The sequence below is a fragment of the Streptomyces sp. NPDC001020 genome, assembly GCF_053599115.1.
Window position 1 is genome coordinate 57,018 of record NZ_JBSFLQ010000017.1, and the last position, 56,925, is coordinate 113,942.

At 69.6% G+C, this 56,925-nt stretch carries 53 protein-coding genes and 2 pseudogenes (2 of these 55 running past the window's edge); 14 read left to right on the forward strand and 41 right to left on the reverse strand.

Annotated features, from left to right (window positions below):
• On the reverse strand, window positions 1-1,084 hold the start of the coding sequence (locus ACWDEX_RS18010; RefSeq protein ID WP_450464492.1) for an ATP/GTP-binding protein. It extends 1,340 nt beyond the left edge of the window; the window shows 1,084 of its 2,424 coding nt (coding positions 1-1,084); it begins with the start codon at window positions 1,082-1,084; the stop codon falls past the left edge of the window.
• 306 nt (window positions 1,085-1,390) lie between these two features.
• Here ACWDEX_RS18010 and gabT point away from each other — a divergent pair, with 306 nt between their 5' ends.
• Both gabT and ACWDEX_RS18020 read left to right on the forward strand, forming a co-directional pair.
• Complete coding sequence (gene gabT / locus ACWDEX_RS18015; RefSeq protein ID WP_450464493.1) at window positions 1,391-2,725, forward strand: 4-aminobutyrate--2-oxoglutarate transaminase; 1,335 nt, start codon at window positions 1,391-1,393, stop codon at window positions 2,723-2,725.
• 488 nt (window positions 2,726-3,213) lie between these two features.
• Entirely contained in the window at window positions 3,214-3,930 is a 717-nt protein-coding gene (locus tag ACWDEX_RS18020; protein ID WP_450464494.1) for a phosphatase PAP2 family protein, read from the forward strand.
• Between the two features lie 64 nt (window positions 3,931-3,994).
• Here ACWDEX_RS18020 and ACWDEX_RS18025 read toward each other — a convergent pair whose 3' ends face one another.
• From ACWDEX_RS18025 to ACWDEX_RS18050, 6 genes are read right to left on the reverse strand one after another with little or no spacing between them, the layout of a single operon-like run.
• A complete protein-coding gene (locus tag ACWDEX_RS18025; RefSeq protein ID WP_450464495.1) occupies window positions 3,995-5,413 on the reverse strand; it encodes an NAD(P)/FAD-dependent oxidoreductase in 1,419 nt (472 codons plus the stop codon).
• Between the two features lie 38 nt (window positions 5,414-5,451).
• Window positions 5,452-6,252, reverse strand: a complete 801-nt coding sequence (locus ACWDEX_RS18030) for an ABC transporter permease (protein ID WP_450464496.1) — start codon at window positions 6,250-6,252, stop codon at window positions 5,452-5,454.
• Window positions 6,253-7,179 carry an ABC transporter permease gene (locus ACWDEX_RS18035; RefSeq protein WP_450464497.1) on the reverse strand — a complete coding sequence of 309 codons (927 nt, stop codon included), beginning with the start codon at window positions 7,177-7,179 and terminating at the stop codon, window positions 6,253-6,255. It lies immediately after the preceding gene.
• A complete protein-coding gene (locus ACWDEX_RS18040) occupies window positions 7,179-8,330 on the reverse strand; it encodes an ABC transporter ATP-binding protein (RefSeq protein ID WP_450464498.1) in 1,152 nt (383 codons plus the stop codon). Before ACWDEX_RS18040 ends, ACWDEX_RS18035 begins: the two co-directional genes overlap by 1 nt.
• Before the next feature lie 5 nt (window positions 8,331-8,335).
• Window positions 8,336-9,583, reverse strand: a complete 1,248-nt coding sequence (locus ACWDEX_RS18045) for a polyamine ABC transporter substrate-binding protein (RefSeq protein WP_450464499.1) — start codon at window positions 9,581-9,583, stop codon at window positions 8,336-8,338.
• 49 nt (window positions 9,584-9,632) lie between these two features.
• A complete protein-coding gene (locus ACWDEX_RS18050; protein WP_450464500.1) occupies window positions 9,633-11,186 on the reverse strand; it encodes a gamma-aminobutyraldehyde dehydrogenase in 1,554 nt (517 codons plus the stop codon).
• 212 nt (window positions 11,187-11,398) lie between these two features.
• Here ACWDEX_RS18050 and ACWDEX_RS18055 point away from each other — a divergent pair, with 212 nt between their 5' ends.
• The gene (locus ACWDEX_RS18055) at window positions 11,399-11,962 is read left to right on the forward strand and encodes an NADAR family protein (RefSeq protein ID WP_450464501.1); all 564 of its coding nucleotides are present in this window, start codon (window positions 11,399-11,401) and stop codon (window positions 11,960-11,962) included.
• Window positions 11,963-12,010: 48 nt separating this feature from the next.
• Here the strand turns inward: ACWDEX_RS18055 and ACWDEX_RS18060 are convergent, their stop codons facing one another.
• Window positions 12,011-12,460, reverse strand: a complete 450-nt coding sequence (locus ACWDEX_RS18060; RefSeq protein WP_450464502.1) for a DUF4190 domain-containing protein — start codon at window positions 12,458-12,460, stop codon at window positions 12,011-12,013.
• Between the two features lie 140 nt (window positions 12,461-12,600).
• Entirely contained in the window at window positions 12,601-13,368 is a 768-nt protein-coding gene (locus ACWDEX_RS18065) for a DUF4190 domain-containing protein (protein ID WP_450464503.1), read from the reverse strand.
• Window positions 13,369-13,691: 323 nt separating this feature from the next.
• Here ACWDEX_RS18065 and ACWDEX_RS18070 point away from each other — a divergent pair.
• The 3 genes and pseudogenes from ACWDEX_RS18070 to ACWDEX_RS18080 all read left to right on the forward strand — a co-directional run bounded on the left by ACWDEX_RS18070 (window position 13,692) and on the right by ACWDEX_RS18080 (window position 16,855).
• A pseudogene (locus tag ACWDEX_RS18070) lies at window positions 13,692-14,805 on the forward strand (adenosine deaminase).
• 33 nt (window positions 14,806-14,838) lie between these two features.
• Entirely contained in the window at window positions 14,839-15,522 is a 684-nt protein-coding gene (locus ACWDEX_RS18075; protein WP_450464505.1) for a glycerophosphodiester phosphodiesterase, read from the forward strand.
• Between the two features lie 175 nt (window positions 15,523-15,697).
• Window positions 15,698-16,855, forward strand: coding sequence for a serine hydrolase domain-containing protein (locus ACWDEX_RS18080; protein ID WP_450464611.1), 1,158 nt, complete (start codon window positions 15,698-15,700; stop codon window positions 16,853-16,855).
• Window positions 16,856-16,986: 131 nt separating this feature from the next.
• Here the strand turns inward: ACWDEX_RS18080 and ACWDEX_RS18085 are convergent, their stop codons facing one another.
• A complete protein-coding gene (locus ACWDEX_RS18085; RefSeq protein WP_450464506.1) occupies window positions 16,987-18,177 on the reverse strand; it encodes an ABC transporter substrate-binding protein in 1,191 nt (396 codons plus the stop codon).
• Window positions 18,178-18,406: 229 nt separating this feature from the next.
• Complete coding sequence (locus ACWDEX_RS18090; protein WP_450464507.1) at window positions 18,407-19,846, reverse strand: gamma-aminobutyraldehyde dehydrogenase; 1,440 nt, start codon at window positions 19,844-19,846, stop codon at window positions 18,407-18,409.
• A 165-nt stretch (window positions 19,847-20,011) separates the two neighbouring features.
• Here ACWDEX_RS18090 and ACWDEX_RS18095 point away from each other — a divergent pair, with 165 nt between their 5' ends.
• The 6 genes from ACWDEX_RS18095 to ACWDEX_RS18120 all read left to right on the forward strand — a co-directional run bounded on the left by ACWDEX_RS18095 (window position 20,012) and on the right by ACWDEX_RS18120 (window position 25,526).
• Window positions 20,012-20,527 (forward strand): Lrp/AsnC family transcriptional regulator, encoded by a 516-nt coding sequence (locus ACWDEX_RS18095; protein WP_450464509.1) that lies wholly within the window; start codon window positions 20,012-20,014, stop codon window positions 20,525-20,527.
• Window positions 20,512-21,894 (forward strand): aspartate aminotransferase family protein, encoded by a 1,383-nt coding sequence (locus ACWDEX_RS18100; protein WP_450464510.1) that lies wholly within the window; start codon window positions 20,512-20,514, stop codon window positions 21,892-21,894. Before ACWDEX_RS18095 ends, ACWDEX_RS18100 begins: the two co-directional genes overlap by 16 nt.
• 224 nt (window positions 21,895-22,118) lie before the next feature.
• A complete protein-coding gene (locus ACWDEX_RS18105; RefSeq protein WP_450464511.1) occupies window positions 22,119-22,856 on the forward strand; it encodes an ABC transporter ATP-binding protein in 738 nt (245 codons plus the stop codon).
• Entirely contained in the window at window positions 22,838-24,085 is a 1,248-nt protein-coding gene (locus ACWDEX_RS18110) for a hypothetical protein (RefSeq protein ID WP_450464512.1), read from the forward strand. The genes ACWDEX_RS18105 and ACWDEX_RS18110 overlap by 19 nt, the downstream gene beginning before the upstream one ends.
• Before the next feature lie 112 nt (window positions 24,086-24,197).
• A complete protein-coding gene (locus ACWDEX_RS18115; protein ID WP_450464513.1) occupies window positions 24,198-24,611 on the forward strand; it encodes a VOC family protein in 414 nt (137 codons plus the stop codon).
• Between the two features lie 195 nt (window positions 24,612-24,806).
• Window positions 24,807-25,526, forward strand: coding sequence for an LAETG motif-containing sortase-dependent surface protein (locus ACWDEX_RS18120; protein WP_450464515.1), 720 nt, complete (start codon window positions 24,807-24,809; stop codon window positions 25,524-25,526).
• A 76-nt stretch (window positions 25,527-25,602) separates the two neighbouring features.
• Here ACWDEX_RS18120 and ACWDEX_RS18125 read toward each other — a convergent pair whose 3' ends face one another.
• The 9 genes from ACWDEX_RS18125 to rpsB form a co-directional block, all read right to left on the reverse strand.
• Window positions 25,603-26,634: an ABC transporter ATP-binding protein gene (locus ACWDEX_RS18125; RefSeq protein WP_450464516.1), complete on the reverse strand. Its 1,032-nt coding sequence runs from the start codon at window positions 26,632-26,634 to the stop codon at window positions 25,603-25,605.
• Window positions 26,635-26,636: 2 nt separating this feature from the next.
• A complete protein-coding gene (locus ACWDEX_RS18130) occupies window positions 26,637-28,238 on the reverse strand; it encodes an ABC transporter permease (RefSeq protein WP_450464518.1) in 1,602 nt (533 codons plus the stop codon).
• A 44-nt stretch (window positions 28,239-28,282) separates the two neighbouring features.
• The gene (locus ACWDEX_RS18135) at window positions 28,283-29,320 is read right to left on the reverse strand and encodes a thiamine ABC transporter substrate-binding protein (RefSeq protein WP_450464613.1); all 1,038 of its coding nucleotides are present in this window, start codon (window positions 29,318-29,320) and stop codon (window positions 28,283-28,285) included.
• 264 nt (window positions 29,321-29,584) lie between these two features.
• The gene (rlmN, locus tag ACWDEX_RS18140; protein ID WP_450464519.1) at window positions 29,585-30,691 is read right to left on the reverse strand and encodes a 23S rRNA (adenine(2503)-C(2))-methyltransferase RlmN; all 1,107 of its coding nucleotides are present in this window, start codon (window positions 30,689-30,691) and stop codon (window positions 29,585-29,587) included.
• 174 nt (window positions 30,692-30,865) lie between these two features.
• Window positions 30,866-31,996 (reverse strand): phosphatidate cytidylyltransferase, encoded by a 1,131-nt coding sequence (locus ACWDEX_RS18145; RefSeq protein ID WP_450464521.1) that lies wholly within the window; start codon window positions 31,994-31,996, stop codon window positions 30,866-30,868.
• Window positions 31,996-32,553 (reverse strand): ribosome recycling factor, encoded by a 558-nt coding sequence (frr, locus tag ACWDEX_RS18150; RefSeq protein WP_145867003.1) that lies wholly within the window; start codon window positions 32,551-32,553, stop codon window positions 31,996-31,998. The genes ACWDEX_RS18145 and frr overlap by 1 nt, the downstream gene beginning before the upstream one ends.
• A gap of 169 nt (window positions 32,554-32,722) precedes the next feature.
• Window positions 32,723-33,481, reverse strand: a complete 759-nt coding sequence (gene pyrH / locus ACWDEX_RS18155; RefSeq protein WP_450464523.1) for a UMP kinase — start codon at window positions 33,479-33,481, stop codon at window positions 32,723-32,725.
• Window positions 33,482-33,661: 180 nt separating this feature from the next.
• Entirely contained in the window at window positions 33,662-34,498 is an 837-nt protein-coding gene (gene tsf / locus ACWDEX_RS18160; RefSeq protein ID WP_450464525.1) for a translation elongation factor Ts, read from the reverse strand.
• A 169-nt stretch (window positions 34,499-34,667) separates the two neighbouring features.
• The gene (gene rpsB / locus ACWDEX_RS18165) at window positions 34,668-35,543 is read right to left on the reverse strand and encodes a 30S ribosomal protein S2 (protein WP_450464527.1); all 876 of its coding nucleotides are present in this window, start codon (window positions 35,541-35,543) and stop codon (window positions 34,668-34,670) included.
• 272 nt (window positions 35,544-35,815) lie between these two features.
• Here rpsB and ACWDEX_RS18170 point away from each other — a divergent pair, with 272 nt between their 5' ends.
• The gene (locus ACWDEX_RS18170; RefSeq protein ID WP_450464529.1) at window positions 35,816-36,421 is read left to right on the forward strand and encodes a M23 family metallopeptidase; all 606 of its coding nucleotides are present in this window, start codon (window positions 35,816-35,818) and stop codon (window positions 36,419-36,421) included.
• 34 nt (window positions 36,422-36,455) lie between these two features.
• On the opposite strand, the gene ACWDEX_RS18175 is transcribed toward ACWDEX_RS18170, so the two are convergent.
• The 18 genes and pseudogenes from ACWDEX_RS18175 to proS form a co-directional block, all read right to left on the reverse strand.
• The gene (locus tag ACWDEX_RS18175; RefSeq protein ID WP_450464614.1) at window positions 36,456-37,013 is read right to left on the reverse strand and encodes a TetR/AcrR family transcriptional regulator; all 558 of its coding nucleotides are present in this window, start codon (window positions 37,011-37,013) and stop codon (window positions 36,456-36,458) included.
• A 114-nt stretch (window positions 37,014-37,127) separates the two neighbouring features.
• Window positions 37,128-37,970 (reverse strand): RNA polymerase sigma factor WhiG, encoded by an 843-nt coding sequence (gene whiG, locus ACWDEX_RS18180; RefSeq protein ID WP_450464530.1) that lies wholly within the window; start codon window positions 37,968-37,970, stop codon window positions 37,128-37,130.
• A 270-nt stretch (window positions 37,971-38,240) separates the two neighbouring features.
• Window positions 38,241-39,401, reverse strand: coding sequence for a DNA-processing protein DprA (dprA, locus tag ACWDEX_RS18185; RefSeq protein ID WP_450464531.1), 1,161 nt, complete (start codon window positions 39,399-39,401; stop codon window positions 38,241-38,243).
• Window positions 39,398-41,011 carry a YifB family Mg chelatase-like AAA ATPase gene (locus ACWDEX_RS18190; RefSeq protein ID WP_450464533.1) on the reverse strand — a complete coding sequence of 538 codons (1,614 nt, stop codon included), beginning with the start codon at window positions 41,009-41,011 and terminating at the stop codon, window positions 39,398-39,400. Before ACWDEX_RS18190 ends, dprA begins: the two co-directional genes overlap by 4 nt.
• Complete coding sequence (locus ACWDEX_RS18195; RefSeq protein WP_450464535.1) at window positions 41,011-41,412, reverse strand: YraN family protein; 402 nt, start codon at window positions 41,410-41,412, stop codon at window positions 41,011-41,013. Before ACWDEX_RS18195 ends, ACWDEX_RS18190 begins: the two co-directional genes overlap by 1 nt.
• A 135-nt stretch (window positions 41,413-41,547) precedes the next feature.
• On the reverse strand, window positions 41,548-41,856 hold the full coding sequence (locus ACWDEX_RS18200) for a DUF2469 domain-containing protein (protein ID WP_003965949.1): 309 nt from the start codon (window positions 41,854-41,856) through the stop codon (window positions 41,548-41,550).
• 56 nt (window positions 41,857-41,912) lie between these two features.
• Window positions 41,913-42,389, reverse strand: a complete 477-nt coding sequence (locus ACWDEX_RS18205; protein WP_450464615.1) for an NUDIX hydrolase — start codon at window positions 42,387-42,389, stop codon at window positions 41,913-41,915.
• Window positions 42,390-42,468: 79 nt separating this feature from the next.
• Window positions 42,469-43,212: a signal peptidase I gene (gene lepB / locus ACWDEX_RS18210; RefSeq protein ID WP_450464537.1), complete on the reverse strand. Its 744-nt coding sequence runs from the start codon at window positions 43,210-43,212 to the stop codon at window positions 42,469-42,471.
• An 80-nt stretch (window positions 43,213-43,292) separates the two neighbouring features.
• A complete protein-coding gene (lepB, locus tag ACWDEX_RS18215; RefSeq protein ID WP_450464539.1) occupies window positions 43,293-44,243 on the reverse strand; it encodes a signal peptidase I in 951 nt (316 codons plus the stop codon).
• A pseudogene (gene lepB / locus ACWDEX_RS18220) lies at window positions 44,140-45,174 on the reverse strand (signal peptidase I); the annotation flags it as partial. The pseudogene lepB (ACWDEX_RS18220) and the gene lepB (ACWDEX_RS18215), both read right to left, overlap by 104 nt.
• Window positions 45,167-45,883, reverse strand: coding sequence for a signal peptidase I (gene lepB, locus ACWDEX_RS18225; protein ID WP_450464541.1), 717 nt, complete (start codon window positions 45,881-45,883; stop codon window positions 45,167-45,169). The pseudogene lepB (ACWDEX_RS18220) and the gene lepB (ACWDEX_RS18225), both read right to left, overlap by 8 nt.
• A gap of 66 nt (window positions 45,884-45,949) precedes the next feature.
• Complete coding sequence (rplS, locus tag ACWDEX_RS18230; protein ID WP_450464543.1) at window positions 45,950-46,300, reverse strand: 50S ribosomal protein L19; 351 nt, start codon at window positions 46,298-46,300, stop codon at window positions 45,950-45,952.
• A gap of 135 nt (window positions 46,301-46,435) precedes the next feature.
• Complete coding sequence (trmD, locus tag ACWDEX_RS18235) at window positions 46,436-47,269, reverse strand: tRNA (guanosine(37)-N1)-methyltransferase TrmD (protein WP_450464544.1); 834 nt, start codon at window positions 47,267-47,269, stop codon at window positions 46,436-46,438.
• Complete coding sequence (gene rimM, locus ACWDEX_RS18240) at window positions 47,269-47,811, reverse strand: ribosome maturation factor RimM (protein WP_450464545.1); 543 nt, start codon at window positions 47,809-47,811, stop codon at window positions 47,269-47,271. Before rimM ends, trmD begins: the two co-directional genes overlap by 1 nt.
• Window positions 47,812-47,893: 82 nt before the next feature.
• Complete coding sequence (locus ACWDEX_RS18245; protein ID WP_252426112.1) at window positions 47,894-48,133, reverse strand: RNA-binding protein; 240 nt, start codon at window positions 48,131-48,133, stop codon at window positions 47,894-47,896.
• 2 nt (window positions 48,134-48,135) lie between these two features.
• Entirely contained in the window at window positions 48,136-48,558 is a 423-nt protein-coding gene (gene rpsP / locus ACWDEX_RS18250; RefSeq protein WP_450464546.1) for a 30S ribosomal protein S16, read from the reverse strand.
• A 299-nt stretch (window positions 48,559-48,857) separates the two neighbouring features.
• A complete protein-coding gene (locus ACWDEX_RS18255; protein WP_450464547.1) occupies window positions 48,858-49,454 on the reverse strand; it encodes a hypothetical protein in 597 nt (198 codons plus the stop codon).
• Window positions 49,455-49,789: 335 nt separating this feature from the next.
• Window positions 49,790-51,205 carry a proline--tRNA ligase gene (proS, locus tag ACWDEX_RS18260; RefSeq protein ID WP_450464549.1) on the reverse strand — a complete coding sequence of 472 codons (1,416 nt, stop codon included), beginning with the start codon at window positions 51,203-51,205 and terminating at the stop codon, window positions 49,790-49,792.
• A gap of 231 nt (window positions 51,206-51,436) precedes the next feature.
• Between proS and ACWDEX_RS18265 the strand changes: the two genes are divergently transcribed.
• On the forward strand, window positions 51,437-52,336 hold the full coding sequence (locus tag ACWDEX_RS18265) for an SAM-dependent methyltransferase (protein WP_450464550.1): 900 nt from the start codon (window positions 51,437-51,439) through the stop codon (window positions 52,334-52,336).
• Between the two features lie 22 nt (window positions 52,337-52,358).
• Here ACWDEX_RS18265 and ftsH read toward each other — a convergent pair whose 3' ends face one another.
• From ftsH to ACWDEX_RS18280, 3 genes are all read right to left on the reverse strand, one after another.
• Complete coding sequence (ftsH, locus tag ACWDEX_RS18270; protein WP_450464552.1) at window positions 52,359-54,284, reverse strand: ATP-dependent zinc metalloprotease FtsH; 1,926 nt, start codon at window positions 54,282-54,284, stop codon at window positions 52,359-52,361.
• Window positions 54,285-54,380: 96 nt separating this feature from the next.
• Window positions 54,381-55,931, reverse strand: a complete 1,551-nt coding sequence (gene ffh, locus ACWDEX_RS18275; RefSeq protein ID WP_450464553.1) for a signal recognition particle protein — start codon at window positions 55,929-55,931, stop codon at window positions 54,381-54,383.
• Between the two features lie 215 nt (window positions 55,932-56,146).
• Window positions 56,147-56,925, reverse strand: the final stretch of a protein-coding gene (locus tag ACWDEX_RS18280; RefSeq protein WP_450464554.1) for a [protein-PII] uridylyltransferase. The gene runs 1,657 nt beyond the window's last position; the window shows 779 of its 2,436 coding nt (coding positions 1,658-2,436); the start codon falls outside the window, past its right edge — the gene reads right to left on this strand; the stop codon is at window positions 56,147-56,149.

The window sequence follows — 56,925 nt, forward strand, 5'->3', positions numbered from 1 at the left end:
GGTCGTGCCGTGCTGCGCGGCCGGGCAGGTCCCGGGCTCCGGACGGGTGGGCCCAGGCGGCGCCGCCCTGGCGCAGCACCGTCTCGGTGAAGGCGGCGAGGCGTCCTTCGTTCCTGGCCGCGGTCCACGCGTACCCGACCCGGACGCAGTCCACGTCGTTCATCCGGCCGGCGAGGACTTCGGCGGTGAGTACGTCCGCCGCCTCGTGCGCTCCGGCTTCGCGGAGTTCGGGCCACTGCGCGCGGGGCAGGTCCGGGTCGGGCGGCGCGGTGCGGCTCTGCCCCGTACGGTCGCGCGCGGCGAGCCACTGCCGGGCCAGCGCCCACCAGCCGCCGATCCGCACGAACGGCCACAGGACCAGTGCCGTGATGAGCGCGTAGAGCCCGTCGGTGAGCATCTGCGACTGGAACAGGTCGTAGCCGCCGGAGACCAGCGCGACGAGGGAGAACACGGGGGCGGCGACCGGCAGGGCGTTCCAGCCGACGCCGGGGAAGGCGGTCGGGAACACGAAGCTCAGCGTGAGGAGGGCGCCCAGGGCGGCGAGGAGGGCACGCGCGGGCTGCTCACGGCGGCCGATGACGTGTCGGAGGACGTCGGGCCAGCTTCCGAGCCGGCCCATGACGTAGACGAGGAGACCGAAGAAGACGCCGTCGTAGATCACGAGGGCCTCTTGACCCTGCCATCCCTTGGGGGCCGTCGTACCGGCCCACCACCAGTCGCCCGGGGTGAACAGTCTGAGGACCGCCGACTTGTACGGGACGGCGCCATGGCGCCACATGGACCAGACGACCAGCGCCACCACCAGGGGGACCGCGAGACCGACCACGGTGACCGGGGCCAGCCGACCAGATCCCTGCGCGGCCTTCGGCCGGCGGAAGCCGAAGCGCCAGATTCCGGGGTCGGCGGCCGGGCGGGGCTCGTTGAGCCAGTCGGCGACGGCCGGCCGGTGGGGCGGGGGCTGTGCGGGCACGGGGGGAGCCTCGGGTGCCCGCGCGGGCCGCGGCGGCACCCGTGGCGGCGTGGCCGGACGCGGCACGGACTCCGCCCATGTGCCCCGCGCGTCCTGCGTCCCGTCGCTGTCCATCGCCCTTGCCCCCTGACCAGCCGCTCCGTGCACCATCAGCGAGCCAATCTAACGCCCCTGCAAAGGGAGTTCACCGCTTACGCGCGCCGCGGCCGCGCCGACGTCGTCCGCCACGCTATGTCCACCGCGGACAAGCCGACACGCCCAAGGTGCCCACATGGAGCATGCCCACTACCCCTTACCGGCTCTAGCCTGCGAGAAAAGAAGGTAAGCGTCCGAAACGCACCCCCGCCCGGAGCCGGGCGCATCGGAACACCGGTACGCCACACCCTTCGGTTCGGTTCGCACGATCATCAGGGAGCCCCCATGACCGCACTTCCGCAGGAGCGCCGCGTCGTCACCGCCATCCCCGGCCCGAAGTCGCAGGAGCTGCAGGCCCGCCGTACCGCTGTGGTCGCGCAGGGCGTGGGCTCCACGCTGCCGGTCTTCACCCAGCGCGCGGGAGGCGGGATCATCGAGGACGTCGACGGCAACCGTCTGATCGACTTCGGCTCGGGCATCGCGGTGACGTCCGTGGGTGCCTCCGCCGAGGCGGTCGTGCGCCGTGCGTCGGCGCAGCTGCAGGACTTCACGCACACCTGCTTCATGGTCACGCCGTACGAGAGCTACGTGGCCGTCGCCGAGGCGCTGGCCGAGCTCACGCCGGGTGACCACGCCAAGAAGTCCGCGCTGTTCAACTCGGGCGCCGAGGCCGTCGAGAACGCCGTCAAGATCGCCCGCGCTTACACCAAGCGCCAGGCGGTCATCGTCTTCGACCACGGCTACCACGGCCGGACGAACCTCACCATGGCCCTGACGGCCAAGAACATGCCGTACAAGGACGGCTTCGGCCCGTTCGCGCCCGAGGTCTACCGGGTGCCGGTGGCGTACGGCTACCGCTGGCCGACCGGCGCGGAGAACTGTGGCCCCGAGGCCGCCGCGCAGGCCATCGAGCAGATCAGCAAGCAGGTCGGCGCGCACAACGTGGCCGCGATCATCATCGAGCCGGTGCTCGGCGAGGGCGGCTTCATCGAGCCCGCGAAGGGCTTCCTGCCCGCGATTCGCCAGTTCGCCACGGACAACGGCATCGTCTTCGTCGCCGACGAGATCCAGTCCGGCTTCTGCCGCACCGGCCAGTGGTTCGCCTGTGAGGACGAGGGCATCGTCCCGGACCTGATCACCACCGCCAAGGGCATCGCGGGCGGTCTGCCGCTGTCCGCCGTCACCGGCCGCGCCGAGATCATGGACGCCGCGAAGGCGGGCGGTCTGGGCGGCACCTACGGCGGCAACCCTGTCGCCTGCGCGGGTGCGCTCGGCGCGATCGAGACGATGAAGGACCTCGACCTCAACGCCCGTGCGAAGGAGATCGAGGCGACCATGAAGGCCCGCCTGACGGCGATGGCCGAGAAGTTCGACATCATCGGCGACATCCGCGGCCGTGGCGCCATGATCGCGATCGAGCTGGTCAAGGACCGCGCCACCAAGGAGCCGAACTCCGAGGCGGCCGCCGCGCTCGCCAAGGCCTGCCACCAGGAGGGCCTGCTGGTCCTGACCTGCGGCACCTACGGCAATGTGCTGCGCTTCCTGCCCCCGCTGGTCATCGGCCAGGACCTGCTGAACGAGGGCCTCGACATCATCGAGCAGGGTCTCGCGCGCGTCTGAGCCACCCCGCCCTCCCCCGTCCACGGGACAGCAACAGCTGGACGGGGGAGTAAGCGCCTCCTCCGCCCCGGCCCCTGAGTCCGCCGTGACTCCGGGGCCGGGGCGACGGCGGTCAGAGGCTGTGAAGAAGGTGTGCGGGGTGGATGGCGGGTGGCGGTTCCGGCTGTCAGAGCCGTTTTCCCTGCCGTAGGTTCTAACCAGATGAGAGATACCCCCGTCCGCAGGGGACTGTGGGCGGTATCGGGCCGGGGCCTCCCCAGCTTCGACCCGGTCGTGCCTCGCGCACACAACCGGAGCTTCCAGCTTCGGATCTCCTCACCGGTCGGACGGCCGCACGCCCCAAACCCCCCGGGGCGGGCGGCACACCGATCCGGACACGGCCGCCGAAAGCGGTTCGCCGAAGGGCCAGCGCACTCCCCCCCTTGCGCTGGCCCTTCGGCAGTGCCCCGCAGGCGCCCAGCCCGGCCACACCTGCCAAGCTGTTCGCCGTGTCAACACCCCAAGATCCGGATCCCGAGCCCGCGGCCGCCTCGCGCGCCGGCGAGCCCACGGCCTCCGGGCGGTCGGCCTGGCTCCTCGTGCCGCAGGCCCTCCTCTTTCTTCTGATCACCTGGCAGGTCGCCGTCCACGGTCCGCTCGCACGGGCGGACGAGCGGCTGGACCGGGCCCTGGTTCACCCGGACCGGGTCTCCGAGGTCCTTGCCGACCTCGGGAACATCTCGGTCGCCGTGCCGGTCCTCGCCGCCCTCCTGGTCTTCGTCTCCTGGCGTGATCGGCGCGACGGAACGGACCGGTGGTGGCTGCGCCCCCTCGCCGCGGCAGCCCTCATGGCGGCCGTTCCGGCGCTGGTCGTCCCGCTCAAGGAACTGATCGCCCGGCCGGGCCCGCCGGCCATGGGCCCGAGCACGGGCTTCTACCCCTCGGGGCACACGGCCACCGCGGCGGTCGCCTACGGCGCGGCGGCCCTGGTCCTGTGGCCCCGGCTGCGCACGCCGCACGGCCGCCGCGCAGTCCTCGTCGTCTGTCTCCTGCTGAATCTCGCGGTCGCCTACGGGCTGGTGCGGCACGGCTACCACTGGCCCCTGGACGTACTGGCCAGTTGGTGCCTGTGCGCCGTGGCGCTCTCCTCGCTGTGGTTCCTCTTCAGCGGAAGCAGCGGTGGAGCGTCTTCCGCGACGCCCGGCTCCCGAACCGGTCCCGGTTGACCGGCCAGTCCCTGTGCCGGGACCTGCCCGGTAGTGCTTGGTCAGGGCAAGTCCCGGCCCGGCGTCAGCTGTCGAAGCCAAGCCCCAGCTTGTCCATGGTCTTCAGCCAGAGGTTGCGCCGCCCGCCCTGCGCGTCGGCCCGCGCCAGCGACCACTTGGTGAGGGCGATGCCCGTCCAGGCGAAGGGCTCCGGCGGGAACGGCACCGGCTTCCTGCGGACCATCTCCAGTTCGGTGCGCTCGGTCCGCTCCCCCGCGAGCAGGTCGAGCATCACGTCCGCGCCGAAGCGGGTGGCGCCGACACCGAGGCCGGTGTAGCCCGCCGCGTACGCCACCTTCCCCTGGTGGGCGGTGCCGAAGAACGCCGAGAAGCGTGAGCAGGTGTCGATCGCGCCGCCCCACGCGTGCGTGAAGCGGACTCCCTCCAGCTGCGGGAAGCAGGTGAAGAAGTGCCCGGCGAGCTTGGCGTAGGTCTCCGGGCGATCGTCGTACTCGGAGCGCACCCGGCCGCCGTACGGGTAGATCGCGTCGTAGCCGCCCCACAGGATGCGGTTGTCGGCCGAGAGCCGGAAGTAGTGGAACTGGTTGGCCGAGTCACCGAGTCCCTGGCGGTTCTTCCAGCCGATCGAGGACATCTGGTCGTTGGTCAGCGGCTCGGTCATCAGCGCGTAGTCGTAGACCGGGACGGTGTAGGAGCGGACGCGCTTGACCAGGTTCGGGAAGACGTTCGTGCCGAGCGCCACCTGGCGGGCACGGATCCGGCCGTACGGGGTGCGGACGGCCATGCCGCCCCCCAGCGGCTGCAGGCTGAGCGCGGGCGTGCGCTCGTAGATCCGGACGCCGAGTTGGAGGCAGGCCCGCTTGAGGCCCCACACGAGCTTGGCCGGGTGGAGCATGGCCACGCCCCGGCGGTCGTACAGGCCGGCGCGGAAGGTCGGGGAGTCGACCTGTTCCCGCAGCGCCTCGGCGTCGAGGAAGTCGGTGCCCTCGGCGAGGCCTTGGTCCTTCATCTCCGTGTACCAGTCGCGCAGTTCCCGGGCCTGGTACGCCTCGGTCGCGACGTCGATCTCGCCGGTGCGCTCGAACTCGCAGTCCATGGAGTAGCGGTGGACCGCCTTCTCGATCTCGTCGAGGTTGCGGGCGCCCAGCTCCTCCAGCTTGTGGATATCGTCCGGCCAGCGGGCGAGGCCGTTGGCCAGGCCGTGGGTGAGGGAGGCGGCGCAGAAGCCGCCGTTGCGGCCCGAGGCGGCCCAGCCCGCCTCGCGGCCCTCCACCAGCACCACATCCCGCCCCGGGTCGCGCTCCTTGGCGATGAGCGCGGTCCACAGTCCGCTGTAGCCGCCGCCGACGACCAGCAGGTCGCAGGTCTCGGCGCCGGTGAGAGCGGGCTCGGGGTGGGGCTTGCCGGGGTCGTCCAGCCAGTACGCGACCGGCTGGGCTTCGGAAAGAGACTTGTTCCAACGGGTCATGGCGCTTGGGGCCATGATTTCAACTCCCTACGGGTGCGTTTCGCCGGGTGGCTTTATGCCTTCTGGCGATTTCGGCGATTGCCGATGGCCATGGAGACCAGGACGAACAGTACGGCGAGGGTGAACATGGCCGTACCGATGACATTGATCTGAACGGGGGTTCCACGTTGCGCCGAGCCCCAGACGAACATGGGGAAGGTGACGGTCGAACCCGCGTTGAAATTGGTGATGATGAAATCGTCGAAGGAGAGCGCGAAGGCGAGCAGCGCGCCCGCCGCGATTCCGGGTGCCGCGATGGGCAGGGTGACGCGCAGGAACGTCTGCACCGGACCGGCGTACAGGTCCTGGGCCGCCTGCTCCAGGCGCGGGTCCATCGACATCACGCGCGCCTTGACCGCGGTGACGACGAAGCTGAGGCAGAACATGATGTGCGCGATCAGGATCGTCCAGAATCCGAGCGGCGCACCCATGTTGAGGAAGAGGGTGAGCAGCGAGGCCGCCATGACGACCTCGGGCATCGCCATCGGCAGGAAGATGAGCGAACTGACGGCCCCCCGCGCGCGGAAGCGGTAACGGACCAGCGCGAAAGCGATCATCGTGCCGAGGAGCGTGGCCCCGATCGTCGCCCACACCGCGATCTGGAGGCTGATCGACAGCGAGCCGCACATGTCGGCGACACCGCACGGGTCCTTCCAGGCGTCCGTGGAGAACTGCTGCCATTGGTAGTTGAAGCGCCCCTTCGGCTTGTTGAAGGAGAACACCGTGACGATGACGTTGGGCAGCAGCAGATAACCGAGCGTCAACAGTCCGGCTATGACGACGAGATGGCGCCGGAACCAGTGTACGAAGGCCATTTAGACCAGATCCTCCGTCCCGGACCTGCGGATGTAGAACGTGACCATGATGAGGATCGCGGCCATGAGAATGAAGGAGAGGGCCGCGGCCGTGGGGTAGTCGAGCACCCGCAGGAACTGTGTCTGGATGACGTTGCCGACCATGCGGGTGTCCGTGGAGCCGAGCAGGTCGGCGTTGACGTAGTCGCCCGCCGCCGGGATGAAGGTCAGCAGCGTGCCGGAGACCACGCCCGGCGTCGACAGCGGGAAGGTGACCTTCCGGAAGGTGGTGAAGGGCTTGGCGTAGAGGTCGCCCGCCGCCTCGTGGAGGCGGCCGTCGATACGCTCCAGGGAGGTGTACAGCGGAAGGATCATGAACGGCAGGAAGTTGTACGTCAGTCCGCACACCACCGCGAGCGGGGTGGCCAGCACACGGTCGCCGGAGGTCCAGCCGAGCCAGTTGGTGACGTCCAGGATGTGCAGCGCGTTCAGGGTGCCGACGACCGGGCCGCCGTCCGCGAGGATCGTCTTCCAGGCGAGCGTGCGGATCAGGAAGCTGGTGAAGAACGGCGCGATCACCAAGATCATGATCAGGTTGCGCCAGCGGCCCGCGCGGAAGGCGATGAGATACGCGAGCGGGTAGCCGAGCAGCAGGCACAGAACGGTCGCGGATGCCGCGTAGAGCACCGAGCGGACGAACTGCGGCCAGTACTCGGACAGCGCGTCCCAGTAGGTCGCGAAGTGCCAGGTGACCTTGTAGCCGTCCTCCAGGGAACCCGTCTGCACGGAGGTGGAGGCCTGGTAGATCATCGGCAGCGCGAAGAAGACGACCAGCCACAGGATGCCGGGCAGCAACAGCCAGTACGGCGTCCAGCGGCCCCGCTTGCGCGGGGGCTTCGCGGGGGTGGTGGGCGCGAGGGGCGGGGGCGCCTCGGTGACAACGGCCATCAGGCGGCCTCCTCCTCAACCGTCTCGATGCCCGCGTCGATGTCCTGCGCCGCGTCCAGGCCGAAGGTGTGCGCCGGGCTCCAGTGCAGCACCACGTCAGCGCCGGGCACCAGCCGGGAGTCGTGGTCGACGTTCTGGACGTAGACGGCGAACTCGGGGCAGACGGCGCTGTCGATGACGTACTGAGTGGAGACACCGATGAAGCTGGCGTTGACGATCTTGCCGGTGATGCGGTTGCGGCCCTCGGGGATCTCACCCGCGTCGTCGGCGTGGGTGAGGGACACCTTCTCCGGGCGGACACCGACCAGCATCTTGCCGCTGGCCGTCGTCGGCGCGGAACATCGCGCCCTCGGTAGCGAGAGCTTGCCGCCGCCGGCCTTCAGGATGATCTCCTCGCCGCTCCTGGAGTCGACCTCCGCCTCGATGAAGTTGGAGCTGCCGAGGAAGTTGGCGACGAACGTGGTCCGCGGGTTCTCGTAGAGGTCGGCGGGCGAGCCGAGCTGTTCGACACGGCCCCCGTTCATCACGGCGACCGTGTCGGCCATGGTCATGGCCTCCTCCTGGTCGTGCGTGACGTGGACGAAGGTGATGCCGACCTCGGTCTGGATGCGCTTGAGCTCCAGCTGCATCTGGCGGCGCAGCTTCAGGTCGAGGGCGCCGAGCGGCTCGTCGAGCAGAAGCACCTTGGGGTGGTTGATCAGCGCGCGGGCCACCGCCACACGCTGCTGCTGGCCGCCGGAGAGCTGGTGCGGCTTCTTCCGCGCCTGCTCGCCGAGCTGCACCAGGTCCAGCATCTCCTCGACCTGCTTCTTCACCGACTTGATGCCACGCCGGCGCAGGCCGAAGGCGACGTTCTCGAAGATGTCGAGGTGCGGGAAGAGGGCGTAGGACTGGAAGACGGTGTTCACCGGCCGCTTGTAGGGCGGCAGGTGCGTCACGTCCTGGTCGCCGAGGTGGACGGTGCCCGTCGTGGGCTCCTCCAGACCCGCGATCATGCGCAGGGTGGTGGTCTTGCCGCAGCCCGAGGCGCCGAGCAGGGCGAAGAAGGAGCCCTGCGGCACGGTCAGGTCGAGCGGGTGTACGGCAGTGAAGGAGCCGTAGGTCCTGCTGATTCCGGAGAGGCGGACGTCGCCGCTGTTGTCTGTCGTCATCTTCGTCACGCCCCTGTGAGCTTTGCGAACTTGTCTTCGTAGGCCGCCTCTTCCTTGTCGCTCAGCGCACGGAAGGAGTGGGACTTGGCGGCAACGGCCTTGGTGGGAACGATCAACGGGTTGTCCGCCGCCGCCTTGTCGATCTTTGCCAGCTCTTCGCGCCCGCCGTCGACGGGACAGACGAAGTTGATGTAGGCGGAGAGTTGGGCCGCCGGCTTCGGCTCGAAGTAGAAGTCGATGAGCCGCTCGGCGTTGGTCTTGTGGCGCGCTTTGTTGGGGATCAGCAGGTTGTCGGTGCTCGTGATGAGTCCGGCTTCCGGGATGATGTAGTCCACGTCCGGGTTGTCGGCCTTGAGCTGGACGACGTCACCTCCCCAGGCGACGCAGGCGGCCAGGTCGCCCTTGGTGAGGTCGGACGTGTAGTCGTTGCCGGTGAAGCGGCGGATCTGGCCCTTGTCCCTGGCCCGCTGGATGCGGGCGAGCGCCGCGTCGTAGTCGTCGTCGGTGAACTTGGCGGGGTCCTTGCCCATGTCGAGCAGCATCATGCCGATGCTGTCGCGCATCTCCGACAGGAAGCCGACGCGTCCCTTGAGCCTGGGGTTGTCGAGCAGGTCGGAGACCGACTTCACCTCTATGCCGTCGAGCGCCTTTTTGTTGAAGGCGATGACGGTCGAAATGCCCTGCCAGGGGTAGGAGTAGGCGCGCCCGGGGTCCCAGTCCGGGTCGCGGAACTGGGCGGACAGATGGGCGTAGGCGTGCGGGAGGTTGGCCGGATCCAGCTTCTGGACCCATCCGAAGCGGATCATCCGGGCTGCCAGCCAGTCGGTGACGTTGATGAGGTCCCGACCGGTGTCCTGACCCGCGGCGAGCTGCGGTTTGACCTTGCCGAAGAACTCGTTGTTGTCGTTGACGTCCTCGGTGTACTTGACCTCGATGCCGGTCCGAGCGGTGAACTCGTCGAGTGTGGGGTGCTTCTTGCCGCTCTTGTCGACGTCGATGTACTCCGGCCAGTTGGAGAAGTTGACGACCCTCTCCTTGGCCGATCGGTCCGAGGCGGAGACGCCGCCCTGCGTCATGCCCGCAGCGGGGATCCCGCAGGCGCTCAGCGCCCCGAGTCCGCCCGCCACGAGCGCGCCGCCCGCGGAGGCACGCAGCAGCGAACGACGGCTGAGGGAGGCCCTGCCGCTGCGGAAACTGCGCCTCATGGCGGCCAGTTGGGCCGGGAACAGGCGGTCGGCCTCGTACTGCTCCATGCGCGTGGTGCCCTTTCGGGAGGTCGGCCGCGCTCAGCGGCCGACGTGGCTATCGGTCCCCGAAGATCGTGCGGTGCCAGTCCTTCCGGGCCACCGCCGTGTTGTCGAACATTACGTGCTTGATCTGCGTGTACTCCTCGAACGAATACGTGGACATGTCCTTGCCGAAGCCGGACGCCTTGTATCCGCCGTGGGGCATCTCGCTGATGATCGGGATGTGGTCGTTGACCCACACACAGCCCGCCTGGATCTCACGGGTGGCGCGGTTCGCCCGGTACACGTCCCGGCTCCAGGCGGATGCGGCCAGGCCGTACGGGGTGTCGTTGGCGAGCCGGATTCCGTCGTCGTCGGAGTCGAAGGGCAGCACGACCAGAACCGGGCCGAAGATCTCGGACTGGACGATCTCGCTGTCCTGGGCGGCGTCGGCGACCAGGGTGGGCCGGTAGTAGGCGCCCTTGGCGAGGTCGTCCTGCGGCGCCTCGCCGCCGGTGACCACGCGCGCGTAGCCGCGCGCCCGGTCGACGAATCCGGCGACGCGGTCGCGCTGGACGTGAGAGATCAGCGGGCCGAGGTCGGTGCCGGCGGCGAAGGGGTCGCCGAGCCGGACGCTCTCCATGAGCGCCGCGGTCCGCTCGACGAAGGCCTCGTAGAGAGGACGCTGCACGTACGCGCGCGTGGCGGCCGTGCAGTCCTGGCCTGTGTTGATGAGCGCGCCCGCGACGGCGCCGTTGGCGGCGGCCTCCAGGTCGGCGTCGTCGAAGACGACGAAGGGGGCCTTGCCGCCGAGTTCCAGGTGGATCCGCTTGACGGTGGTGGTGGCGATCTCGGCGACGCGCCTGCCGACGGCGGTGGAGCCGGTGAAGGAGGTCATGGCCACATCGGGGTGGCCCACGAGGTGCTCGCCCGCCTCCTTGCCGGTGCCGGTGACGATGTTGATCACGCCGTCCGGGATACCCGCCTCGGTGGCCGCCTGGGCGAACAGGAGCGAGGTCAGCGGGGTGAGTTCGGCGGGCTTGAGGACGATCGTGTTACCCGCGGCGATCGCCGGGAGGATCTTCCAGGCGGCCATCTGGAGGGGGTAGTTCCAGGGCGCGATGGAGCCGACCACGCCGATGGGTTCGCGACGGACGTAGGAGGTGTGGTCGCCGGAGTACTCACCGGCGGACTGCCCCTGAAGGTGGCGGGCGGCACCGGCGAAGAAGGCGGTGTTGTCGATCGTGCCCGGCACGTCGAACTCGCGGGTCAGCTTGAGGGGTTTGCCGCACTGGAGGGACTCGATGCGGGCGAAGTCCTCGGCGCGCTCGGCGAGGACGGCCGCGAAGCGGTGCAGCGCGTCCGAGCGCTCGCCCGGGGTGGCGGCGGACCAGCCCGGGAAGGCGGCACGGGCGGCGGCCACCGCACGGTCGACGTCGTCGGGGCCGGCCAGTTCGTAGGTGTACACCTCGGTGCCGGTGGACGGGTCGATCACCGCGTGTGTACGGCCCGACGTCCCCTTGGTCAGTCTGCCCGCGATGTACTGAGCACCGTCCGCGAAACGTTCGTGTACGTCGCGCTGCGTCTGGAAGCGGGTGTCGGCCTCGCCGGCAAGTCCCGGGTTGTGCATGTCGCTCTCCTCCGCCGCCCGGCCCGCGTTCACCGCGGGGGCTGGCGTAGCTCCAGCTCGAATTGAGTGCCGATCCTGGCAGAGCAAGTGCAGGTCAACAAGTGATTCCGTTGTTGCCTTTTGATTACGCGACGGAATCTGTCGGACCAGGTGTCGAGTCAGCGTGAGAAAGGAAGGACGGAGTGTCCGTGGTGCGTGCCAGACTCCCGTGCATGAAGAAGATCGATTCTAGGGAGTCCCTGGTGAGGGAGGTCCAGGCGGGGGCGAGGGTCAAGTACCTGCACTTCTGGGGCCACCGCCCGCGACGGGACGGACGCATCGGGACGAGTTGCCTGAGCCAGTGGTGGCCGGCGCCGTTCACCGTGGACGGGGTGGAGTACGCGACGGCGGAGCACTGGATGATGGCGTCGAAGGCGCGGCTGTTCGCCGACGCGGAGGCGGAGCGCAAGGCCCTTCAGGCACCGAATCCTGCGCTCGCCAAGAAGGCGGGGCGGCTGGTGCGCGGCTTCGACGAGGCCCTGTGGGAGCGCGAGCGGTTCGCGATCGTGGTCGAGGGCAGCTTCCACAAGTTCGCCGCGCACTCCGCCCTGCGGGAGTTTCTGCTGGAGACGGGGGAGCGTGTGCTCGTCGAGGCGAGCCCTGTGGACCGGGTGTGGGGCATCGGGCTCGCGGCGGACGACGAACGGGCGGCGGATCCGGAGCGGTGGCGGGGACCGAACCTGCTGGGGTTCGCGCTGATGGAAGCCCGGGAGCGGTTGCGGGCAGGGACGGAATGAGCGAGGGGTCGGCCTCGAGGCCGACCCCTGCGGTGCCGCAGGATCCGATCAGATCCAGCTCATGATGCTCGCGAAGAGCAGGAATCCCAGCAGCGGCAGCACCACGGTGGCGACGATCCCGCAGACGAGACCGGCGGTCGCCGCGCCCTTGTTGGTGGCCTCGCCGCGGTCGGCCTTCCCCCGGCCGATCGCGCCGAAGATGATCCCGAGGATGCCGAGGATGATCCCCAGGAACCACAGGGCAATGGTCAGGCTGCACACCACCCCGATGATGCCCAGCACCAGTCCCGTGGTGCCCATGCCGTTGTCCGGCCGCATCGGCATGGCATAGCCGGGCGCCGGGGGATACGCACCGGGAGGCGTGGACGGGTAGGACGGGCCCGACTGCGGGTAGCCGTATCCCGGCCCGGACTGCGGATAGGCGTGTCCCGGTGCCGGCTGCTGCGGTGGCCGGCCCGGCGGCCCGAACCCACCGGGCGCCGGATTGCCATCGGACATGAACTGCTCTCCCCTGGTTGACGATCAAGGCATCGTAATGGCCCAACTCGGCGTGGCGCACGGGTTGTTGGCATCACTGCGCAACGACAGCGGTCGGCGCCCGCGCAGCCGGACCCAGTCGGGAGGGACGACGTCCGGCGTCAGCCGTGGAACAGCACCGGTGCCGAGGCGCCGATCGCGTTGCCGACCTCGGACGAATCGGAGCCCGAGTCGGAGTCGTTGATCGCGAACACGATCCCAAGGATCATCAGGACGGCCACGGCGACACCGAGGGCGATCCCGACGATGCCGAGGACGAATCCCGCCTGGGCCTGTCCGCGGTTGTCGGCCTCGCCCCGGTCGGCCCGTTTGCGGCCCTTGACCCCGAAGACCACCGCGAGGATTCCCAGGATCACCGAGACGACCCCGTACATGCAGAGCAGGCACACCGAGAGGATGCCCAGCACCAGGGCCGCGACGCCGAACCCGTTGCGCGGCATCGGCATATCGGGCCAGCCGTAGCCCGCGTACCCCGGCGGCGTCGGGTAGCCGTAGCCTGCGGGCGCGGGGTAGCCGTAGCCTCCGGGCGCGGCGTAGGGGGCCGCTCCGGGATCCGTCGGCGCGATGGGCGGCGGTGGTACGAGGAAGCCCTGTTCATCCCCACCCGATGGACCGGCCGTCGGCGCGCCCGTGGGCACGGAGCCCCCGTCGACCGGGCCGAACCCGGGAGGGGCGAACCCACCCGCGACCGGCCCGGTGCCGCCCGTGGTGAGCTGGTCGTGGAACGACGGCGGCGGTCCACCCACCGGGGGCCCACCGGTCCACGACTGCCCGGCCGGGGGCTTGCCCATCGACACCTTCTCCTCCGGCGGTGCCCACGGGTTGTCCGCACCCGCGGCGTCCTGTCCCGGATGTGCTTCGTCGCTCACGTCCAGCCCCCTTGCTGCTCCGATCCGCCATGCTACGGCCGGGCCCCGCCGAGGCTCCGGCCGCCCTTCCCCGCCCCGCGCATCTGATGACAGGCCTACTAGTGCCGCGGCAGGCAACGTTCCCCCATCGCGACGCCCGGCACGCACTCTCGCCGCACCGCCCGAAAGCCGACGTACATCCAGTACGACGGCTTCCGTCCGGCACTCCCCCAAGCTCTTCGAGCAGGGGGGACCCCCAGAGAGCACGCACCGAGCGCCGCTCCTTGACGGGCAAACGTTGCCTACCGCGGCACTAGGATCGTCCCCGAGTCACCGATCAGCCGATCACCCGCGTCCCGCCCCGTTCCGGTGCCGGGGACGCCGTTCCGGGGAGGAACCTTGACCGATCACCGCCACACCCGTGCCGTGCGCGACCTGCGCGCCTTCGTCGCCGGATTGCCCAAGGCCGAACTGCACGTGCACCACGTCGGCTCCGCCTCCCCCCGCATCGTCTCGGAACTCGCCGCCCGCCACCCCGACTCCCGGGTGCCCTCCGACCCCGAGGCCCTCGCCGACTACTTCACGTTCACGGACTTCGCCCACTTCATCGAGGTGTACCTGTCCGTCGTGGACCTCATCCGAACCCCCGAGGACGTACGGCTGCTGACCTACGAGGTCGCCCGTGACATGGCCCGGCAGCAGGTCCGCTATGCCGAGCTGACCATCACCCCCTTCTCCTCCACCCGCCGCGGCATCGACGAGCGGGCGTTCATGGACGCGATCGAGGACGCCCGCAAGGCGGCGGAGGCCGAGTTCGGGACCGTACTGCGCTGGTGCTTCGACATCCCCGGCGAGGCGGGCCTCGAATCGGCCGAGGAGACGACACGGCTCGCCACCGACGACCTGCTGCGCCCCGAAGGGCTCGTCTCGTTCGGGCTCGGCGGCCCCGAAATGGGTGTCCCACGGCCGCAGTTCAAGCCCTACTTCGACCGTGCCATCGCCGCCGGGCTGCGGTCCGTGCCGCACGCGGGCGAGACGACCGGGCCCGAGACGGTCTGGGACGCACTGAACGACCTGCGCGCCGAGCGCATCGGACACGGAACCAGCTCCGCCCGGGACGAGAAGCTGCTCGCCCACCTCGCCGAGCACCGGATCCCGCTGGAGGTCTGCCCGACCTCCAACATCGCCACCCGCGCGGTCCGCACGCTCGACGAGCACCCCATCAAGGAGTTCGTCCGCGCCGGCGTCCTGGTGACCGTCAACTCGGACGACCCGCCGATGTTCGGCACCGACCTCAACAACGAGTACGCGGTCGCCGCACGGCTGCTGGACCTCGACGAGCGGGGACTTGCCGATCTCGCCAAGAACGCGGTCGAGGCGTCCTTCCTCGACGAGGCCGGCAAGACGAAGCTGGCGGCCGAGATCGACGCCTACACCTCGGCGTGGCTCGCCCCCTGAGTCCCCTGGGCCCCACGGCTGCACAATGGGCCCATGCGCACCGTGACTGCCGTGGCCCATCGCGGCGACCCCTACCTCCACCGCGAGAACACCATCGACTCACTGCGTTCCGCGCTCGCACGAGGCGCGGACGCGGTCGAGATCGACGTACGACTCACCCGGGACGGTGTTCCCGTGCTGCTCCACGACGAGACGCTGAAGCGGCTGTGGGAGCAGGACCGGCCGCTCACCTCGCTCACCGCTGACGAGGTGCGGGGACTGACGGCGGGCGGAGTGCCGACCCTGGCGGACGCGCTGGCGGCGACCGACGGGAGCCGGGTCATGATCGACCTGCCCGGCGGGCCGTCGACCCGCGCCGTGCGCCGGATCGTGGACACCGTCCAGCAGTGCGGGGCCCGGGAGCGGGTGTACTACTGCGCGGGGGCGCAGACCATGCTGGCGGTCCGGGCCGCCGACTCCGCCGCGGAGATCGCGCTGACCTGGACGACGCTGGCACCGCCCCGTCCGGCCGTGCTGGAGGCCGTACGCCCGCGCTGGCTCAACTACCGCTTCGGTCTGGTCGACCGGGAGTTGACGGACCGGGTGCATCGCGACGGCTGTCTGCTGTCCGTCTGGACCCCCGACACCCGGCGTTCCATGCGGCGCCTCCTCGAGATGGGCGTGGACTCGATCACGACGAACCGCATCGACACGCTGCGCACGGTGCGCGGAGGCTGAGACGGGCACGGGTTGACCCGTCGGCGACCTGGGCCAGCGCCCTGTTCTCGGACCCGTCCCCCTAGGGACAACCCCCGGACCGACACCCGGGATGGTGCCCTCCTTCACGATGATTCCCAGCTCCGCGGCGGCCGCCAGGATGATCACCACATCCCGCCGAGCCCTGGAGCAACCGATGAAGATCCGTCCGTCCGCCGTCGCTCTCGCCACCGCACTGGCCGTGGGCCTGACCGCACTGCCCCTGGCGGGAACCGCCGCCGCCTACTCCGCGCCGACGTCCTGCTCCGCACAGGCGAGTCCGCCGTCCACAGCCCATGGCCCCGACGCCGAGGCACTGTGCGCGGCGCTCGCAGGGCTGCCCGACCAGGACGCCACCGCGGCCCTCATCCGCGTGGGCGGCAAGGGCAGTTGGCACGGGGTGGCCGGGGTGCGGGACATCCGGACGGGGGCGCCCGCCCTGGAGGACGCGCGCTTCCGCGCGGGCTCGGTGACGAAGGTCGTCACCGCGTCCATCGTGCTGCAACTCGCCGCCGAGGGACGCATCAGCCTCGACGGCACCGTGCAGCACTATCTGCCCGGCTTGCTCACCAAGGACTTCGAAAAGCCCATCACCGTACGGCAGTTGCTGAACTACACCAGCGGCCTGGCCTCCGGCGCCTCACTCGGCGACACGGTCAAGGAGGGCTATCCGCACCGCTTCGAGACGCTGACGCCCCGGCAGGTCGTGGCGTCCTCCGTCGCCAAGGGCCCGCAGTACGCCCCCGGCACGCGGCAGGACTACGACAACATCCACTACACCGTCCTCGGCATGCTGATCGAGAAGGTCACCGGCGACTCGTACGCCCACCAGGCGGCCGTACGGATCTTCCAGCCGCTCGGTATGCGCGACACCTCGTTCCCGAAGGGGTCCGACCCTCGTATCCACGGCCCGTACAACCGCGGATACGACAAGTTCGACGGTCCGTTGACGGACGTGACCGACTGGAACATGTCCGACCGGTGGGCGGCCGGCGACATGATCTCGACGACCACCGACCTCGAACGACTGCTGGTGGCACTGTTCCGCGGCCGGGTCGTGCCCAGGCCGCAGCTGAAGGAGATGTTCACGCTCCCGGACGTGCCCGGGGCGAGGTACGCGGCGGGGCTGGAACGGTTCGAGCTGAACGGCAAGGTGATCTGGGGCAAGACGGGCTCGCGCCCCGGTTACGCCACGGTGATCGCCGCCACCCGGAACCTGTCCCGGACGCTGGTGTACTCCGTGAACGCGACCGACGCGAAGGGCGACGGTCTGCCCGTCGCCGAGCGGTTCGGGTTCCCGGCGTTCAACCGCTGACAGCCGCGCGCGGAGGGGCCGGCGCCATCGGCTCCTCCAGCGGCTCGATCCTCCCCGGAAGACGCGCTGTTCGCCGTGGGCGCGGGGAGCCGCACCGGCCGTGTGACCGCGACGCCGCGCCCCTACAGCCCCTACAGCCCCACGATGCTGTTCCACCGTTTCGTGAACTCCGCCCGCTCCGTGGCCGTGATGTCCCGCGCGACCGCCAGGCGCTTGCGCATCGTCGCGTCCGGGAAGATCAAGGGGTTCTCGGCCAGGGCCACGCTGTCCTCGTCCTTGGACGCGGCCAGGACGTCCTGGGCCGCCGGGACGGGGCAGACGTAGTTCACCCAGGCGGCGAGCTCCGCGGCGACCTCCGGCTGGTAGTAGTAGTCGATCAGCCGCTCCGCGTTGGCCTTGTGGGGGGCCCGGTCGGGGATCATGAAGGTGTCCGCCCACAGCTCCGCGCCCTCCTCGGGGACGACGAAGCGGATGTCCGGGTTGTCCGCCTGCAGTTGGATCACGTCACCCGAGTACGCCTGACAGGCCACCACGTCACCGCTGACCAGGTCCTTGGTGTAGTCGTTCCCGGTGAACCGGCGGATCTGGCCGCTGCGGACGTGCCGCTCGACCTGGTCGCTGACCTTGTGGAAGTCGTCCGCGGTCCACTTGGTGATGTCCACGCCGTTGCCCTGCATCAGCAGCGCGAACGCCTCGTCCAGGCCGGACAGCAAGGTGACCCGGCCCTTCAGGTCGGGCGCCCACAGGTCCGAGACGTGCCGGATCTCGCGGCCGGCCTTGCGACGGTTGTACGCGATACCGGTGATACCGGACTGATACGGCACCGAGAACTTGCGTCCCGGGTCGAAGGCGGGCGAGCGCAGCAGCGGGTCGAGGTAACGCGCCACGTTCGGCTGGGCGGCCCGGTCCATCTCCTGCACCCAACCGAGGCGTACGTACCGGGCGCACATCCAGTCGCTGTGGACGATCAGATCCCGGCCGGGCTTCTGATGGTTCATCAGGGACGGGCTGATCTTGCCGAAGAACTCGTCGTTGTCGTTGATCTCTTCGACGTAGTCGACCTTGATGCCGGTGCGCTTCTCGAACGCGTCCAACGTCGGCCGCCGGTTCGGGTGCTTGTCGTCCGTGTCGATGTACAGCGGCCAGTTCGCCCAGATCAGCCGTTTGTCGCGGGCCGATCGGTCGGTGACGGCCCGGTCGCCGGGTGCCACGTACGCGGCGGGCACACCACAGCCGGCGAGCGCACCGAGCACCGCGCCGCCGCCAAGGGCGCGCAACAGGGAACGGCGGGAGGGAGTTGACGTCTTCGGTGTCTGGTGCATCCCGGCAGCATGGCGCCCCGACCGTGACCGTTCAATGGACGCTGCGTCGAGCGGCCCCACCTGGACCCGACACCTTGTCGACCCGTCCTGGCCGGGCGGCACGAGCGGGCAGTGCCCCGGGCCCGGTTGACACCCACGGCCTGCGTGGGAGTGGCACATACCCGGGGGAACACCACGGCCCCGGACGGGTCTCCTCCCGTCCGGGGCCGCTCTGGTGTCGTACCGGCGCTTACGCGTCCAGCGACGTCATCACGTGCTTGATCCGCGTGTAGTCGTCGAAGCCATACGCCGACAGGTCCTTGCCGTAGCCGGACTTCTTGAAGCCGCCGTGCGGCATCTCCGCGACCAGCGGGATGTGCGTGTTGATCCAGACGCAGCCGAAGTCGAGGGCCTTGGACAGGCGCATCGCGCGCGAGTGGTCCTTGGTCCACACCGAGGACGCGAGGGCGTACTCGACGCCGTTCGCGTACTCGACGGCCTGGTCCTCGTCCGTGAAGGCCTGGACGGTGATGACCGGGCCGAAGACCTCGTTCTGGATGATCTCGTCGTCCTGCTTGAGGCCGGAGACGACGGTCGGCGCGTAGAAGTAGCCCTTGTCACCGACGCGCTGGCCGCCGGCCTCGACCTTGGCGTGCGCGGGCAGGCGCTCGATGAAGCCGGAGACCTGCTTGAGCTGGTTCGGGTTGTTCAGCGGACCGTAGAGCACGTCCTCGTCGTCCGGCTGACCGGTCTTCGTCTCGGACGCGGCCTTGGCCAGCGCGGCCACGAACTCGTCGTGGATGGACTCCTGGACGAGGACGCGAGTGGCGGCCGTGCAGTCCTGACCGGCGTTGAAGAAGCCCGCCACCGAGATGTCCTCGACGGCCTTGGCGATGTCGGTGTCCTCGAAGACGACGACCGGCGCCTTGCCGCCCAGCTCCAGGTGGACGCGCTTGAGGTCCTTGGAGGCGGACTCGGCGACGGACATGCCCGCGCGCACGGAACCGGTGATGGACGCCATCGCCGGGGTCGGGTGCTCGACCATCAGGCGGCCGGTGTCACGGTCGCCGCAGATGACGTTGAAGACGCCCTTGGGCAGGACCGAGCCGATGATGTCGGCCATCAGGGCCGTGGACGCCGGGGTGGTGTCCGACGGCTTGAGGACGACCGTGTTGCCCGCCGCGATCGCCGGGGCGAACTTCCACACGGCCATCATCATCGGGTAGTTCCACGGCGCGACCTGCGCGCAGACACCGACCGGCTCACGGCGGATGATGGAGGTCATCCCCTCCATGTACTCGCCGGCCGAGCGGCCCTCGAGCATACGGGCGGCGCCCGCGAAGAAGCGGATCTGGTCGACCATCGGCGGGATCTCCTCCGACCGGGTCAGCCCGATCGGCTTGCCGGTGTTCTCGACCTCGGCCGCGATCAGCTCCTCGGCGCGCTCCTCGAACGCGTCAGCGATCTTCAGGAGGGCCTTCTGGCGCTCCGCGGGCGTGGTGTCGCGCCAGCCCGGGAAGGCCGCCGCGGCGGCGGCCATCGCGGCGTCGACGTCCGCCTGCCCGGACAGCGGGGCGGTCGCGTACGCCTCACCAGTCGCGGGGTTGACCACCTCGGTGGTCCGTCCGTCGGCGGCGTCACGGAATTCGCCGTCGATGTAGTTGCGCAGACGACGCAGCTCGGTGCTCACTGCCGGGCCTCCAAGTTCGGGTGTCCAATCGCTGAGACCCCCACCCTAGTGTGTGGCCTCGCGTTTTCAACAGCCCCGATCCCGCCACAACTGCGAAATCCGCAGGCTTCTGTCGTTTAAACAACGAATTTCATCGATCTACCCTTGCGAAACTGTCGAGACGTCGTGCACAGTGACCTCGTGGCCAGTCGAAGCGTGCAGCAGAGGGACTCCCGCGAGTCCAGGAACGGCAGTCCCCAGCTGGACGCCGTCTCCCTCGCCATCATCGAGCAGCTCCAGGAGGACGGCCGCCGACCGTACGCCGCGATCGGCAAGGCCGTCGGCCTCTCCGAAGCGGCCGTGCGTCAGCGCGTCCAGAAGCTGCTCGACCAGGGCGTGATGCAGATCGTCGCCGTCACGGACCCGCTCACCGTGGGCTTTCGCAGGCAGGCGATGGTCGGGATCAACGTCGAGGGCGCTGTCGAGTCTGTCGCCGACGCGCTGGCCGCCATGTCCGAATGCGAGTACGTGGTGATGACCGCCGGCTCGTTCGACCTGATGGTGGAGATCGTCTGCGAGGACGACGACCACCTGCTGGATGTCATCAGCAAACGCATCCGGGCCATCCCCGGAGTGCGCTCCACCGAGAGCTTCGTCTACCTCAAGCTCAAGAAGCAGACCTATATGTGGGGAACCCGATAGCCGTGAGTACCAAGGACCTCAGCAAGACCGCGTACGACCACCTGTGGATGCATTTCACCCGCATGTCCTCGTACGAGAACGCGCCCGTTCCCACCATCGTCCGGGGTGAGGGCACCTACATCTACGACGACAAGGGCAAGCGCTACCTCGACGGTCTCGCTGGTCTGTTCGTGGTCCAGGCGGGCCACGGCCGCACCGAGCTGGCGGAGACCGCGATGAAGCAGGCCCAGGAGCTGGCCTTCTTCCCGGTGTGGTCCTACGCCCACCCCAAGGCCGTCGAGCTCGCGGAGCGCCTCGCGCACCACGCGCCGGGCGACCTGAACAAGGTCTTCTTCACCACGGGCGGCGGCGAGGCCGTCGAGACCGCCTGGAAGCTCGCCAAGCAGTACTTCAAGCTGGTCGGCAAGCCCACCAAGCACAAGGTCATCTCGCGTGCGGTCGCCTACCACGGCACCCCGCAGGGCGCCCTGTCCATCACCGGCCTGCCGGGCCTGAAGGCCCCCTTCGAGCCGCTGGTCCCCGGCGCGCACAAGGTGCCGAACACCAACATCTACCGCGCCCCGATCTTCGGTGACGACCCCGAGGCCTTCGGCCGCTGGGCCGCCGACCAGATCGAGCAGCAGATCCTCTTCGAGGGCCCGGACACGGTGGCCGCGGTCTTCCTGGAGCCGGTGCAGAACGCCGGTGGCTGCTTCCCGCCGCCGCCCGGCTACTTCCAGCGCGTGCGCGAGATCTGCGACCAGTACGACGTGCTGCTCGTGTCGGACGAGGTCATCTGCGCCTTCGGCCGCCTCGGCACGATGTTCGCCTGCGACAAGTTCGGCTACGTCCCGGACATGATCACCTGCGCCAAGGGCATGACCTCGGGCTACTCCCCGATCGGCGCGTGCATCGTCTCCGACCGCCTGGCCGAGCCGTTCTACAAGGGTGACAACACCTTCCTGCACGGCTACACCTTCGGCGGCCACCCGGTGTCGGCCGCGGTGGGCCTCGCCAACCTCGACCTGTTCGAGCGTGAGGGCCTCAACCAGCACGTGCTCGACAACGAGGGCGCGTTCCTCTCGACGCTGCAGAAGCTGCACGACCTGCCGATCGTCGGCGACGTCCGCGGCAACGGCTTCTTCTACGGCATCGAGTTGGTGAAGGACAAGGCCACCAAGGAATCCTTCAACGAGGAGGAGACCGAGCGCGTCCTGTACGGCTTCCTGTCGAAGGCCCTGTTCGACAACGGCCTGTACTGCCGTGCCGACGACCGCGGCGACCCGGTCATCCAGCTCGCCCCGCCGCTGATCTCCAACCAGGAGACGTTCGACGAGATCGAGCAGATCCTGCGCGCGACGCTGACCGAGGCCTGGACCAAGCTCTGATCCTTCCGAGGCACCGATCTCCCTCCTGACGGTGATCGCGTCAACGGCCCCGTACCGCCCGTTCCAGTGAAAAACGGCGGTCCGGGGCCGTCTGCTGTCCTGGCTCCCGCCGCTGTCTGCCTAGCGTGCAATGTGACTGATCGGCCCTGCCTTCGTTCCCCCAAATGGGTTCCCCCGGACGGGGGATCGACAGGGGACAACGGATCTGAACCGAGGTGTACGCGATGGTGGCCCCGCCGGACAACGACGTACTCTGGGCACGCGCCCTGCACTTCCAGCACAACGGCTCGCCCGCGCTCAACGGTGTCTCGCTCGGCGTGCGCGAGGGCGAGATCCTGGCCGTCACCGGCCCGCGCGGCAGCGGCAAGACGACTCTGCTCCAGTGCCTGGCCGGGCTGCTTCCGGCCCAGCGGGGCGAGGTCTGGTTCAACAGCACCCCGGTGCACACCATGGGGCCGCTCACCCGCGAACGACTGCGCCGCGACCGGTTCGGCTGGATCGACCCGGTGCCCTTCCTCGTACCGGAACTGAACGCGTGGGAGAACGCCGCCCTGTCCCTGATGCTGCGCGGCACGAGCCGCCGCCGGGCCAAGACCGCGGCCCTGGAGTGGCTCGATCGCTTCGACATCGGCGGCTGCGCCCGCAAGCGCCCCTACGAACTGGTCCAGTCCGAGCGGCAGCGGGTCGCCATTGCGCGGGCGATCGCCGCCGGGCCGACCGTTCTGTTCGCCGACGAACCGACCGCCCCGCTGTACCGCGCCGACCGCACCCAGGTGCTGCGCACGCTCACCTCGGCGGCCCGCTCGCACGGCATCACCGTCGTCCTGGCCACGCACGACGCGGACACCGCGGCGCTCGCCGACCGCACGGTGTCCCTCCTGGACGGTCGGCGCGTGCACACCGTCCAACTGCCCCCGGTCACCGAGACGGAAGGCCGGACCGCGTGCTCGCTCTCCGTCTAGCCCGCGCGGCCCACCCCTTGGTCCAGCTCCGCCGGCTGCTGGTCGCCACGGCCTCGGCAGGCACGGGCTTCCTGCTCCTGTGCACACTCGGACACGCGATGGCGCACCCGGAGGCCTCGGCCGGCTCGGCGCTGCGGCTGGCCTGGTGCCTCGCGCCGATGGCCGCCACGGTGTACTTCGCCGTCGCCGTCGCGCGGACCGACCCCGGCACCCGTCCGCGGTCCGGTCTCGCGGCGATCGGCCTCGGTCCGGGCCGGCTGATGGCGCTCTCGGCGATGACCACCGCGCTGTCGACCGTGCTCGGCTCGCTGCTGGCGCTGCTGACCTTCCTCCATGCGCGCGGCGACCTGCCGGGGGGTGCGCTCGGCGGCCGGGCTGCGGAGTTCCTCGCCGCGGACCAGCCGCTTCCCCTGCCCGCGGCCGTCACACTGCTCGCGGCGGTTCCGCTGACCGCGTCCCTGGCGAGCGCGCTGATCCTGCGCCCGAGGGGCGAACGGCCGCGTCGCGCCGGCCGGCCGGGGGCCGGCGCGCGGGCTTCCTCAGGCATTGTCGACACCCCGGACGCGCAGGAAGCCGACCTTCCCGGCGCGGTCCCCGATCCGGACCGGCCCGCCGCTGTCCGGCCCGCCCCGGGCGGTCTCCCCTGGGGCGTGGCCGCGATCGCCGCGGGCCTGGCCGTGGAGACGTACGCGGGCCGCACGGATCAGGTTCCCGGCACCCGTCTGCCCGGCGGTCTGACGGGCGGCCCCGCCGGGGTCCCCGTGGGCTGGGCACTGACCGCGCTGGGGCTGGCGCTGGCCGGGCCCGCGATCACGCATCTGTGCGGCTGGCTGCTGCAGGCGGTGCGCCCCGGTCTCGTGCGGCTGCTCGCCGGGCGCGGTCTGCAGCAGGAGGCGGGGCGGATCGGGCGGCCGCTCGGAGTGGTGTGTGCGGTGGCGTCCGCGGCGTACGCGACAGCCAGGCTGTCCACCGGAACGCATCCGCCCTTCGGGCCGCTCACCGTGCTGGGAGCGGTGCTGGTGGCGGGCTGCACGCTCGCGACGCTGGCGACGGCCGCGATCGAGTCGCGACAGGCCCGTGCCGACACGATCGCCGCGTTGGTGCGGCTGGGCGCGCCGACCACGCTGCTGCGCACCGCGGCGCTGCTGCGCACGGCCGCGCTGGTCGCGGTGTTCGCACCGCTGACGTGGGCGGTCGCGGAACTCGCGGTGCTGCCGCTGACAGGCTGAGACAAGGCCTCGCCGGCCGGCTGGAAAAAACTCACCAAGCACCGGTGAGTTTCTCCGCACCGCGCGGTCCATCCCTGCGTACGAACCACCGAACAGCCAGGAGAAACCACTCATGTACCAGCAAATGATCTTCGTGAACCTGCCCGTCGCCGACGTCGAGGCGTCGAAGAAGTTCTTCACGAAGCTGGGCTACACGATCAATCCTCAGTTCTCGACGGACGACTGCGCCTGCGTCGTCATCAGCGACACGATCATCGCGATGCTGCTCGGCAAGCAGCGCTACGCGGACTTCACCGACAAGGAGATCTCGGACGCCACGAAGACCAGCGAGGTGCTGCTCTGCCTGAGCGCCGAAAGCCGCGAGAAGGTCGACGAGCTGGTCGACCGGGCGCTGGCCGCGGGCGGTACGGCCAGCCGGGAGGCGATGGACTACGGCCACATGTACGGCCGTGCGTTCGACGACCTGGACGGCCACACCTGGGAGGTCATGTGGATGGACCCGGGAGAGATGAACCCTGGTGCGTAAGCGGGGATTGAGATCACTCAAGTGGGGTTCAAACCCGTCGGCGGGCAATTTCGCGCCAAAGTTGCCCGCCATGCGCGACCTACGCGTTGACAGGCATGACAAGCCACTTATAGACCTGTGAGCCTCCTGGGGAAGCTGCTGTCGCAGCAACGCCCCTGAAACCCCCCGCAGTCGCGCATTCCGTGAAGGGCAATCGTGTCCATATCCATTCGCACCGCACGATCGTTACGCATCCTCGGCATCGCCTCCGCCGCCACCGCGCTCACGCTCGGTGCCGCCGGCAACGCGCTCGCCTGCAACATCCGCGACTTCTCGGCCGTCGCGTCCTGCGACGACAACGGAAAGGGCGTCGTCACCGTCACCGACAAGGACGCCTCGGGCAAGGAGGCGACCGTCACGGTCTACCTCGAGTCGAACGGCGCCGACGCGAAGAAGGTCGGCGAGCAGACGGTCATCGGCACCCGCCAGGGCGCGACCGTCACGTTCGCCGAGGACTGGGCGCCGGGCGCCCAGTACCGTGTCCACATCAAGGTCCAGAACATCGTCGACGAGGACATCTCGCCGAACCTGACCGCGCCGTCCAAGGCCTGCGCGAGCGCCGAGACGACTCCGTCGGCCCCACAGACCACCCCGCCGGCCTCCACCACCCCGAAGCCGTCTCAGACCCCGGCCCCGCCCACGTCCGCCACTCCGACGACCGAGCCGTCGGCGTCGGCGTCGGCGTCGGACAGCGCCGCACCCGCCACCACCGGGGAGAACTCCCCGTCACCGGCGGCCGGCGGCTCGAACCTGGCGGAGACCGGTGCCAGCTCCAAGACGCCCATGATCGCCGGAATCGCCGGCGCCCTGGTCGTCATCGGCGGCGGCGCGGTGTTCTTCGGCATGCGCCGCCGCAGCGTGTCGAAGACCGACTGACACTTCTGTACGACCACACGGCCCGCTCCGTCGGGGCGGGCCGTTGCGTCCGCGTGCACGGAAAGGCGCGCGCCGCTTACGTGCGGGCATCGCTCCCGAGCACAACGATTTCCGCCGCGTCGAACACGGCCCCGACCTCGTCCCCGGGCTCCGGCGCCTCCCGCAGTGCGCACGCCGCCTCCAGCCCGGCCGACTCCCGCGGCTGCAGGCGTACGGCGACATGGGTGCCGCGGAAGGTGCGTGCGGCCACGGTGCAGCGCAGCCCGTCGGACGCGCCCACCAGCCGTACGCCCGTGGGCCGTACGAGCAGCGTCCCCGGCCCCTGCGGCGAACCCTCCGGCACCGGGAGCTTGCCCCACGGTGTGTCCGCGGCCTGACCGGTGACGGTCGTCTCCACCACGTTGTCGAAGCCGAGGAAGCGCGCCACGAACTCGTTCGCAGGCCGCTGCCACACCTCAAGTGGCGTACCGGACTGGGCGATCCGTCCGTCGCGCATCACGACGACCCGGTCGGCGAGTGCGAAGGCCTCGCCCTGGTCATGGGTGACGGCGAGCACGGTTGTGCCCAGCCGCCGGAACACATCGCGGAGTTCGACGACCAAACGCTCCCGCAGAGAGCGGTCGAGCTGCCCCAGAGGCTCGTCCAGCATCAGCAGTCGCGGCCGCGGCGCGAGGGCGCGGGCCAGCGCGACACGCTGCTGCTCCCCGCCGGAGAGGGAGGCGACGGCCCTGCGCTCCGCCCCGGGCAGACCGACGAGGTCGAGCAACTCCCGTACGCGCTCCATCTGTTGATCACGGGGGGCGCTCCGCATGCGGAGGCCGAAGGCGACGTTGCCGCCCACATCCCGTTGCGGGAAAAGCTGGTGGTCCTGGAACATCAGCCCGACACCCCGCCGGTGCGCGGGAACCCCGCCCAGATCCCGGCCGTCGAGGAACACCCCTCCCGAGTCGAGGGGCTGCAGCCCGGCCACGGTGCGCAGCAGCGTCGACTTGCCGCCGCCGCTGGGCCCGAGCACACACACGATCTCGTGTTCGGCGACGTCCAGATCGACTCCGTCGAGCGCGGCACGCCCGGCGAAGCGCACGCTCGCCCTGTTCAGCCTGAGCATCGTCACAGCCCCTTCGTCCGATCCGCGCGCAGCCTTTCCAGAGCCAGCAGCGCCACCGTGCACACCACCATCAGAATCGTCGAAAGGGCCATCGCCTGGCCGTAGTTGAGGTCGCCGGGTCGCGCGAGGAGCCGTGCCACCGCGACTGGCAGCGTCGGGTTGTAGGGCCGCGCGATGAACACCGTCGCGCCGAACTCACCCAGCGACACGGCGAACGCGAACCCGGCCGCGATCAGCAGCGCCCGCCGCACGATCGGCAGGTCGACCTCCCGCCACACCCGCCACGGCGACGCCCCGAGCACGGCCGCCGCCTCCCGCAGCCGCTCGTCCACGGCCCGCAGCACGGGCAGCATGGTGCGCACCACGAACGGGGCGCCCACCAGGGCCTGTGCGAGCGGCACCAGGATCCAGGAACCGCGCAGGTCCAGCGGCGGCTTGTCGAGGGTGATCAGGAAGCCGAAGCCGACGGTCACCGCAGACACCCCCAGCGGCAGCATCAGCAGCGCGTCGAAGCCGCGCACGAGACGGCCGGCGCCTCTGCGGGCGAGGGCCGCGGCGGCGAGGGAGCCGATCAGCACGGCGATGAGCGTGGCGGCTACGGCGTAGCGCAGCGAGTTGCCGATCGCCTCGATCGGCGCCACGAGGAAGGTGCCGCCGTCGCTGTGCGTGAGCGCCGTGTAGTACCCGAAGCCGGGCGCGTCGAACGAGCGCGCGACGAGGACGGCCGGCGGCAGCACGAGCAGGACCACAACCGTGACCAGGACCACGCCCAGCAGCGCCCACTGCCCCACCCCGCGCGGCCTGCGCGCCGTGCCGGCCGCGTCGACCAGTCGCAGGGCGCTCTCCCCGCGCCGGACGGTCCAGGCGTGCACCACCAGGATCGCGCCGACGGCCGCGAACTGGACGATCGTCAGCACGGCGGCGGTCGACAGGTCGAAGATCTGCGAGGTCTGCCGGTAGATCTCGACCTCGAGCGTGGAGAAGGTGGGGCCGCCCAGGATCTGCACCACACCGAAGGAGGTGAAGGTGAACAGGAACACCATCAGCGCGGCGGCGGCCACGGCCGGACTCAGGGCGGGCAGCGTCACCTTCCGCCAGGCCGCGAGGCGGGAGGCGCCGAGCATGCGGGCCGCCTCCTCCTGGCGGGGATCGAGCTGGGCCCACAGACCACCGACCGTGCGCACGACGACGGCGTAGTTGAAGAAGACGTGGGCGAGCAGGATGGCCCACACGGTCGTGTCGAGCCGTACGCCCCACAGGTCGTCGAAGAGCCCGCCAGGGCCGACGAGCGCCAGGAAGGCCGTGCCGACAACGACCGTGGGAAGCACGAACGGAACGGTGACGATCGCGCGCAGCAGTTGTTTGCCCGGGAAGTCCAGGCGTGCGAACACATAGGCGCCCGGGAGCGCGACCAGCAACGTGAGCGCGGTGGAGACGAGCGCCTGCCAGGTCGTGAACCACAGCACGTGCCGGATACCGGACTCCGTGAGCACATCGGCGATCCGGCCCCACTGCCAAGTCCCGTCGGCCTCCAGGCCACGCCGGACGATCACGACGACCGGGTAGGCGAAGAACACCGCGAAGAACACGACGGGCACGGCCATCAGACCGAGCCGCGCCGCGTTCCCGCCACGGCCCCCGTGGGGGGCTACTTCAGTACGAGCGATGTCCACGACTTGACCCATTGGTCACGGTTAGCGGCGATCCGGTCGGGGGCCATGATCTCGGGGTCCTTGGCCTGCGGACCGTACTTGACGAACTCCTCCGGAACCCGGGCTGTTTCACGCACCGGGTAGACGAACATGTTCAGCGGCATGTCCTGCTGGAACTTCTCGCTGACCAGGAAGTCCAGGAGCGCCTTGCCACCCTTGCTGTTCCTGGCGTTGCTGAGCAGTCCGGCGTACTCGACCTGCTGGAAGCAGGTGCCGTACGCCACGCCGGTCGGCGCGGTCTTCGGACGCGGCTTGGCGTAGACGACCTCGACGGGCGGCGAGGAGGCGTACGAGACGACGAGCGGTCGCTCACCCCCGGCCTTCCTGCCACCGGCGGAGCCCGAGAACTCCTCGTTGTACGCCTGTTCCCAGCCGTCGACCACCTTCACGCCGTTGGCCTTCAGCTTCTTCCAGTAGTTCTGCCAGCCCCCGTCCCCGTACTTGGCGGCTGTGCCGAGCAGGAAGCCGAGGCCGGGCGAGGAGGTGGCGGCGTTCTCGGTGACGAGCAGGTTCCTGTACTCGGGCTTGGTGAGGTCGTCGAAGGTGGCGGGCGGGGTCAGCTTGTGGTCGGCGAAGTACTTCTTGTCGTAGTTGACGCAGATATCACCGGAGTCGATCGGCGTGACCCGGTGCTGGGCCTCGTCGGCCCGGTACCGGGGTACGACCATGTCGTAGCCCTTCGGCTGGTACGGCTGGAACAGCCCGTTGTCGAGCGCCCTCGACAACAGGGTGTTGTCGACGCCGAAGAGGACGTCGCCCTGGGGGTTGTCCTTGGTGAGGATCGCCTTGTTGACGGCCTGGCCGGCGTCGCCGTCCTTCAGGACCTTGACGGTGTATCCGGACTGCTTCTCGAAGTCCGCCAGGACGCTCTTGGAGACGGCCCATGAGTCGTGGCTGACCAAGGTCACGGTCTTGGAGTCGCCGCCGCTCCCGCTCGTGGAGCCGGACGACCCGCATGCGGACAGCGTGACCATGCCCAGCCCGACGACTACGGCCGCGAACTGCCTACCAGTGATGTGCACTGAATTCCTCCTGGGATGACCAGGAAGAGACGCGGCCCTGCCCGCGAGCCCCCGCAGGGGCCCGGGCAGGGCGCAGCAGCTTGAGTGAAGACCGAACTTCCTACCCAGAATGACCTGGGCGAGGTTCAGAGGGTCTGCGGTCGTTCCCGCACTCTCAGCGCTGTGGCGCTCCCCTGTCGGAATATGAAGATGTACGTACGGGCTTCAGACTACGCGCTAGCGCTCGCTGGCCGCCAACTGCCCGCACGCTCCGTCAATTTCCTGGCCACGGGTGTCCCGGATGGTCACCGGAACCCCATGGGCGGCGATCGCCTCGACGAACGCCTTCTCGTCCTCGGGCCGTGAAGCGGTCCACTTGGAGCCGGGCGTCGGGTTCAGCGGGATCAGATTGACGTGCACGGGCTTGCCCTTGAGGAGCCGGCCGAGCCGGTCGCCGCGCCACGCCTGGTCGTTGATGTCCCGGATCAGCGCGTACTCGATGGACAGTCGCCGCCCGGACTTGGCGGCGTACTCGAAGCCGGCGTCCAGTACCTCGCCCACCTTCCACCGGGTGTTGACGGGGACGAGCGTGTCGCGCAGCTCGTCGTCCGGTGCGTGCAGGGAGATGGCGAGGCGGCACTTGAAGCCCTCGTCGGCGAAGCGGTGGATGGCCGGCACCAGCCCGACGGTCGACACAGTGATCCCGCGCTGCGAGAGCCCGAGCCCGTCCGGCGTGGGATCGGTCAGTGCCCGGATGGCACCGATCACGCGCTTGTAGTTGGCGAGGGGCTCACCCATGCCCATGAAGACGATATTGGACAGGCGCGCGGGACCGCCGGGGATCTCGCCGTCACGCAGCGCCCGCATACCGTCGACGATCTGGTGCACGATCTCGGCGGTGGACAGGTTGCGGTCGAGACCGGCCTGGCCGGTGGCGCAGAACGGGCAGTTCATGCCGCAGCCCGCCTGGGAGCTGATGCACATGGTGACCCGGTCCGGGTAGCGCATGAGCACGGACTCGACGAGCGTGCCGTCGAAGAGCCGCCACAGCGTCTTGCGCGTCGTGTCCTGATCGGTCGACAGATGCCGTACGACCGTCATCAGCTCCGGGAGCAGCACCTCCTGGAGCCCGGCGCGGGAGGAGGCCGGGATGTCGGTCCACTGCTCCGGGTCCTGCGTGTACCGCGCGAAGTAGTGCTGCGAGAGCTGCTTGGCGCGGAACGGCTTCTCGCCGATGGCAGCGACCGCCTCCTTGCGCTCGGCGGGCGTGAGATCGGCGAGGTGCCGCGGCGGCTGCTTGGCTCCGCGCGGCGCGACGAAAGTGAGTTCTCCGGGCTTAGGCATGGCCGTACCAGTGTCGCAGATCCAATCGGGTGACCCGGTGCTGTCCACCCGGACGGCTACCGTCAGCGGTCGGCACCGGTTGTTGCGATCGCGTAAGAAGGGGCCCGTCGCACCATGGCGACGGACCCCGTTTCGCGTCTGCGTCTCGCGCGGCCGAAGGCCGCGGACCTACCCTCAGCCCGTCCCGACGAAAACGACCAACAGCAGCCACACCACCGGAGCCGTCGGCAGAAGCGAGTCCAGGCGGTCCATGATGCCGCCGTGGCCCGGCAGCAGGGTGCCCATGTCCTTGATGCCCAGATCGCGCTTGATCATGGACTCGCCGAGGTCGCCGAGCGTGGCGCTGGCCGCGGCCGCGGCACCCAGCAGGAGCCCCTGCCACCACGAGCCGTCGTCGATCAGGAACTGCATGCACAGCGCGCCCGCCACCATCGCGAAGGAGACCGCCCCGAACAGGCCCTCGCGGGTCTTGCCGGGGCTGATGCGCGGGGCGAGCTTGTGCTTGCCGAAGCGCCAGCCAACCGCGTAGGCGCCCGTGTCGCTGACGACCGTCAGCAGCAGGAACGTCAGCACACGCTGCGGGCCGTCCGACGCTGTCAGCATCATGGAGACGAACGTGGCCAGGAAGGGCACGTAGAAGGCCGCGAAGAGGCCCGCCGTGGCGTCCTTCAGATAGCCCTCCGGCGGTTCCGTCATACGCCAGACCAGGACCGCGAGGGCGGTGAGCGCCATCGCCACCCAGGCGCCCTCAGCACCGCGCACGTATCCGGCGACGACCATCGCCGCACCGCCGACCACCAGCGGCACGAGGGGCGCCTTGATGCCCTTGCGCTCCTCCAGCCGGTTCGTCAGCTCCCACAGGCCCACCACGACGGCGACCGCTATGACGCCGACGAACACGGCCTTGACGATGAACAACGACGCGACGATCACGACGCCAAGACCGATGCCGACCCCTATGGCCGCACCCAGGTCACGGCCCGCGCTCTTCTTCTGCGGTGCAGGCGCCGGCTGTGGGGCGTCGGGCATGGGCTCCGGATTCTGCGGCGCCGCCCCGGAGGGCGACACCGGCGGTGTGTCGTCGCGGAACAAGGGGCCGCCCGCCCGGGCGGCCCCCCGGTTGTCATCCTGGTCTCCGCCATACGCGGGTACGTCGGGCACGACAGGCATGGGGCGCGTCTGCTGCTGGGCGTCATGCGCATCGTGCGCGGGACCCGCCGGGCCGGGGCCCTGGACGGACCCGCGATCGGCGGGCCCCCAGTATCCGGCGGCCTGCGGCGGCGCCCCCCAGGAAGAGTCGTTCATCAGACTTCGAGCAGCTCGGCTTCCTTGTGCTTGAGCAGCTCGTCCACCTGCGCGACGTACTTCGCGGTGGTGTCGTCGAGCTCCTTCTCCGCGCGGCGGCCCTCGTCCTCGCCGACCTCGCCGTCCTTGATCAGCTTGTCGATGGCATCCTTGGCCTTACGGCGCACGGAACGGATCGAGACCTTGGCGTCCTCACCCTTGCCCTTGGCGACCTTGATGTAGTCGCGGCGGCGCTCCTCGGTCAGCTCGGGGAACACCACGCGGATGATGTTGCCGTCGTTGCTCGGGTTGACGCCCAGGTCGGAGTCGCGGATCGCCTGCTCGATGTTGCGCAGCGCGCTCTTGTCGAACGGGGTCACCACGGCCATGCGCGGCTCCGGCACCGAGAACGAGGCCAGCTGGTTGATCGGCGTCGGTGCGCCGTAGTAGTCGGCGACGATCTTGTTGAACATCGCCGGGTGCGCACGGCCGGTGCGGATCGCGGCGAAGTCCTCCTTGGCGACTACGACGGCCTTCTCCATCTTCTCCTCGGCCTCGAGGAGGGTCTCTTCGATCACCACTTGCTCCTGCGTGTCTTGAGTAGGCCCGGCAGCTGTCACTCGTCGGTCTGCGGCCGGCTGCGTCGCGTCTTCTTCCTGCACGGTTCCGGACCGGCAGGACATTGTCCATCCCCCCGGTCAGGCTCCGTCACCCGGACGGGGTCACCCGCAACGGGTCTGGCTCCGGTCAGTCCCGGCTGCCTTGGTCACCCACGAGTGTGCCGATCTTCTCACCCTTGACGGCCCGTGCGATATTGCCCTCCGCCAGGAGCTCGAATACCAGGATGGGCAGCCTGTTGTCCCGGCACAGCGTGATGGCGGTCATGTCGGCGACCTTGAGGTCGCGAGTGATGACCTCGCCGTAGCTGAGCGAGTCGAACTTGACGGCCTCGGGGTTGGTCTTCGGGTCGGAGTCGTAGACCCCGTCCACACCGTTCTTGCCCATGAGCAGCGCCTCGGCGTCGATCTCCAGGGCACGCTGGGCAGCGGTCGTGTCGGTGGAGAAGTACGGCATTCCCATACCGGCGCCGAAGATGACCACGCGGCCCTTCTCCAGGTGACGCACGGCGCGCAGCGGGATGTACGGCTCGGCGACCTGACCCATGGTGATGGCCGTCTGGACGCGCGAGTCGATGCCCTCCTTCTCCAGGAAGTCCTGGAGGGCCAGGCAGTTCATGACCGTACCGAGCATGCCCATGTAGTCGGAGCGGGCCCGGTCCATGCCGCGCTGCTGGAGTTCGGCGCCGCGGAAGAAGTTGCCGCCGCCGATGACGACGGCGATCTCGGATCCGTCGCGCACCACGGCCGCGATCTCACGGGCGATGGCGTGTACCACGTCCGGGTCGACACCGAGTCCGGTTCCTCCGGAGAAGGCCTCTCCGGACAGCTTCAGCAGAAACCGGCCGCGTACTTTGCCGTCGTCGCTCTTCTCGGCCTTGGTGGTCATGGAGATCTCCTCGTGGTGCACATACGAAGAAGGCCATTGCCGGTGGGTGATTCACATCCCATGCGCGGCAATGGCCTCCTCGTCAAATCTGCTGTCGTCCACCCCGCACGCGTGCGGGGCGGCGTACCTGGACGACTTCTGTCGACCCTACCGGGGTCGCACGTCGATCGCGGTACGGACTCAGATGCCGACCTTGATGCGCGCGAAGCGCTTCAGGGTGACACCCGCCTCGTCCAGAACCTTCTGGACGGACTTCTTGTTGTCGAGCGCGTACGGCTGGCCGAGCAGCGTGGCGTCCTTGAAGAAGCCGTTGAGACGACCCTCGACGATCTTCGGGAGGGCGGCCTCGGGCTTGCCCTCGGCGCGGGTGGTCTCCTCGGCGATGCGACGCTCGGACTCGACGACCTCGGCCGGGACGTCCTCCTTGGAGAGGTACTTCGGCGCGAAGGCGGCGATGTGCTGGGCGATGCCCTTGGCGACCTCGGCGTTCGGCTTGTCGAACTCGACGAGGACACCGATCTGCGGCGGCAGGTCGGGCATGGTGCGGTGCATGTAGACCGCCACGAAACCGCCGGCGAACTGCGCGAAGCGGTCCAGGACGATCTTCTCGCCCAGGTTGGCGTTGGCCTCGTCGACGAACGCCTGCACGGTCTTGCCGGCCTCGATCTCGGAGGCGAGCAGGGCCTCGAGGTCGGCCGGGGAGGTCTTGGCGACGTGCTCGGCGATGGCCGTGGCCACGGCCTGGAACTTCTCGCCCTTGGCGACGAAGTCGGTCTCGCACTTGAGCTCGACGATGACACCGGAGGAGTTGTCGTCGGCGATGACGGAGACCACGGCGCCGTTCTCGGCGGAGCGGCCCTCGCGCTTGGCGACGCCCTTCTGGCCCTTGATCCGGAGCGCCTCGACGGCCTTCTCGACGCTGCCCTCGGCCTCGTCCAGCGCCTTCTTGCAGTCCATCATGCCGGCGCCGGTGAGCTCACGGAGCTTCTTGACGTCAGCGGCGGTGTAGTTCGCCATGATCTGTGAATCTCTTCTCGGAGTTCGAAGTCTCGAAGTCGGCGGCCGCCGCCGCTTGGACGGGCGGCCGCCAAAGATCTACGGGCTACGAAGATCTCAGGGCTGCGGGTGAACGGCGGGGGACGCGGTCGGCGCCACCCGCCCTCACATCAGCCGAACGGCCCTGAGGTCAGGCCTGCTCGCCCTCGGCGGCCGGAGCCTCGGCAGCCGGAGCCTCAGCGGCAGGAGCCTCGGCAGCCGGGGCCTCAGCGGCCTTCTCGGCGTCAGCCTTCTTCTCGCCCTCGAGCAGGTCGCGCTCCCACTCGGCGAGCGGCTCGCCCGCGGCCTTCTCGCCCTTGCCCTCGGTGGCGACACCGGAACGGGCGATGAGGCCCTCGGCGACGGCATCCGCGATCACACGGGTGAGCAGGGTGACGGAGCGGATCGCGTCGTCGTTGCCCGGGATCTTGTAGTCGACCTCGTCGGGGTCACAGTTGGTGTCGAGGATCGCGACGACCGGGATGTTGAGCTTGCGGGCCTCGCCGACCGCGATGTGCTCCTTCTTGGTGTCCACGATCCAGACGGCGCTCGGCACCTTCTGCATCTCGCGGATACCACCGAGGGTCTTCTCCAGCTTGGCCTTCTCGCGGGAGAGGACCAGGAGCTCCTTCTTGGTCAGACCCGAGGCCGCGACGTCCTCGAAGTCGATCTGCTCGAGCTCCTTGAGGCGCTGCAGACGCTTGTAGACGGTCGAGAAGTTGGTGAGCATGCCGCCCAGCCAGCGCTGGTTGACGTACGGCATGCCGACGCGGGTGGCCTGCTCGGCGATGGCCTCCTGCGCCTGCTTCTTCGTGCCGACGAACATGACCGTGCCGCCGTGAGCGACGGTCTCCTTGACGAACTCGTAGGCGCGGTCGATGTACGACAGCGACTGGAGCAGGTCGATGATGTAGATGCCGTTGCGCTCGGTGAAGATGAAGCGCTTCATCTTCGGGTTCCAACGACGGGTCTGGTGACCGAAGTGGACGCCGCTCTCCAGCAGCTCCCGCATCGTGACGACGGCCATGGCCGTTCTCCTTGAGTTTTCTCGGTTGTGCCGCGAGCACCGGATGGCACTCACGCCTGACGCCCGCGATGCGCCGTGCCGCAAAGGACCGAGGAGCGCTGACACCTGCCTGTGATGGCCTGGTATCGGGGCGTGCGAAGTCGACCCGGTGGCCCGGATCGCCACAAGAAGTGTACGGGACCGACGGAGCGGTGGGTGACGCCACTGTCCACAACCCGGTGGTTGTCCACAGGTCTCGGCCATGATCGCCCGATCTGCGGGATGGTTCTCGCATGCGAGCGAAACGATGTGCCCGGACGTGGCCTGCCGTGCTGCTGCTTGTGGCGGTGAGCATGCTGAGCACCGTGGCGTGGGCCGGCGCGCCGGCCCACTGGAGGCCGGCCGCGACGCCCGCGCCGGTGCCCGATCTGTCGGGGCCGGCGCTCGCCCGGAACTGGCCGGTGGGCGCTCACCCCACGGTCGTACGGGATTGGGAACCTCCGGCGACTCCGTACGGCGCAGGCCACCGCGGCGTGGATCTGGCGGCGGCTGCGGGCGATCCGGTTCGTGCGGTCGCCGCCGGCCGAGTGATCTTCGCGGGGAGGGTTGCGGGTCGGGGCGTGGTCTCCGTCGGCCTGACGGGCACGGGCGACCCGCCGCTGCGGACGACGTACGAGCCCGTACACGCGTCCGTACGCAAGGGCGACGAGGTGGATCCGGGCGAGGTACTGGGCGTACTGGAACCTCATGCCGCCCATTGCGCCGCATCGTGCCTGCACTGGGGTCTACTCAGGGGGGAGGAATACCTGAACCCGTTGTCCCTGCTGCCGCCGTGGCTGCTGCACGGGGCTCCGTCCCGCCTGCTGCCGGTGGACCGGGTGCCGTTGCCGCGGACCTGACCCCGGGGGCCACACGCCATGCCCGACGCGGCGCTCAGCCCCAAACGCCCCGCAGGACCATCGTGACCGCCGCCTCGGTGATGACGGCCGGATCCTCCGCGGCACCCAGTTCGATGCGCCGCACCGCCGCGTCGACCACGCCTTGGAGCAGCATCGCCGCCAGCCGGGGCTCTCGGTGTCCCATCTCGCCGAGCGCCTGGACGATCATCGCGACGAGCCCGCCGTGCGCTGCCCGGATCTTCTCGCGCGCCCCGGCGTCCAGCTCGCTCGCGGAGATGGCGACCACGGCCCGGTGCCGCCGGTCACCCACGAGCGCCAGCTGACGGCGCACATAGGCCTCGACTTTCGCTTCCGGGCCGTCCGCCGAGGCCATCGCCACCTCGACCTCGGCCGCCCAGACGGGAAAGTCCACCGCGCACAGCTCCTCGACGACGGCCGCGCGGGACCGGAAGTACTCATAGACGGAGGAACGCGCCAGGCCCGTACGCTCGGCGAGGGCGGGGAACGTCAACGCCTCCGTACCGCCCTCGGACAGGAGGGACCGTGCCGCGTCCAGCAGGGCGGCTCGCTGCATCGACCGGTGCTCGGCCACGGAGGCCGCTCGAATCCTAGGCACGTCCAACACTTTACGGACCGACCGCGGCGGGAGCCACCCGCGCCCGTACACCGCTCCGGAGCACTGCCGGCCGGGCACACCCGTGTCGCGTCAACGCCCGAAGCCGGCCAGCTTCGCCCGTAGCTGCAGGACGGACTTGGTGTGGATCTGGCTGACCCGGCTCTCGGTCACTCCCAGCACGTTGCCGATCTCGGCGAGCGTGAGGCCCTCGTAGTAGTACAGCGTGACCACGGTCTTCTCCCGCTCAGGCAGCGTGTTGATCGCTCGCGCCAGGAACCGACGCAACTCCCGGTCCTCGGCGACCTCCACGGGATTGTCCGCGGCGGTGTCCTCCAGGGTGTCCATGAGGCTCAGCCGATTGCCGCCCTCGCCCCCCACATGCAGCAACTCTTCCAGTGCCACCACGTTCGCGAGCGACAGTTGACTGAAGACGGCATGGAGCTCGTCCACGCCGATCCCCATCTCCGCCGCCACTTCCGCCTCCGACGGTGTCCGCCGCAGCCTCGCCTCCAGGGTCGCGTACGCCCGCTCCACACTGCGCGCCTTCTGCCGCACCGACCGCGGGATCCAGTCCAGCGCCCGCAGCTCGTCGATCATCGCGCCGCGGATCCGCGTGATCGCGTACGTCTCGAACTTGATCTCCCGGTCGACGTCGAACTTCTCGATCGCGTCGATCAGCCCGAACACCCCCGAGGAGACGAAGTCCGCCTGCTCCACATTGGCCGGCAGCCCCACGCTCACCCGCCCGGCCACGTACTTCACCAACGGCGAGTAGTGCAGGATCAGCTGCTCCCGCAGCCGCTCGTCCCCCGTCTCCTTGTACGACCGCCACAGCTCGTCAAGCGTCGAGGGAGCGGGCGGGCGCACGCTGCCGCCGTCGCGGGCGGCTGGGGGAATCGCCGCCCGGTCTGACCCGGAGGTGTGCTGAGGCATTCGTCGCCTTGTGCCGTTCTGCTGTGAACTGGGGGTAACTGGGTGAGCTGTCGGTCTGATGTGGAGATGCCTGTCTGAAACGGGACCTCGTGAGCGTAGCGTGACTGTGGTGTCGCAGTGTGCGAAGGGCGAGGTATCACCCCTGCGCGAACGAGCGCGACGGGGCTTACGCCAGGTCCGCGGGGATAGCCCTGTGTGATGGCCTGGAGTGGTCAACTACGGGAATTTCCAAGGCTGTCGAGGATCGCCCGGACGGCTGATCACACTCCGTCAACACTGACCGTCATCCGGTCGGACGGGGATCATCGCCTGGCGTGTCAACTTCCAGCCATCGCCGTGTCGTTCGACGAATCCAAGTGATCGGAGTTCGTACAGTCTCCCGACCGCGTCGTCGGCCGTTGTGCCCGCCGAACGGGCGATCTCGTCCGCCGCTGCGGTGTCACCGGCCGGCAGCGCCGCGAGCACCTGGGCGGCGGCGGGGTCGAGCAGATCGCGCGGGAGGACGGGCCCGCGCCGGTCCGGAGCCAGCTCGCCCATTTCTCCGACCAGTTCAACGACGTCTGCGGCGTCGGAGACCAGCACGGCCTCCCCGCGCAGCAGTTCGTGCACGCCGGCCGAGAGTGCGCTGGTGACCGGTCCGGGCACACCCATCGTGTACCGGCCCAGCCGCTGTGCCGCGCGTGCCGTGACCAGCGCGCCACTGCGGTAGGCCGCTTCGACGACCACGGTGCCTCGGGTCAGGGCCGCGATCACGCGGTTTCTGAGGAGGAACCGGCGCGGCGTCGGGTGGTCGCCCGGCGGTAACTCCCCGATGACGAGCCCCTGGTGCGCGATCCTGCTGATCAACTCGGTGTGTCCGCGTGGATAGGGCTGGTCAACGCCGCAGGCCAGCACGGCGATGGTGGCGCCGCCGGCGGCGAGGGTGCCCCGGTGGGCGGCACCGTCCACGCCATACGCTCCGCCGGAGACCACTACCCAGCCGCGCTCCGCGAGCCCCGCGCCGAGGTCGGCCGCCGTGTGTGCCCCGTACTCGGTACAGGCCCGCGCGCCCACCACCGCGACGGACCTCAGGGCCCACGTCCGCAGACTGGGCCGCCCTCGCACCCAGAGTCCTACGGGTCGGCCGTCTCCGAGGTCGTCGAGTTGCGTCGGCCACTCGGTCGTGCCGGGGCACACGAAGCGCACCCCCGCCTCCCCGGCCACGGCCCGGTCCCGTTCCGGCTCGGCTCGCACGGCACGCGCCCGCAGCCCTGCCCACCGCTTGTCCGTCATCCCCGGCAGCCGCCTCCCACCCTCGCGCAGTCGCCGGGCCACCTCCTCGGCGCCGCGTTCACGCAGCCAGCGGCCCACCACCTCGTCCCCGGGCTCGGTGACCCCGGTGAGGAACATCCGGGCGAGGCGCTCGCCGTCCGGGACGGCCGTCCCGCTCATGACAGCGCCCCGATGGCCATCGGCACGCCCCGCGGGACCCCGGTGCGCAGTTGGAGCGCGAGCGCGACATCCGACGTTCCCGGCCGGTCATGACCCAGGAGGTCTGCCACGGTCCAGGCCACACGCAGCACCCGGTCCAGCCCCCGGGCCGTCAGCATGCCCCGCTCAAGGCTGCGTTCGGCCTCGTCCATGGCACCGCTCGCGACACACCAGCGGTTGCGCAGCTCCCGTCCCGGCACTTCGCTGTTGGTCCGCCACGGGGTGCCCGCAAGGCGCGCCGCCGCCCTCAGTCTGGCCTCGCGCACCCGGTCGGCGACCGTCGCGGTGGACTCGCCCCGAGCGCCGCGCCCGGTGAGTTCGGCGCGGCTGACGGAGTCCACCTCGACACGCAGATCCACCCGGTCAAGCAGCGGACCGGAGAGCCGGGCCTGATAGCGACGGATCGCCGAGGGCGGGCATTCGCAATGAGTGTCGCGCTGCGAGAAGCGGCCGCAGGGACAGGGGTTGGCCGCCAGCACCATCAGGAATCTCGCCGGGAACCGCACGACACCCGCACTGCGCGCGATCACGACGTGCCCCGACTCGAGGGGCTGCCGCAGCGCGTCGAGGGCCTGGCTGTTGAACTCGGGCGTCTCGTCGAGGAAGAGGACCCCCCAGTGGGAGAGCGACACGGCACCGGGCCGGGCGATACCGGGGCCGCCGCCGACGAGTGCCTGCATGGTGGCCGAGTGGTGTGGGGCGCAGTACGGGGCCACATCGATGAGCGGTTTGCCCGGAGGAAGCAGGCCCGCCACCGAGTGCACCGCGGTGACCTCCAACGACTCCTCTCGGCCGAGCCGGGGCAGGATCGTCGGCAGCCGCTCCGCGAGCATCGTCTTCCCGGCGCCGGGCGGCCCTTCCAGGAACAGGTGGTGTCCGCCCGCCGCGGCCACTTCCACCGCCGTGCGCGCCGCGGTCTGGCCCACGACGTCTGCCAGGTCATGGCCATGATCGTGCTGCGGGGCGCCCATGCCGTGCATCCCCGCGCCCGGCACGTGCAGACCGGCGAGGAGCGGGCCCGAGGGGCCCTGGTCACCAGGCTCCTCCTCGGGCACGGGCTCGTCCGCGAGGACGGCGATCAACTGGCGCAGAGTGCGCACGCCGAGCACGGACACGCCGGGTACCAGCGACGCTTCGGCGGCGGCGCACTCCGGCACGACCACCTGCTCGTAACCCGCGCCCGCCGCAGCCAGTACCGCCGGCAGGATGCCCCGAACGGGCCGGACCCTTCCGTCCAGGCCCAGCTCGCCGATCATCACGATGTCGGCGAGCACCCGTGGGTCGATGCGCTCCGCGGCGCCGAGCACGGCACAGGCGACGGCGAGGTCGAATCCGCTGCCGGCCTTCGGCACGGAGGCGGGGCTGAGCCCGACGGTGAGTTTCTTCTGCGGCCACTCACCACCCGAGTTCACCACCGCGGCCCGCACCCGGTCCCGGCTCTCCGTCAGGCTCTTGTCGGGCAGCCCGACCAGCGTGAAGGCAGCCACGCCCGGTTCGAGGTCGGCCTGGACCTCGACCACCACGCCCTCGACGCCGACCAGTGCCACGGAACACGTACGCGCGAAGCCCATCACGCCACCCCCCGCGCGTGCTCGACCACCGGGGCACCACGGTCGGGCAGGACCACGCCGACCACGTCGACGCGGACTCCGCCCGGTGGTGCCCCGCCGTGCGCCTGGATCCAGCGCTCGGCGAGAGTGCGCAGCCGCTCGGCCTTCACCGGCGTCACTGCGGCCATCGGATGCTCGAAAAAACCGCGTCTGCGGGTCTTGACCTCACAGACGACCAGGACGTCGCCGTCCCTGGCCACGATGTCGATCTCGCCGCTCCTGCCGCAGCGCCAGTTGCGCTCCAGGACCGTCATCCCGGCCCCGGACAGCCGCCGAGCGGCCAGCTCCTCGCCGTACCTGCCGAGTGCGCTGCGGGCCAGATGTGTGTTCATGTCGGCACCACCTCCGGCGCCAACGGTCACGCATCCGGCTCCAAGAAGTGGATCTCGGTGGACGACTCAGCGATTGTGGACAACTCCGTCACCCACACGGGTGAGGGTGTCTCCGTCCGCACGGGGGCACCCTCGCCTGTCACACACGAGCGACAGCCTCGCCCGTCACCCGCCCGGCAACTCCAGATCGCTCTTGTTCAACTCCTCGATATTCACATCCTTGAATGTGAGCACCCGTACCTGCTTCACGAAACGAGCAGGCCGGTACATGTCCCAAACCCAGGCGTCCGCCATGGACACCTCGAAGAACACCTCGCCCTGAACCGAGTGCACCTGCATCTCGTAGTCGTTGGTGAGGTAGAAGCGCCGCTCGGTCTCGATCACGTATTTGAACAGACCGACGACATCGCGGTACTCCCGGTAGAGCTTCAGCTCCATCTCGGTCTCGTACTTCTCGAGGTCCTCGGCGCTCATGGCATGTTCCCCTTCAGCCGTGCGATCCCACCATTGTGCGCCAGTCCCGCGAGCCCCTAGACGATTTCGGTGTCGAGGACCGCTGGCCTGGCCGGGGGGCCTTCGTCAAGCAGCGTGCGCAGCAGCTCGGCGAGTCTCGTCGGATACACCGTCTCATGCGCCTCGGCCAGTTCCCGGCACGTCCACCACCGTGCTCCCGCGACGCTGCGTTTTTCCAGGTCGGTCAGGCTCCGCGCGGCCGTGGCCGTCTGGGTCGTACGGGCCAGGTAGTACCACTCGTCCTGGTCCCAACGGCGGCCCGCGAACGGAAAGGAGCACCTGCGCTGCCACAGCACCGGCCCCAGTTCGACGTCCGTGATGCCGGTCTCCTCGGCCAGCTCGCGCAGCGCCGCCTGCTCACGCGTCTCGTCGCCCTCCAGGCCTCCTCCAGGAGTGAACCACCAGTCGTCCGTCTGGTCGTCCGGCTCGTGGCCGTGCAGCAGCAGGATGCGGTCCTGCGGGTCGAGCAGCACCACCCGCGCCACCCTGCGCAGCCCGCCTTCGTACGTGTCCGGCGCTCCGCCCTGGCCCTCGGGGGCCCGGTACGGCTCGTACGGGGCCGCGGGCGACGCCTCAGCGGACACCGGCCGGCTCCGTCCTCGCGGTGCGGCGCTTCCTGCCCGCGCGCTTGGCGATCGGGCCGTACGCCGCGCCGCCCATCACGAGCACCGCGCCGGCCATGATCGCACCAAGGACCAGCCGCAGGGGACCGGGCGACGAGATCGGGCCGAGCGTCTCGAAGCCCGTCGGGCGGTCCAGCAGGCCGTTCATCGGCCACACCACGGCGTCCACACGGGCGTCCACCGCGCTGCGCGCCACGGTGCCGCTGAAGGCCTCGGTGAGGTGAGCCGTGGAGTCGAGGGAGCCGACGCGCTCGTCGCCGAGCAGAAACAGCCTGCCCCGGGGGACCGTGACCGTGGGGATCTTCTTCCATTCCGCGTCGTGGCTGTCGGCCAGGTACGACTCCTGGATCCGCTTGCCGTTGACGGTCAGCCTGCCTTCGGTGCAGCAGGCGACCGTGTCGCCCCCGACCGCCACGACCCGCTTGACCATGGGCATGTCGCCCCAGCTCTTCTGCTTGAAGACGACGACGTCACCGCGCTGGATGTCGCCGCCGTCGACACGCTGGGCGAGGACCCGGTCACCGGCGACGATGGTGGGCGACATGGAGTCGGTCGGCACGGTGTACGGCTTGTAGACGATCGCGCCCCAGACGAACCCGCCGAGGAAGACCACACAGCCGAGGGCCACGGCCAGTCCCGACAGTGTGCTGCCGAGCCGTCCGCGGCCCTCTTCCGTATGACTGTTCCTGCTCATGCCAGTGCTCCCCCAGGTCGGAGAATCGATCCCGTGGCCCGGCAGCGGGCCACGGAAGATCGGCGATCTGGGACGGCACCCTACCCGGCGGTACCGCGACCAGAAACCCTCGGGTTTCCGGCGGTAAGGCGCGCGTTGAGACGGCGCCTACGCCACAGCACCAGCGGCACCGCGCCCGTCAGGCCGAGCGCCCCGGGAGCCATCGTGCCGAGGCCCTGGTCGAAGGTGTCCGGGATCGGCAACGTGTTCCAGCGGGTGGGCGGCCAGGCGATCACGATGGCGCGGCCCACGACGTTGTCCACGGGCACGAAGCCCTGGTCCTTGCCCTGCTGGTGGTAGCGGGAGTCCAGCGAGTTCTGCCGGTGGTCGCCCATGACCCAGATTTTGCCGGGAGGCACCGTGACCTTGAACTGACCGCCCTGGTCGTCGACGGTGCACGGGGTGTTGCCCGGGTACACATACGGCTCGTTCAGCGCGTGTCCGTTCACCTTCAGCGGGCCCGTGCCATTGCACTCGATGGTGTCGCCCGCGACGCCGACGACCCGCTTGATCAGGTCCTTTTCCTCGGCGGACGGCATCAGGCCGATCCAGCTCAGGGCCTTCTGGAGGGCGTTCGGGTTGGCAGTGGGCTCGTCCCTCAGCCAGTTGTCCGGGTCGTGGAAGACGACGACCTCGCCGCGCGAGGGCTCGGAGCCGAACCACGGCGTCAGCTTGTCGACGAGGACGCGGTCACCTTTCTGGAGGGTGTTCTGCATCGAGTCCGAGGGAATCGAGAACGCCTGCACCAGGAACGTCTTGATCAGCAGCGCGAGCACCAGCGCGATGCCGATGAGGAGCGGAAGTTCCTTCCAGAAGGAGCGCTGCTTCTTCGGCGGGTGCTCCTGCTCGCCGCTCCCCTGCGTATCGCCGTCCGAGGGGCCACTCCCGGAGCCGGTGTGGCCTTCGGTCGGGGAAGCCGTCCTGTCGGGACGCTCCGGCTCCTCCTCGGGGCCGTCGTGTCCGGACCGTGCGCCGACCGCCAAATCCCCCACATCCACTCCTCACTCCGTGCCGCCGCCGGCGCCCTAGTCGACGCAGGCCCACCACTCCCATAACGAGCGGGAGTTCCGCAGGGCTCGGGAGGGGGATCAATCCATATCGATCCGCGGAGGCCACCCTATGCGACGGTCCGACTGCGGTGGTCGACCCGCTCGGTACCGATGCATACGTGTCCGGCTCTTTCAAGCGTGCCCAGTGCCCGACGGGCCAGGCGATGACCATGGCGCGGCCGACGACTGACTTCTCCGAGACAGTACCGTCGAACGCCTCGGTGCGGTGATAGCGGGAGTCGGCCGAGTCGTCGCGGTGGTCGCCCATGACCCATAGACGGCCCGGCGGAACGGTCACCGTGAACGAGAAGTCGGAAGGTTTGTTCCCCGGGTGAATGTACGGCTCGTTCAGCGGCATGCCGTTGACAGTGACGCGTCCTTGCGTATCACAGCACTTGACGGTGTCGCCGCCGATCGCCACGACCCGCTTGATGAGATCGCGGTCGTCGTCAGACGGCAGCAGGCCGATCCAAGTGAGCCCTTCCTTGATCTGCTTGACGACGACGGGGTCGTCCTTCTTGGACGTCTCCTCGCCCGTGAGCCAGTGACCGGGGTCCCGGAAGACAACGACGTCGCCGCGCTGCGGCTTGGAGCCGAACCAGGGGGTCAGCTTGTCGACGAGGACGCGGTCGCCGATCTGGATCGTGTTCTCCATGGAGCCCGACGGGATCACGAAGGCCTGCACCAGGAAGGTCTTCAGGACCAGGGCTATGAGAACGGCGACGCCGGCCAGGAGGGGTATCTCCTTGGCCGCGGAACGCCTCCTCCTGCGCTTGACCTTTCGCTGGAGCTTGCGTCGCTCGGCCCGGCCGCGCCCGGTGGAAGCGCCGTTCGCGCTGCGTTGCGCTCCGCTCGGTTTGCCGCGGTTACCCATGGGTGCCGTCCGCGGCGGGCACGCGCGCGTAGGCACCCGGACGGGTGAGGTGCTGCCAGCGTGCGGAGGGCCAGGCGATCCAGTCGGCCCTGCCGATCACCGCTCCGACGGGGATCATGCCGCCACCCGGCGAGCCCAGGTGGTCGCGGGAGTCACTGGAGTGGCCTCGGTGGTCGCCGAGCACGAAGAGTGTGCCGTCGGGCACGACGACGTCGAAGGTGACATCGGACGGGTTGTCCCCGGGGTAGAGGAACGACGACTCGTCGACCGACCGGCCGTTCACCTCGAGCCTCCCCTTCGCGTCGCAGCAGACCACATGATCTCCGCCCACACCGACCACTCGCTTGACGTAGTCGGCGTCCCCGAAATACCCGGCGCCGTCGAAGACGACGACGTCTCCCCGCTGCGGCTCCGATCCGAAACGGTACGCCAACTTGTTGACGAGCACGCGGTCCCCGACCCTCAGTCCGCGTTCCATCGAACGGCTGGGGATGTCGAACGGCTGTATCGCGAACGTGCCGAGCAGGAGAAGGAACAGCAGACAGGCCAGCGTGGTCAGGGTGATCCGCCCGCCGGGCAGCCAGTCGGCGATCCGGGAGACCAACGCGAAGCGCGACCGTTCCTCCGGACCCGCGGTGTCCGAGGTTTCCTCGGAATCGACGGGGTCGGAGGAGCGGTCGCGCTCCGTGTGCTGTGCTTCGGTGTCCATCGGGGCCAGATGGTATCCGGCCTCGATGTGACCACCTTGTGCCGGCCGGTTCGACCGGACGAGAACTCAGTTCTCGCGCTTCTCCTTGATCTTCGCCGCCTTGCCGCGCAGCTCGCGCAGGTAGTACAGCTTGGCGCGACGCACGTCACCCTTGGTGACCAGCTCGATCTTCTCGACGATCGGGGTGTGCACCGGGAAGGTGCGCTCGACGCCGACGGAGAAGGAGACCTTGCGGACCGTGAAGGTCTCGCGCACGCCGGCGCCCTGGCGACGGATCACCACGCCCTTGAACTGCTGGACACGGGAGCGGTTGCCCTCGATGACGCGGACGTGCACGTTGACGGTGTCACCCGGGCGGAAGGCCGGGATGTCGGTGCGCAGCGACGCGGCGTCGACGGAGTCGAGCAGGTGAGACATTTCGTCTGCTTTCTTCGCCGATGCCACAGGTCATCGACGGGAGATAGGTTCTCGGTAGGGATCGTCGGCCGCGTCGGGGTGGGCGTCGTGTCCCCCTGCGGCAGGGGCGCACACCGGACGGCGGACAACAGCTGGCTATTCTTCCATGCCCTCTGGCCTGCGCCAAAATCGGCCGTACGGCTTCCCCTCGGGGTCCGGTGCCCAGCCCAGGATGGAGAGCATCTCGCGGTCCTTCTTGTCGAAGGCGGAGGGCTCGCAGCTTTCGATGAGGTCCGGCCGGTTGGCCGTCGTACGCCGCAGCGCCTCGTCCCGACGCCAGCGGGCGATCCTGCCGTGGTGACCGCTGAGCAGCACCTCGGGGATCTCCCGGTCGCGCCACGCGGGCGGCTTGGTGTAGACGGGGCCTTCGAGGAGGTTCGCCATCGCGCCGGGCGCGAAGGAGTCGTCCCGGTGGGACTCGGCGTTGCCCAGGACGCCCGGCAGCAGCCGGGCCACGGCCTCCGTGATGACGAGGACGGCCGCCTCGCCCCCGGCCAGGACGTAGTCGCCGATGGACACCTCGTACACGGGCATCCGGGTCGCGTACTCGTCGATGACACGGCGGTCGATGCCCTCGTAGCGGGCCGGGGTGAAGATCAGCCACGGGCGCTCGGAGAGTTCGACCGCGAGTTTCTGGGTGAAGGGGCGACCGCTGGGCGTGGGAACGATCAGAGCGGGCGCACAGGAGCCGGTCTCGTACCCGTCGGCCAGAAGGTCGTCGAGGGCCTCGCCCCAGGGTTCGGTCTTCATGACCATGCCGGGGCCGCCGCCGTACGGGGTGTCGTCCACGGTGTGGTGACGGTCGTGCGTCCAGGAGCGCAGATCGCGCACGTGGACGTCCAACAGCCCCCGCGCGCGTGCCTTGCCCACGAGGGAGACGTTCAGCGGTTCCAGGTACTCGGGGAAGATCGTGACGACGTCGAGCCGCATTACGCCTCTTCCCGCGGGGACGCGATCTCTGCCCGGTCGTCGATCAGCCCCGGCGGCGGGTCGATGACCGCCCGCTGCTCCTCCAGATCGATCTCGGTGACGATCTCCTCGACGAACGGGATCAGGACCTCGGTCCCGTCCGGGCGCTCCACGATGAACAGGTCCTGGGAGGGCAGGTGCGAGATCTCGGTGATCCGGCCGATCTCCGTGCCGTCCTGGGTCACGACGTCGAGGTCCATCAACTGATGGTCGTAGTACTCGTCCTCGCCCTCGGGGAGTTCGTCCGGGTCGACCTCGGCGATCAGGAGGGTGTTACGGAGGGCTTCGGCGGCGTTGCGGTCCTGCACACCTTCGAAGCGCAGGAGCAGACGTCCGCTGTGCACCCGGCCGGTTTCGATGGTGAGCGGCCCCGCGGATGCGGGATCCGTGGTCAGTACGGCCCCGGGGGCGAGTCTGAGCTCCGGCTCGTCGGTACGTACCTCGACGGTCACCTCGCCCTTGATGCCATGGGCGCGGCCGACCCGTGCGACTACCAGCTGCACTTCTGAAGATCTCCTGTCGTACGACTACGGGCCGGGGACGGCCCAGTGGCCCTCCCCGGCCCGCGCCGGTGCTGCGATGCGTTCAGCGGATGTGGTCCACATCGACGAGGTCGACACGGACACCACGGCCGCCGATGGCGCCCACGACGGTACGCAGGGCGCGTGCGGTGCGGCCGTTGCGGCCGATCACCTTGCCGAGGTCGTCGGGGTGGACCCGGACCTCCAGTACACGCCCGCGGCGCAGGTCGCGCGAGGCCACCTGCACATCGTCGGGGTTGTCGACGATGCCCTTCACGAGGTGCTCGAGCGCCTCCTCGAGCATGCTCAGGCCTCGGTCGACTCAGAGGACTCGGCGGCAGCCTCGTCCTTCTTCTCGGCCTTCTTCTTCTGGGTGATCGCCTCGCCCTTGCCCTCGTCGTCGCCGCCGAGAGCCTCGAACGACGGACGCGTGGCCTTGGGCTCGGCCACCAGCAGCGGCGCCGGGGCGGGCTCGCCCTTGAACTTCTGCCAGTCGCCGGTCTTCTTCAGGATGGCGAGCACGGGCTCGGTCGGCTGGGCGCCCACGGAGAGCCAGTACGCCACACGGTCGGCGTTGACCTCGATGACCGAGGGGTTGTACGTGGGGTGGTACTTGCCGATCTCCTCGATCGCCCGGCCGTCACGGCGGGTACGGGAGTCGGCGACGACGATGCGGTAGTGAGGCGAACGGATCTTGCCCAGACGCTTCAGCTTGATCTTGACTGCCACGGGAGTGGGTTCTCCTGGATTTGACGTGGTGGGGCACGGCGGGACTGCCGCGTGGGGTTGCGGTACCCGAATGCCCGATGGACGCGTCAGCCGGAGGAGAGAGGGGTCCTGTGCGACTGTCGAGTACAGCTTGCCATTGTGCCACACCCTGCCGGGGGCCTGGCCGCGAGGGTGTGCGCGGGCATGACTGGGAGGCACCCGGCGCCGGGCCCTCAGGTGTGGGTCACACCACCCGGCGCACACAGGGTGCCGTCACGGCCGTGACGAAACGAGGTACGGCTGCCACGAGCAGCCGTCACTCAGCTCGCCGCAGCTCCCACCGCCTCCGGGATACGGAACGGCTTCCCACAGCCGCCGCACACGATCGGGGCTTGGGCCAGGACCGAGGGGACCACACGGACGTTGCGACCGCAGTCGCAGACGGCCTTGACACGGACACCGCCTCCGGAGGAGCCGTGGCGGGCCGCCGGGCCCCGGAACGTCCGGGCCGTGTCCGCGGCCGTCGCCGCCGTGTGGGCCTTCAGCGCGCGCTGGAGCCGCTCGATCGTCGGGCGGTAGCGCCGCTTCGCCTCGGGGTTGAGCGAGACCAGGGAGAAGCCGCTGCTGGGGTGCGGTTCCTCGGGGTGGTCCAGGCCCAACTCCTCGGCGATCGCGAGGAATCTGCGGTTGTGATAGCGGCCGGCGCGGGAGGTGTCGCGGACCCCCCGGGCGGCGGCGATGCCATGGACTGCCTCATGGAGCAGTCGCTCGAAGGAGAGTTCGTGCCCACAGGCGGACGACGACTCCCCGATCAGGGACTCTGGCGCGGCAAGATCCGGCAGCTCGGGGTGGTGCCGTTGAATATCGGCCCACGCCTGTGCCAGCTCTGCGGCGAGAACAGGTGGTGTCGTGCTCACGTAATGACAACGAGCCTGAGTGCTCCCGTGTTCCTATTCCGGGGCATCCCAAATAATTTTGCACGTACCCGTCAGTTGCCGCTGATGCGTCCTGACGAGGGCGGGTGCGCCGAACTGCGGAGAAGCCTCGCAGCTCGTACCAATGTGGTGTGTACACATACGTACGCCCCCTGTCTCTCGCCGCCTCCCTCAACGAAAGGCTCCAGGTTGGCACGCCGGGGCACCTGTCGTCCGCCGATGCGCAAGAGACGTTTCGGCCGCCTACTCCGAACCCGGCTATCCGTAGTCCTTTGTGCGTAGGCGCGGTACGTAGCTCGCTAGGCGCGAAACGTGGCTCAGTAAGCGCGTGCGACCACAGCGACGTTACCCGGTGCGTCGTCCGCGTCCGGAACCGACCCGTCCTCGGCAAGCAGACACCGCACGGTCAGCGCGTGTGCGGTCAGTTCGGCCTCGCCGCCCTCGCCCAGGACGGCCCACGGGATGCGCGCCCAGCCGCCGGCGGACGTCGCCTCGACGGCCTCGTCGATCGTCGACACGTCCGTCGTACGGGACTCACGGCGCTCGCGCGACTGCTTCAGCAGGAGTGCCTGGTCCTCTTCGAGGATCCCGGGAAGCACGTGTACGAGCGACTCGATCGCCACCGGCTCCTTGCCACCCGGGATGCGGCGGGCCAGCATCGCCGTGCCTCCCGCCAGGTCACGGGGGCCGATCTCGATGCGCACCGGCACACCCTTGAGCTCCCAGTCGACGGCGCGGCGGCCGAAGGGGGTGTCGGTGCGGTCGTCGACGTGCACGCGGATACCGGCCGCCTTCAGCTGGTCGCCGAGTTCGCGGACCTTGGCCAGAACCGCTTCGTCGTCCTTGATCGCCAGAACAACGGCTTGAATGTGTGCCAGGCGCGGCGGGACCCGCAGGCCGTTGTCGTCGCCGTGCATCATCACCAGGGCGCCGATCATGCGGGTGGTCGAGCCCCACGAGGTCTGCCAGACGTGCTCCTGGGCGCCGTCCTTCGACAGGTACCGGGTGTGGAACACCTTGGCGAAGTTCTGGCCCAGCTCGTGGCTGGTGACCATCTGGAGGGCCTTGCCGTCACCCATCATGCTTTCGAGCGTGAGGGTGTTGATGGCGCCCGCGAAGCGCTCCTTGGCCGTCTTGCGGCCGGAGACGAAGTCCGTCGCGAGGACGTTCTCCAGGAAGTCTCCATAGACGTCCCGCTGGATGTGCGCGGCGAAGTCACGGGCCTCCTCGTACGTCGCGTGCGCGGTGTGACCCTCCTGCCACAGGAACTCGGAGGTGCGCAGGAAGAGCCGCGGCCTGAGTTCCCAACGGACCACGTTGGCCCACTGGTTGATCAGCAGGGGCAGGTCACGGTAGCTCTGCACCCACTTCGAGAAGTACTCGTTGATGATGGTCTCGGAGGTGGGGCGGACGACCGCCACCTCCTCCAGTTCCTTGCCACCCCCGTGCGTGACCACGGCGAGTTCCGGCGCGAAGCCCTCGACGTGGTCGGCCTCCCGGGTGAGGTACGACTGGGGGATCAGCAGCGGGAAGTACGCGTTCTGGGTGCCCGTCGCCTTGATGCGGGCGTCCATTTCCGCCTGCATCCGCTCCCACAGCCCATACCCGTACGGTCGGATGACCATGGTGCCGCGCACCGGCCCGTTGTCGGCCAGTTCGGCCTTGTTGATCAGGTCCTGATACCAGCGCGGGAAGTCTTCCGCCCGGGGGGTGAGAACGGGTGCCTTTGCCATGGCGCGATGGTACGGGGACGCCTCCCTGCACCGTGAAGCATTTATCACTCTGGGTGAGTCGGGGGCGCACACCCCGGCTCGCAAGGAGTGCGGCGCGCACCCTGGACGCCACGACGGGCGCAGAGTTTCCTGACATACGGGGTCAGCGTCAACTCTCGGCGGATTGGGGCGCTTTCGATGACACCTGCGGTCGTACGGCAGCACCTTCCCTGTTCCGGACCGGCTCCCCGCGTGGACCGGGGCGCACGCGCGCGTGACTGGGCCGAGATACAGGAGCGGATGCTCGTGCCGCTCTACGAGGCCGTCCATGAACGACTGGAGGTGGGCCCCGGGACCCGGCTGCTCGGGCTCGGGTGCGGCTCCGGCCTCGCACTGCTGCTGGCCGCCTCCCAGGGCGCCTCGGTCACTGGTGTCGACTCCGGCGCCCGAGAACGGCTGGCCCTCGCCCGCGAGCGACTGCTGCCCGGGCCAGGGCACGGTCGGCGCGCTCCCGCGCGCCCCACGGCATCAGGTGCGTTGCCTGCCGTCCCGGCGGGCGACGGGACGGTGACGACAGGACCGGGGGACGTGCGCGCCGCACGTGCGACCGTCCGGATCGTCGAAGGCTCTGCGCGGGACGCGACGCCCGCCCCCGGGGAGCCGGCGTACAACCTGCTGACCTTCTTCGAGCCGGTCGGCTACGCGGCCGGTGACGTCGAGGGTCTTGAGGAGCGGCTGACGGCGGCCGCTCCGCTCGCCGAGCGCGGAACGCCCGTGGTGCTTGTCGGATGGGGGCCGCCGGAACGGTGCGGCGCCTCGTCCGTGCTTCGGGTCGCCGCCAAACTGGCCGATCCCCTGCGCGGTGCGGGCGGCCTGCGCCCGGCACGCCGCGACGACCTGGAGGAGGCCGCGCAACGCTGTGGGCTCCGGCCGGACGGGTCGGGGCGAATCGCCTGCCCCTTCGGGTACGCCGACATGGACAGCGCGGTGCGGGGAATGCTGTCGACCGGGCTCTTCGACGCGGCCGTGGAGGCGACGGATCAGGCACAGGTCGACAAGGAGCTGATGGAGGCGCTGCACCCGCACCGGCGGACGGACGGGACGGTGTGGATGCCGAACGTGTTCCGTTATCTGATCGCGCGCATCCCCTAGAGTCTGCGGACGCCCTGGGTACTCAGTCGTCCTTCCTCAGGCGCAGGATCCCGGCGATCTGGTACGCCTCCGCCTCCTCCAACGTCTCGTTGACCAGGAGCGCCTCCGCCAGCGCGTCCAACTGGCTCCGGTGCTCGCGGAGTTTGCGGCTGGCCTCCTCGTAGCACTCGTCCACGATGCGGCGCATCTCGTCCTCGATCACGTCCAGCGTCTGCGGGGCCGCCGCCAGGCCGTAGGTCTGCTGCGTGTCGTTCGGAAGGGCCGACAGGCGGCCCACCCGTTCGCTCATGCCCCAGCGGGCGACCATGCCGCGCGCGATGTTGGTGACCTGCTCCAGGTCGCTCTCCGAACCCGTGGTGACGACCCCGTAGACCACCTTTTCCGCGGCCATGCCGCCCAGGGCGCCGATGATGCGGCCGCGCAGATACTCCTCCGTGTACGCGTATCTGTCGGCCTCGGGGGTCGAAAGCGTCACTCCGAGCGCCCGGCCGCGCGGCACGATCGTGACCTTGCGTACGGGGTCGGCGCCCGGCTGCAGCATGCCGAGCAGGGCGTGACCGCTTTCGTGGTACGCGGTGCGCCGACGCTCCTCCTCCGGCATCACCAGCGGGCGCTCGGCACCCAGCTGTACCTTCTCCAGCGCCTGAGACAGGTCCGTCTGCGTCACGCGGTCCTGTCTGCGCCTGACCGCCAGCAGCGCGGCCTCGTTGGCGAGGTTGGCCAGGTCGGCGCCGGTCATGCCCGGGGTGGTACGGGCCATCTGGGCCAGGTCCACGTCCGCGGCGAGCGGGATCTCCCTCGTGTGGATCCGCAGGATCGCCTCGCGGCCGTCACGGTCCGGCGGCGCGACCTGTACCACCCGGTCGAAGCGGCCCGGCCGGGTCAGCGCGGGGTCCAGGATGTCCGCGCGGTTCGTCGCGGCGATGACGACCACGCCCTCCGCGCCGGAGAAGCCGTCCATCTCGGTGAGGATCTGGTTCAGGGTCTGTTCGCGCTCGTCGTGGCCGCCCATCGACGCGCCGCCGCCCCGGGCTCGCCCGATCGTGTCGATCTCGTCGATGAAGATGATCGACGGGGCCACCTTGCGAGCCTCGGCGAACAGTTCTCGCACGCGCGAGGCGCCGACACCGACGATCATCTCGATGAACTCGGAGGCCGAGGCGGAGAAGAACGGCACGCCCGCCTCGCCCGCCACGGCGCGCGCGAGCAGCGTCTTACCCGTGCCGGGCGGGCCCGCGAGCAGCACGCCCCCGGGCAGCCTCGCGCCCATCCTGCGGTAGGAGTCGGGGTGCTCGAGGAAGTCGACGACATCGTCCAGTTCGCCCTTGACCTCGTCGATGCCGGCCACGTCCCGGAAAGTGGTGCGTTTGGTGCCCGGCTGCAGCTCGACCGGCTTGGGCGGCGCCTTGCGACCCAGCATGCCCCCGCCGTGCAGACCCGAACTCACCCGCCGCGCGATGAAGATCCACAGCGCCACCAGGATCAGCATGGGCAGCAGTGAGATCAGCAGGTTGGACAGGAAGCTGCGCTCCTGCACCACCGGCTTCGCGGTCACCGTGACATGGTGGTTGCTCAGGTTCTGCCACAGCTTGTCGTCGGCGAAGGACGGGCGCTGCGTCTTGAACTTGGTGTACTTCCCGCCGCCCGGCTTCTGCTGCGCGTTCTTGAGCTGGCCCTGGATCGCGTCGCCCTTGGAGTAGATCTTGGTGACGTTGCCGTCGGTCACCTGCCTGCTGAACTCCGTGTACGAGATCGTCGGCTCGTTGCCCTCGGTGAAGTAGGACAACGTGACGTTGGCCAGGAGATAGACGATCAGAGCGGTGACGATCAGACCCCACCAGCTCCGGCGCATCTTCCTGCCGCCGGGCCGCCTGGTCGGCTCCTCCGGCGTGCCCTCAGTACGCCACGGTTGCTCCGGGGTCCTGCGTGGCGGAGCGGGGTTGCTCATACGTCGGACGGTACGGCAAGCGGCAGGCGCAGGCACACGCTGGGGGCGCCCTTGTGGAGAAAAGGCGCCCCCAGCGTCATGCGCGACGGATGTTCGTCAGCCCATGAACTTCTTGAACTCTTCCGGCAGCTCGAATTCCTGGCCGCTCTGCTGCGGCAGGCCGAGGGCGCCGGGGCCCTGGGCCGCGGCCTCGCGGCGCTGCGCCGCCTCCAACTCCTGCTGCTTGCGCTTCATCGGGTTGCCGGAGCGCTGCTTGCCCTTGGCCTTCTTCGGCTGCTTCTTCGTCCGGCCGGGGCCGCCACCCATACCCGGGATACCCGGCATACCAGGCATCCCGCCGCCCTGAGCCATGCGGGACATCATCTTGCGCGCCTCGAAGAACCGCTCGACCAGGTTCTTCACCGCGCTGACCTCGACACCCGAACCCTTGGCGATACGGGCGCGGCGCGATCCGTTGATGATCGTCGGGTCCTGGCGCTCGCCCGGGGTCATCGATTTGATGATCGCGGCTACGCGGTCGACTTCCCGCTCGTCGAAATTGTTGATCTGGTCCTTGATCTGGCCCATGCCGGGGAGCATGCCGAGCAGCTTGCTGATGCTGCCCATCTTCCTGACCTGTTCCATCTGGGCCAGGAAGTCGTCGAGCGTGAAGTCCTGGCCCTTCTTGGACGCCAGCTTGGAGGCCATTTTCTCGGCCTCTTCCTGGCTGAACGTCCTCTCCGCCTGCTCGATCAGGGTGAGCAGGTCACCCATGTCGAGGATGCGGGAGGCCATCCGGTCCGGGTGGAAGGCGTCGAAGTCGTCGAGCTTCTCACCGTTCGACGCGAACATGATCGGCTTGCCGGTCATCTGGCGGATCGACAGCGCCGCACCACCGCGGGCGTCACCGTCGAGCTTGGAGAGCACCACGCCGTCGAAGCCGACGCCGTCGCGGAAGGCCTCCGCGGTGTTCACGGCGTCCTGACCGATCATCGCGTCGACGACGAACAGGATCTCGTCGGGACCGATCGCGTCCCGGATGTCCACGGCCTGCTGCATCATCTCCTGGTCGATGCCCAGGCGGCCGGCGGTGTCCACGATCACGATGTCGTGGACCTTGGTCCGCGCGTGGTCGATGGAGTCCTTGGCGACCTTGACCGGGTCGCCCACGCCGTTGCCCGGCTCCGGCGCGAAGACGGCCACGCCCGCCCGCTCGGCGACGACGCTGAGCTGGTTGACCGCGTTCGGGCGCTGAAGGTCGGCGGCGACCAGCAGCGGCGAGTGGCCCTGCTCCTTGAGCCACTTGGCCAGCTTGCCCGCGAGGGTCGTCTTACCGGCACCCTGCAGACCCGCGAGCATGATCACGGTCGGGGCCTGCTTGGCGAAGCGAAGGCGGCGGGTCTCGCCGCCGAGGATCGTGACCAGCTCCTCATTGACGATCTTGAGGACCTGCTGGGCGGGGTTCAGCGCCTTGGAGACCTCTGCGCCGAGGGCGCGCTCCTTGACACTCTTGATGAACGTGCGCACGACCGGGAGGGCGACGTCGGCTTCGAGCAGCGCGATGCGGATCTCACGCGCCGTGGCGTCGATGTCCGCTTCGCTCAGCCGGCCTTTCCCGCGGAGGTTTTTGAAAGTCGCGCTGAGGCGGTCGGAGAGGGTGTCGAACACGGCGGCGTCGGTCCTCGGAGTCGGGGTCGTTTCGGGCTGCCTCCAGGGTATCCGGCCGCGCAAGCAATTCGTCCCCGCCTGCGTGTGAAGCGGACGGCGACGCCTGTCCCGCCTCTGACGGGACCAGATCGCGGCCGTGCGGGCCGGGTAGCTGCCCCGGACCACCGCCGCAGCTACGAGGACCGCTCAGGTGAACGCATGACCTGCCCACCAGATCACGCCCGCAGCGTCTCCTCCAGCGCCCGTGCCACCGACGCCGCCTCGGCCGCCGGCAACGGCGCGCCCAAGCCCGTCGTCACGTAGAAGGCATCCACCGCGTTCGCGCCCAGCGTGCTGACGTGCGCACTCCGCACCCGTACGCCCGACTTCTCCAGAGCCTGACCGATCCGGAACAGCAGCCCCGGCGCATCCTGGGCGCGCACCTCGATCACGGTCGCGTGCCGGGAAGCCGCCGGGGCGACCGTCACGCGCGGCGGGGGCGCCAGGACGCCTCGGCGCGGGTAGGCCGCGTCCCGTTCCGCCAGGCGTGCCGCGATGTCCAGGGAGCCGTCCAGGGTCCGTACGAGGTCGGCGCGCAGCCTCGCCGCCTGGGGCAGCGAGCCGTACTCCGCCGCGATGCGCCAGTCGAGCAGCAGGACCGGGGCGTCGTGGACGCCGTCCGGGAGGCCCACGGCCCGTAGCTCCGCCGTGCGGACCGTGAGACGGTGCACGGCCAGCACGCCCGCCACGGCGGGGAGCACACCGGGCCGGTCCGGTAGCGCGACGATCAGTTCCACACCGAGGGGCTCCGGTTCCTCGGACGGCTCCTCGGCCGACGGCCCGGGCTGAGCGCGCAGCGCCAGGACCGGACCGCCCGTGCGGAACGCCTCCATGGCGAGCCGCTCCTGCTCGGCGGTGGGCACGGCGGCCCCCGGGTCTGCGGGCTCGTCGCCCGCGAGCAGCGCGGACACCCGCTTGACCAGTTCGCCCACCAGCGCGCTGCGCCAGGACGACC

Coding starts and splice junctions, on each gene's coding strand:
- lepB (WP_450464541.1), bottom strand. CDS start 45,883: ATGGACACCGAAGCACAGCACACGGAGCGCGACCGCTCCTCCGACCCC.
- gabT (WP_450464493.1), top strand. CDS start 1,391: ATGACCGCACTTCCGCAGGAGCGCCGCGTCGTCACCGCCATCCCCGGC.
- ACWDEX_RS18170 (WP_450464529.1), top strand. CDS start 35,816: ATGCGAGCGAAACGATGTGCCCGGACGTGGCCTGCCGTGCTGCTGCTT.
- ACWDEX_RS18055 (WP_450464501.1), top strand. CDS start 11,399: ATGAAGAAGATCGATTCTAGGGAGTCCCTGGTGAGGGAGGTCCAGGCG.
- rplS (WP_450464543.1), bottom strand. CDS start 46,300: ATGTCTCACCTGCTCGACTCCGTCGACGCCGCGTCGCTGCGCACCGAC.
- lepB (WP_450464537.1), bottom strand. CDS start 43,212: ATGAGCAGGAACAGTCATACGGAAGAGGGCCGCGGACGGCTCGGCAGC.
- ACWDEX_RS18040 (WP_450464498.1), bottom strand. CDS start 8,330: ATGACGACAGACAACAGCGGCGACGTCCGCCTCTCCGGAATCAGCAGG.
- dprA (WP_450464531.1), bottom strand. CDS start 39,401: ATGAGCGGGACGGCCGTCCCGGACGGCGAGCGCCTCGCCCGGATGTTC.
- ACWDEX_RS18060 (WP_450464502.1), bottom strand. CDS start 12,460: ATGTCCGATGGCAATCCGGCGCCCGGTGGGTTCGGGCCGCCGGGCCGG.
- ACWDEX_RS18200 (WP_003965949.1), bottom strand. CDS start 41,856: ATGAGCGCCGAGGACCTCGAGAAGTACGAGACCGAGATGGAGCTGAAG.
- ACWDEX_RS18025 (WP_450464495.1), bottom strand. CDS start 5,413: ATGGCCCCAAGCGCCATGACCCGTTGGAACAAGTCTCTTTCCGAAGCC.
- ACWDEX_RS18045 (WP_450464499.1), bottom strand. CDS start 9,583: ATGGAGCAGTACGAGGCCGACCGCCTGTTCCCGGCCCAACTGGCCGCC.
- rlmN (WP_450464519.1), bottom strand. CDS start 30,691: ATGCCTAAGCCCGGAGAACTCACTTTCGTCGCGCCGCGCGGAGCCAAG.
- ACWDEX_RS18035 (WP_450464497.1), bottom strand. CDS start 7,179: ATGGCCGTTGTCACCGAGGCGCCCCCGCCCCTCGCGCCCACCACCCCC.
- proS (WP_450464549.1), bottom strand. CDS start 51,205: ATGGCAAAGGCACCCGTTCTCACCCCCCGGGCGGAAGACTTCCCGCGC.
- tsf (WP_450464525.1), bottom strand. CDS start 34,498: ATGGCGAACTACACCGCCGCTGACGTCAAGAAGCTCCGTGAGCTCACC.
- pyrH (WP_450464523.1), bottom strand. CDS start 33,481: ATGACCACCAAGGCCGAGAAGAGCGACGACGGCAAAGTACGCGGCCGG.
- ACWDEX_RS18085 (WP_450464506.1), bottom strand. CDS start 18,177: ATGCACCAGACACCGAAGACGTCAACTCCCTCCCGCCGTTCCCTGTTG.
- ACWDEX_RS18245 (WP_252426112.1), bottom strand. CDS start 48,133: ATGCTCGAGGAGGCGCTCGAGCACCTCGTGAAGGGCATCGTCGACAAC.
- rpsB (WP_450464527.1), bottom strand. CDS start 35,543: ATGGCCGTCGTCACGATGCGGGAGCTGCTGGAGAGCGGCGTCCACTTC.
- ACWDEX_RS18135 (WP_450464613.1), bottom strand. CDS start 29,320: ATGGTCACGCTGTCCGCATGCGGGTCGTCCGGCTCCACGAGCGGGAGC.
- ACWDEX_RS18075 (WP_450464505.1), top strand. CDS start 14,839: ATGCGCACCGTGACTGCCGTGGCCCATCGCGGCGACCCCTACCTCCAC.
- ACWDEX_RS18190 (WP_450464533.1), bottom strand. CDS start 41,011: ATGGGCTTCGCGCGTACGTGTTCCGTGGCACTGGTCGGCGTCGAGGGC.
- whiG (WP_450464530.1), bottom strand. CDS start 37,970: ATGCCTCAGCACACCTCCGGGTCAGACCGGGCGGCGATTCCCCCAGCC.
- ACWDEX_RS18105 (WP_450464511.1), top strand. CDS start 22,119: ATGGTGGCCCCGCCGGACAACGACGTACTCTGGGCACGCGCCCTGCAC.
- ACWDEX_RS18050 (WP_450464500.1), bottom strand. CDS start 11,186: ATGCACAACCCGGGACTTGCCGGCGAGGCCGACACCCGCTTCCAGACG.
- ACWDEX_RS18130 (WP_450464518.1), bottom strand. CDS start 28,238: ATGGCCGTGCCCGTCGTGTTCTTCGCGGTGTTCTTCGCCTACCCGGTC.
- ACWDEX_RS18115 (WP_450464513.1), top strand. CDS start 24,198: ATGTACCAGCAAATGATCTTCGTGAACCTGCCCGTCGCCGACGTCGAG.
- ACWDEX_RS18145 (WP_450464521.1), bottom strand. CDS start 31,996: ATGAACGACTCTTCCTGGGGGGCGCCGCCGCAGGCCGCCGGATACTGG.
- trmD (WP_450464544.1), bottom strand. CDS start 47,269: ATGCGGCTCGACGTCGTCACGATCTTCCCCGAGTACCTGGAACCGCTG.
- ACWDEX_RS18030 (WP_450464496.1), bottom strand. CDS start 6,252: ATGGCCTTCGTACACTGGTTCCGGCGCCATCTCGTCGTCATAGCCGGA.
- ACWDEX_RS18080 (WP_450464611.1), top strand. CDS start 15,698: ATGAAGATCCGTCCGTCCGCCGTCGCTCTCGCCACCGCACTGGCCGTG.
- ftsH (WP_450464552.1), bottom strand. CDS start 54,284: ATGAGCAACCCCGCTCCGCCACGCAGGACCCCGGAGCAACCGTGGCGT.
- ACWDEX_RS18125 (WP_450464516.1), bottom strand. CDS start 26,634: ATGCTCAGGCTGAACAGGGCGAGCGTGCGCTTCGCCGGGCGTGCCGCG.